Here is a 55732-nt window from a genome sequence, read left to right as displayed (position 1 = left end):
ACCGCCGGCGAGAGAGGTGACGCGGCGTGTCGCGGCGCGCTTTACCTGGGAGGCTAACAGCGCCGCGCTGTTCGCGCATCTGGCGGGGCTGGTCGGGGGCGGAGCCTAGCACGCCCGACCAAACGCCTGAAAAGCCTCAGCCTTCGAGAGGGTAGAGCGCGGCGGCGATCCAGCGGCCTTCGCCGCGAAGCACGGCCCAGGCGCGCGCGGCGGCGCGGCTGTCCATCGCCTCGATCCCGACGCCCTGCGCCTCGACCGCGCGGCGGAAGGCGGCGGCGGGCTGGCGCAGCTGCGATCCGGTGCCGAGCAGCAGGAATTCGGGCTTGGGCGACAGCGCGAGGACGCTGGCGACATCGTCCGCGCCCAGTGCCTCGAACGGCGGCGGCGTCCAGCCGTCGGCGCGCGACGGGGTGATCAGCAGCGCGGTATAATAGCCGTCGTCGACCCGGAACCCGCCATGACCGATCGCCGAGATCATCGGTCCGTCGGTCTTTTCCTTGTCCATTCTCACGCGCTTGTCCTCACGTGCCGGGCCCGCCGCGCATCAGCGGCCGGCCTTCGGGCCCACGCGCTCGGCGTCGTCGCGGTCGCCCTTGCGGCCCTCGGGCTCGGCGCGCAGGCCGAGCGTGATGAGCAGCGACGACGACACGTAGATCGACGAATAGGTGCCGACGACGATGCCGAGGATCATCGCCGCGGTGAAGCCGCGCAGCACGTGCCCGCCGAGCACCAGCATCGCGGTCAGCGCGAGCAGGATCGTGACCGAGGTCATGACGGTACGCGGCAGCGTCTCGTTCACCGACAGATCGATGATCTCGCGCATGTCCATCTTGCGATAGCGGCGCATATTCTCGCGGATACGGTCGTCGATGACGATCTTGTCGTTGATCGAATAGGACACGATCGTCAGCACCGCGGCGACGATGTTGAGGTCGAATTCGAACTGCGTCAGCGCGAAGAAACCGAGCGTCATCAACAGGTCGTGGACGATCGCGACGACGGTCGACACGCCGAACTGCCATTCGAAGCGGACCACCGCGAACAGGCCGATGCCGAGGATGGCCAGCCCGACCGCGAGCAGCCCCTTGCTGATCAGCTCGTCCGAAACCTTGCCCGAGATCGTGTCGTATTTCGAGAAGGTCGCGCCGGGGAACTTGACCGCCAGATCGTCGGCGACCTTCTTGACGAGTGCGTTGGTCGCACCCTCGTCGGTGCTTTCGGGGATCGGCAGACGGATCGACAGCACGGTCGGATCGGCGAAGGACTGGATCGAGGCTTCGCCGACGCCGAGACGATCGACCTCGGTACGGACCGCGTCGATCGACGGCGGAGTCGCGAACCGCTCCTCGATCAGGACGCCGCCGACAAAGTCGACGCCCATGTTCAGACCCTTGGCGAAGACCAGCCCGACGGCGGCGAGCGACAGGAGGATGGTCAGCCCGAACGCCCATTTGCGGAGCGAGACGAACTTCAGGTTGGTGTTGTCGGGTACGAGTTTCAGCAGGCGCATGATGATGTCTCCCGCCTCAAATATTGATCGTGGTGGGGCGGTTCTTGCGCAGCCAGAGCGCCACGAGCATCCGCGTGAAGGTCACCGCGGTGAACACGCTGGTGCAGATGCCGATCAGCAGCACGACCGCAAAGCCCTTAACCGGGCCGGAGCCCAGCAGGAGCATGATCACGCCGGTGATCGCGTGCGTGACGTTGGCCTCGAAGATCGTGCGTGACGCCTCCTTATAGCCGAGCTCGACCGCCTGGACGATGTTGCGCCCGCGGCGGCGTTCCTCGCGAATACGCTCGTTGATCAGCACGTTGGCGTCGACCGCAGTACCGATCGTCAGCACGAAGCCGGCGATGCCGGGCAGCGTCAGCGTCGCGTTGAGCATCGCCATGACGGCGACGATCACGAGGATGTTGATGACCACCGCGAGGTTCGCATAGAGGCCGAACCGGCCATAGGTCACGAACATGAACACGATCACCGCGAGCGCCGCGACGATGCTGGCCAGCACGCCGGCGCGGATCGAATCCTTGCCGAGATCGGGGCTGACGGTGCTCTCGGCGATGATCTTCAGATTGATCGGCAGCTTGCCCGATCGCAGCGAGATCGCGAGTGCGTTCGCCGATTCGGTGGTGAAATTGCCCGAGATCGAGGCGCGACCACCGAGGATCGGCTCGTTGATGTTGGGCGCGGAGATCACCGAATTGTCGAGGATGATCGCGAACGGCTTGTTCGTGTTTTCCTGCGTGACCTTGGCGAAACGTCGTCCACCGACCGCGTCGAAGGTGATCGCCACCTGCGGCGCGTTGGTCTGCGGCTCGAACTCCTGGCGGGCATCGGCGAGCTGATCGCCCGAGATGATCACCGATCGCTTGACCGCGATGAACGGAATGCCCTGCGGATTGCCGGGGTAAGGAATGACCTGGCTGCCGACGGGGGCGATGCCCTTGACGAGATCGGCGGGGTTCGCGGTCTCGTCGACCAGCTTGAATTCGAGCTTTGCGGTCTTGCCGAGCAGGTTCTTGAGCGCCTGCGGATTCTGCAGGCCCGGCACCTGGACGACGATACGCGTCGCGCCCTGGCGGACGATCGTCGGCTCCTTGGTGCCGAGTTCGTCGATGCGGCGGCGGACGACTTCGGTCGCGTCCTTCATCGCGGTGTCGATCGCCTGCTGGAGCCCGGCCTCGGTCGGCTTGAGCACGAACCGGCTGGTGTCGACGACGTTGATGTCCCATTCGCGCTGGCCGCTCATCCCGGCGCCGCCGCCGGTGATCGAGAGCAGCCGCTCGCGCGCGGCATCGACCTGGCTCGGATCGCGGAGCAGGAAGCTAAGCTGCCCGCCACGCACCGAAATATCGCCGATCGCGATGCGCGGCGTGCCGTTGCGCATCGTGCCCGCGATGCTGTCGCGCATCGCCTCGATCCGCGAATTGGCGAGATCGGCGGTGTCCGCCTCGAGCAGCAGATAGCTGCCGCCCGCCAGATCGAGACCCAGGTTGATCCGCTTATGCGGAATCGCCCCCCACTTGCTGGTCGTCGATTCGGAGAAGAAGCTCGGGATCGCAAGCGCGCAGAGCACGGCCAGCAGGCCGATGATCGACGCGACCTTCCAGCGGGGGAAATCCAACATCAGTCGTTCGCCGGCTTCGTGTTCGGGCTGGTGATGTCGGTGAGCGTCGCCTTGACGACGCGGACTCGCGTGTTGGGTGCGATCTCGACCTCGACGAACGCGTCCTCGACCTTGGTCACCTTGCCGATGATGCCGCCCGCGGTGACGACGCTGTCATTCTTCTTGACCGCCGCGACCGACGCCTGGAGCGCCTTCATCCGCTTTTGCTGCGGACGGATCATCAGGAAATAGAAGACGATGAAGACGAGGAAGAGCGGCGCGAGGCTCAGAAACGAGGCGATGCCGCCCGATGTCGCCGTCTCGCCGGCGGCCTGCGCATATGCTGGGGAAATGAACATGGAGTCCCGTTTTGGCTGGTGGGCAGGCGCCATACGCCCGCGCTCGCATGGGCGATGCCGCTATCACCGGTTGCCGCCCCGCGCAACCAATGTGCGCCGGTGAAGCGTGGCCGGGCCGCGATGAGACGGACGAATATGGGCTTTGCCGCAATCGCGTGCTTGCATCGCGCGCAACATCCGCATAATGCGCGCCCTTCGGTCGGGGCGTAGCGCAGCCTGGTAGCGCATCACACTGGGGGTGTGGGGGTCGCAGGTTCGAATCCTGTCGCCCCGACCAGAAACTTTCCGGAGCCGGCCGCCAGAGGCGATGCCGCTCGCGGGCACGAAATATCGTGCCATTCCAGATCCTGGCGTCAGCGTTTGCAGACAGGACCGGTGCGCGCCGCGACCTGATCCGCGACGATGCGCATCGCGCCCTTGTCGGTCTCGCCGGTCATCGTCATCCGCGCGGTGAAACCGGTCGCGCCATAGCTGCCCGCGCGGACGATCCGCATCGGCGGCCCCTTTTTCTGCGGACAGGTCATGACGTGATCGATCCGCCCGCCCGAGAACTGCGCGCGCTCGACGGTGCAGCGCGCCTCGGGCTTGGGGACGAACAGCGCGGCGACGCCCGACGAGGCCTGTTCGGGCGGCAGGCATTTGCGCTCGGTCTTCGATTTTCCGCGCATCATCCGCAGGATAAACCCCGGCGCACCCGGAATGACGAGCTCGACCGCGGTCGAGGTGATCGCCCAGGCGCCGGGCGGCAGTGCCTGCGCCGACGCGGCGGCGGGGAGCAGGAGAAGGGCGGACAGCAGGACGGGATGGCGCATAGGAGGGGCAGTCTGTAGCGCCGGCGGGATGCTGGCAAGCGGGGTGCGAGGGGATTCATGGGCGAGATCATCAATTTGCGGCGTGCGCGCAAAGCGCGGGCGCGGCGCGAGGCGGGGGTGGTGGCGGACGCGAACCGCGCGGCGTTCGGGCGGACCAAGGCGGAGCGTGCGCGGGATGCTGAGGAGCGGGCGCGGGGGGAGCGGGTGCTGGATCAAGCTCGGCTGGATGGGGAGGAAAGCTGAGGTTTGGGAGCGGGTTGCTGGTTGACCGATAGGGGTGGGTTTCCATTTTCGTCATCCCGGGCTTGACCCGGGACCCAGGGTTACGGGCGCTTGCGCTGCTTGGCTCTGGGTCCTGACTTTCGTCAGGATGACGGTGGACGGTGTTTGTCTTTTACCATTCTAGGCCCTGATCTTGCTTTTCGCTAACCTATATGGTTATATGGTTGCGGGCGAATCGGGGGAATCGGGGATGGAGATCGGTGGGCTGATCGAGGCGGTGATCGATCGTGAGGGCGGGTACGGCGATCATCCGGCGGATCGCGGGGGGGCGACGCGGTTCGGGATCACGCAGGCGGTGGCGCGGGCGCATGGGTTTGCGGGGGACATGCGGGTGTTTCCGCGGGCGGCGGCGGTCGCGATCTATCGGCAGGCTTACTGGATTGACCCCGGATATGAGGGGGTTGGCCGGATCGCGCCGGATATTGCGGGGGAATTGTTCGATACCGGGGTGAATATGGGGCCGGCGGTCGCGAGCGGGTTTCTGCAGCGGGCGCTCAACGCGCTCAATCGGGGGGCGAGCGATTATCCCGACCTCGTCGTCGATGGCCGGATCGGGGCGGGGACGCTGGCGGCGCTGGCGGGGTTCCTCAAGCGACGCGGGGCGGGGGGCGAGGCGGTGCTGCTGAAGGCGATCGAGGCACTGCAGGGCGAACGCTATGTCGCGCTGGCGGAGCGGCGGCCGGCGAACGAGGCGTTCCTTTATGGCTGGCTCGCGAACCGGGCGTGAGGCGGAAAGCGCCACTTTTCCAGGGGGGTGTCATGACGAGAGGCGTTGAGGAGGGGGCGGAGCTGCCCGCCGATCCGTGGGTGACGCGGGCGCGGCCGGGGTTCCTGTATGTGATGTACGCGTTGCTGCTCGGGGCGATCCCGGTGGGTCTGCTCGCGGCGGTGCGGCCGGCGGCGGCGCAGGCGATCGCGGCGGGCGTGGGGGCGTATCTGGGGGCGATCCCCGAGCCGCTCTACGCGCTCTTCGGGACGGGGTATCTGGGGTATACCGCGGCGCGTGAGTGGGGGAAGCGGCGGTGAGCGGGACTGGTATCGGAGCGGCGCGCGTGGCGTTCGGGGCTCTGGATCCTGACGTTCGTCAGGATGACGTAAAGGGGGAAGGTAACCGGGAAGCTGACAGGGAAGACGAGCGGGAGGGTGAGGGGGTGGTGCAGGGGGTCGGTGCAACGGACCGTTGCGTGGTCGAAAGCGCACCCTACATCGCGGTCATGAGTGCAAATGATCCCCACGCCATGCCGGTCTGGCACGGCACCACCATCCTTTCGGTCCGGCGCGGCGGCAAGGTCGTCGTGATCGGCGACGGCCAGGTCTCGATGGGCCAGACGGTCATGAAACCCAATGCGCGCAAGGTGCGGCGGCTCGGCGACGGGTCGGTGATCGGCGGGTTCGCCGGCGCGACCGCGGATGCCTTCACGCTGTTCGAACGGCTCGAACGCAAGCTGGAGCAGCATCAGGGGCAGTTGCTCCGGGCCGCGGTCGAGCTCGCCAAGGACTGGCGGACCGACAAGTTCCTGCGCAACCTCGAGGCGATGATGATCGTCGCGGACAAGGACGTGACGCTGATCCTGACGGGCAATGGCGACGTGCTCGAGCCCGAGAACGGCGTCGCGGCGATCGGATCGGGCGGCAACTATGCGCTCGCCGCGGCGCGCGCGCTGGTCGAATATGAGAGCGATGCCGAGGTGCTGTGCCGCAAGGCGATGGGAATCGCGAGCGAGCTCTGCGTGTACACCAATGACCGGCTGACCGTGGAGTCGATGGACTCGACCAGCTGAAGACCCGGAAGCCCCTCTCCTTCAGGGGAGGGGTTGGGGTGGGGGGCTTCATCAAGCGCTCCGCCCGCGGATAGTCCCCACCCCCAACCCCTCCCCTGAAGGGGAGGGGCGAAGAAGAGTGATCATGAACGACCAGCTTACCCCCAAGGCAATCGTCGCCGCGCTTGACGCGCATATCATCGGCCAGGCCGCGGCCAAGCGCGCGGTCGCGGTGGCGATGCGCAACCGGTGGCGGCGCCAGCAGCTCAGCGAGGATCTGCGCGACGAGGTGACGCCGAAGAACATCCTGATGATCGGGCCGACCGGCTGCGGCAAGACCGAGATCAGCCGGCGGCTGGCGAAGCTCGCCGATGCGCCGTTCGTCAAGGTCGAGGCGACCAAGTTCACCGAGGTCGGCTATGTCGGCCGCGACGTCGAGCAGATCGCGCGCGACCTGGTCGAGGAGGCGATCCGGCTGGAGAAGGAACGCCGGCGGATCGCGGTGAAGGACAAGGCGGAGGAGGCGGCGATGGGCCGGCTGCTCGACGCGCTGGTCGGCAAGGATTCGAGCACCGCGACGCGCGAGAGCTTCAAGCAGCGGTTCCTCGACGGGCATCTGAACGCCGCCGAGGTCGAGATCGAGGTCGAGCAGACGCCGACCACGCCGTTCGAGATCCCCGGCGGCGCGCCGCAGATGATCAACATCGGCGAGATGATGAAGTCGCTGGGCGGCGGGCAGCAATTGAAGCGCCGCAAGCTGACGGTGACCGCGGCGTGGGACAAGCTGGTCGAGGAAGAGGCGGACAAGCGGCTCGACCAGGACGAGGTGAGTCGCGTCGCGCTGGCGGATGCCGAGGCGAACGGGATCGTGTTCCTCGACGAGATCGACAAGATCGCGGTCAGCGACGGGCGCGGCGGATCGGTGAGCCGCGAGGGCGTTCAGCGCGACCTGTTGCCGCTGATCGAGGGGACGACGGTCGCGACCAAATACGGACCGATGAAGACGGACCATATCCTGTTCATCGCGAGCGGGGCGTTCCATGTCGCCAAGCCGAGCGATTTGCTGCCCGAGTTGCAGGGGCGTCTGCCGATCCGGGTCGAGCTGAAGGGCCTGACCGAGGGGGATTTCGTTGCGATCCTGTCGGATACCAAGGCGTCGCTGCCGCTGCAGTACAAGGCGCTGATCGCCACGGAAGGCGTCGAGATCCGCTTCACCGAGGACGGCATCGCCGCGGTCGCGCGGATCGCCGCGGAGGTGAATGCCGAGGTCGAGAATATCGGCGCGCGGCGGTTGCAGACGGTGATGGAGAAGCTGCTCGAGGACGTCAGCTACAATGCCGAGGATCGCGGCGGGTCCAGCGTGGTGATCGACGGGGCGTATGTCGACAGCCAGCTGAAGGAGATTGCGCGGAATACGGATCTTAGCCGGTTCGTGCTTTAGTCTGGGGGTTTTCGGGTGCGTACGGGGGCGGGGGTGCCATTGCGCTCTCACGCTCCGTTCGTGCTGAGCGAAGTCGAAGCACTTGGGGCCGGCCCTTCGACTTCGCTCAGGGCGAACGGATGGGGGGGCGGTTCCCGCCCTCTTCGTCATCCTGGGCTTGACCCAGGACCCAGAGTTACGGGCGGGGTCGCTTTTGGCTCTGGGTCCTGACTTTCGTCAGGATGACGAGGGGGAGTGAGGGGCGTCGGCTACAGCACCACCGTCTGCGGGCGGGCGGCCTTGAGCGCGGCGAGGACCATGGTTTCCCAGATGGCGGGGTCGCCGGCGGCGGCCATGGTCTGGTCGGGTTCGCGCAAGGTGCGCAGGACCGCGAGCGCGTCGGGGAGATAGTCGGTCCAGGCTTCGTCGATCAGGCGCGACGCGGAGGCGGTGTCGCCGCCGGCATTGGCGCTGATCCGCTGGCCCGCCAGGACGCGGGCGATGCGTTCGGCGATCGGGGTATTCGAGACGTCCATCAGTCTTCTCCTCGCAGGTCTGCCTATAGCAAACCCGCGAGGCAAAGACATGGGGCCTTAGCGTGCCGAGCTGGGGCCGGCGCCGCGGCCCTGGCCGCCGGGGCGACCGCCACCGGCGGGGCGACCACCGCCCTGGCCGCCGGGACGACCGCCGCCCTGGGGACGACCGCCGCCGCCACCCTGGCCGCCGCCACCCTGACCGCCACGGCTTGCGCCCGCATAGTTGCGGCCGGTGGTGCCGGTCGCGCGGGGCGCGTGGGTGGCGCGGGGACGCGCGGGATCGCGCGGACGGTCGATCCGGACTTCGGGATCGGCGCCCATCGTCTTGACGCGCGTCTGCTTGATCTGGTTCGACAGGTTGACGAAATCGTCGGGCAGCGGGCGGACCGTCACCTTCTGGCGGGTGATCCGCTCGATGTCGCGCAGATAGGCCTTCTCGTCATCCGCGCAGAACGCGACGGCGATGCCGCTGGCGCCCGCACGCGCGGTGCGGCCGATGCGGTGGACATACTGCTCGGCGACGTTGGGCAGCTCGAAGTTGATGACGTGGCTGACGCCCGAGACGTCGATGCCGCGCGCAGCGATGTCGGTCGCGATCAGGACCTTGACCTTGCCCTGCTTGAATTCGCCCAGCGCGCGCTCGCGCTGGCCCTGGCTCTTGTTGCCGTGGATCGCGTTCGAGGCGATGCCGTTGCCCGCGAGCAGCTTCACGACGCGGTCGGCGCCGTGCTTGGTGCGCGTGAAGACGAGCGCGCGGTCGATCGCGGGATCGCCCAGCGTGATCGTCAGCAGCGCCTGCTTTTCCGACTGGTTGCAGAAGGTGACATACTGGTCGACGCGCTCTGCGGTGGTCGCGGCGGGCTTGACCGAGACGGTCTTCGGATCGAGCAGGAACTGCGAGGCGAGATCGCGGATCGCGGTCGGCATCGTCGCCGAGAAGAACAAAGTCTGGCGCTTCTTCGGCAGCATGCGGACGATCTTCTTCAGCGCGTGGATGAAGCCGAGGTCCATCATCTGGTCGGCTTCGTCGAGCACGAGGATCTCGATCATCGACAGGTTGCAGAAGCCCTGCTCGATCAGGTCGATCAGGCGGCCCGGCGTGGCGACGAGGATGTCGACGCCGCGGCTGAGGTCCTGGCGGTTCTTGTTGATGCTGGTGCCGCCGAACACGGTGGTCACCGACATCTTGCTGAACTGGCCATAGGCGCGTGCGCTGTCGGCGATCTGGCTGGCGAGTTCGCGCGTCGGCGCGAGGACGAGCATGCGGCAATGCGTCGGCAGGACGCGCTTCTGCGTCTCGGTCAGGCGCTGGATCGAGGGGAGCACGAACGCGGCGGTCTTGCCGGTGCCGGTCTGCGCGATGCCGAGCAGGTCGCCGCCCTCGAGCAGGATCGGGATCGACTGGGCCTGGATCGGCGTCGGCTCGGTATAGCCCTTGGCTTCGAGCGCGCGGACGAGGGGCTCGGCGAGGCCGAGGTTGGAAAAGGACATGAATAGTCTCTCAAATGTGCCGGGCTCGCGAATCCACAGGAGGACGCGCGAGGGGCGTGGTGTTTTGACACCCCGCGTGAAAAGGGAAGCCCGTTAGAAACGACCGAGGCGGAGCCTGGACCTTGTTCAGGTCCGATCACGCTGCATGACACCTCGATGGCGGTCAGATGCGCGCGACCGGTCGAAAAGTCAAGAGTGGCCGGGTCGGGGCGGCTCTGGCCCCGTCCTCAGGCCCCGTCCTCAGCTGCGCGTCTGGGTCAGGTGGAGATAGCGTTCGTTGAATTCGGCGGCGTCGCGCAGCGCGCACCAGTCGACGACGCCGATCTGCCGCTTGCGACGCGTGATCAGGCCGTCGGTCTCGAGCGCGCGGAGCACGCGGTTGACATGGACCGGGGTCAGGCCGAGCGCATCGCCCATCTGTTCCTGCGTCATCGGCAGTTCGTAGCTGCCGTCCGCGTCGCTGAGCGAGGAGGCGCGCAGCCGGGCGGAGAATTCGCAGAGCAGGTGCGCAAGCCGCATCTTGGCGTTGCGGCGACCTACGTTGAGCAGCCATTCGCGGTGGATCGACGCCTCGACCAGCGCCTCGATCCACAAGGCGGTGGCGATCTTCGGCGAAACCGCGACGATCTCGCGCAGTGCGGGGATCGGGATCTCGGCGACGGTGATCCGGGTCAGCGCCTGGACGTCGTGATCCGATTCCTCGAGGAACAGGTTCTGCAGATCGATGAAGTCGCCCGGCATCAGGATCGAGACGATCTCGCGCTCGCCGTCGGGGGTGAGCTTCTGGCGATAGGCGAAGCCGTCGATCACGAACGCGCAGCGCAGCGGGCGTTGGCCCTCGCGCAGCATGTAGGTCGACTGATCGATCGTGCGCAGCTTGCACGGCAGCGCCGCGATCGCCACGCGATCCGCCGCACTCAGCTCGACCCGGGTCGCGAGCTTGGCAATCAGATGATCGGTGACGACGATGGGGTAATCCACATGCAGGCTCCGCTCGGGCGGGAGCATATCGAACTCTCAGTCGCCGGGTTAAGCATAGCTTGCCCAGAGGCGCCCTGCACTATCACAGGCGTTATAGTCTCGCTCAAACATAGGTTAGACGCGCATTTCGGAAATTGTCGGTTATTGTAAGAAAATGTCGGCTGCCGCGCGCTGTACGGGTGGCGCGGAACCGATCGTCGCGCAGGGGCGTAGACGCCTTGCGAGAAACAGGGGCGAACACTGGGCGCGGCAGCGCCGGTCGCCCCGGCCGTCGCGTCGAACGCACAGGATGTCGCTGATGCCGCGATACAGATTTCAGATCGCCCTGGGCGGCGAGGTGATCGAGGATCACGAGGGGATCGAGCTGGCGCACCGCGCGGCGGCGATCGAGCATGCGATCGTGGCGATGCGCGAGATGCTGGCGGAGGACATCCGCCAGGGCTGTGTCGACCTGACAATGCGGATCGAGATCATCGAGGGTTGCGGTGCGACGGTCCACGTCGCCGACTGTGCCGCGGCGATGGCGGCCGGGACGATGCCGGCCCGCCGCCGCGCGTGACGCGCGGCGGGCGGGCCGACGATCCTTACCAGTGGCCCTTACCAGTGGCCGGTGTTGGGCATCGACGCCCAGGGCTCGGCAGGGTCGAGCCGGCCGTCCTGCAGCAGCTCGATCGAGATGTTGTCGGGGGTGCGGACGAACGCCATGTGGCCGTCGCGCGGCGGCCGGTTGATCGTCACCCCGGCGTCCTGAAGCCGCTGGCAGGTCTCGTAGATATTGTCGACGCGGTAGGCGAGGTGTCCGAAATTGCGGCCTTCGCCATAGTCTTCCGGATCCCAGTTGTGCGTCAGCTCGACCTCGGCGCTCTCGTCACCGGGCGCGGAGAGGAAGATCAGCGTGAAGCGACCCTGCTCGTTTTCGAGGCGGCGGGCCTCCTTCAGCCCGAGCAGCTCGAAGAACGCGATCGTCTTGGCCGGATCGGTGACCCGGATCATCGTGTGCAGATATTTCATGGACGGCCTTTTCGGGTTGGATCGCCGGTAGATAGGCGGCGCCCCGGCGGGGTTCCAGAGGGGCGGGCGTGGCGGGTGGGGCATTCGCCATGGAGACTGTTGCCGCGCCCCTATCCTCCGTCCGTCATCCCCGCGGAGGCGGGGATCCAGAGGGGCGGGCGGTGGTGGCCGGGCCGTGACGGTTGCCCGTCTGGGTTCCCGCCTGCGCGGGAATGACGTTTGGGCGGGTGGCGTCGTGCTCGTCTCTCACGTCCGTCATCCCCGCGGAGGCGGGGATCCAGAGGGGCGGGCGGGGGTGGCCGGGCCGTGAGGGTTGCCGGTCTGGGTTCCCGCCTGCGCGGGAATGACGTTTGGGCGGGCGCGGTTCTCCCGGCGGATCAGGGTTTGGGCGGGTCGAACTGGCGGAGCGCGGCGATGGCGTTGCGGGCGGTGGGGGTGTCGGGGGCGAGCCGCGCGGCTTCGGCCCAGGCGGCGCGGGCGCGGGTCTCGTCGCCGTCGCGCGCGGCGATGTTGCCCGCCTCGAGCTGGACCGAAGCGTCGTCGGGGGAGCGCTTGAGCGCCTCGGCGATGTCGCCGCGTGCGCGGGGCAGATTGCCCATCCGCCGCGCGAGCGTTGCGGACAGCAGCCAGGCGAGCGGATCGTCGCCCGCGGTGGTCAGCGCGAGATCGATATCGGTGCGCGCGGAGGCGAGGTCGTCCGCGGCGACGAGCGCGCGCGCATGGTCGAGCCGTGCCTCGCCGAGCTGGAGCCCGGTCAGCGTCCCCGCGGTGAGTGCCGAATCGAGCGCGGTGCGCGCCTTGGTCGCGTCGCCCGCGGCGAGCCAGGCATTGCCACCCTGCGCCCAGTAGGTCGCGGCGCGATCGTCGTGCGCGAGCTGCGCGTCGCGCGCCGCGCTCTCGAATTCGGCGGCGGCGGCGGCCCAGTTCTTTTCCGCGGCAAAGGCGAGCCCGCCACAGTCGCGCGCCGCGGCGCCGCCGCCCGCCATCCGCCAGCGGCCCGCCTCGGCACGCGCGGCGACCGGATCGGTGGCGATCGTCGCGATGCAGCGCTGGAGCCGGGTGGCATCGTCGGCGGGGCCGGCGGCGGCGGGCCTGGCGGCCGGTGTCGCTGTCGGCCTGGCGGCAGGCTTTGTGGCGGGGCTGGCGGCCTGGGACAGGAGCAGCGCGGGGGCGAGCAGCATCAGGATCATAAGCGGGCGATCACATCCTCGACCGCGCGGATGATCAGCGCGATGTCGGAATCGCGTGACAGGCGGTGATCGCCGTCCTTGACGAGCAATGTCTGCACATCGGCTGAACGAAGCAGCTCGGCGAGCCGGGTGGTCCGCAGCCACGGCACCGCCTTGTCGCGCTGGCCCTGGATCAGGCGGACGGGGCAGCGGATCTCGATCCAGCCGAACATCAGCCGGTTCGCCTCGCCCGACGCCCAGAAGCCGCGGGTGTAGATGGTGGGTTCGGGGCCGTAATCGTTGGCGCGTTCGAGCCGGCCCGCGCTGAGCAGCGTCAGCTTTTCCTCAGGGGTGAAGCCCCAGTCGGTGAAGTCGGGCGCGGGGGCGATGCCGACGAGCGCCGCGACCAGATCGGGGCGGGCCTTCGCGACGAGCAGCATCAGCCAGCCGCCGAGCGACGAGCCGACGAGCACCGCGGGGCCGTCCGCCAGCGCCTCGAGCATCGCGATCACGTCGTCGCGCCAGTCGACGAGCGTCTGATCCTCGAACGCGCCCTCGCTGCGGCCGCAGCCGCCATAGTCGAAGCGGAGATAGGCGCGGCCCTGCGATTTCGCCCAGGCCTCGAGCGTAACCGCCTTGGTGCCCGTCATGTCCGAACCATAGCCCGACAGGAAGACGATCGTCGGGCCGGTGCCGGTCGTGTGGTGATAGGCGAGGCGGGGGCGGTCCGGCGCGGGGGTGGTGGTGTCGGTCATGCGCGGGGCTTTAGCCAAAGCGGGCGGGTCGGGATAGGTCAGGCTGGTGCGGAGGGGCTGGTGAAGATGTCCTCGATCGCGAGGCCGAACAGCTCGGCGATGCGGAAGGCGAGCGGAAGCGAGGGGTCGTAGCGGCCGGTTTCGATCGCGTTGACGCTCTGGCGCGAGACGTCGAGGCGGTCGGCGAGGTCGCCCTGGCTCCAGTCGCGTTCGGCGCGCAGGACTTTCAGGCGGTTCTTCATGCTGTCCCTGCGCGCACCGCGGCGATGTTGACGCACCCGCCGAGCATCAGGCCGGCAAACCAGAGCACACCCGCCGAATAGGCCGGGACGTGCGGGGCGAGGCCGAAGCTTTCGAGAAAGCCCCAGATCGTCGTCGCGCAGAGCATGAAGACGGTGGCGATCAGCGTCTGGCGGACGTTCATCGTGCGGATATATTCGTCGGGCTCGTCGCGCAGATAGCGCCCCCAGGCGAGGAAGACGCCGAGCAGCGGGAGCGCGGGCAGCACTGCGAGAAGATAGGCGAGCGGGCCGGTCGGCGGATGGCTGCGGAACAGCGCCACCACGCCGAACAGCGTGCCCATGTACGCAAGGCTGAGACCGAGAACGGTGGCGTTGTAGCGGCGCAGCGCGGGGCTCTTGTGCATGGTCAAGCGTCCTTTCAAATCAGTAAAGGAAACTTGTCATTTGGGTGTGTGGAAGTCAAGGGGGCTTTACAGTGGGGGGCGGGGTTGAGGGGATGCGATCGCGCCTGTTCGTTCTCCCATGTAGGCGGGAGTCCGGGGTGGCAGGGCTCGGTGCTGCTTGGCTCTGGATCCTGACTTTCGTCAGGATGACGGGGGGAGGGGGGCGGCGCTTCCCCGCCGTCCGGATGGCGAGTGGGGAGGGCGGCGCTTCCCCGCCGTCGGGAGGACGGGTGGGGAGGGCTGCACTTCACCGCCGTCATCCTGGGCTTGACCCAGGATCCAGGGTTATGGGGCGCAGCGCCGTTGGCTCTGGGTCCTGACTTTCGTCAGGATGACGGGTGGGGGGAGGGCGGCGCTTACCGCCTTCGTCCTGGGCCCCCGCTTTCGCGGGGGGACGAGCCAGCTTGGGCCGGGGGGTCAGATGATGAATTCTACCGTTTTCATCTGGGTCTGGTCGGCCGCCACCGCGCCGCGTTTGGCGACCATCTGGCGGTGGAGTTCGCGCACCGTGTCGCTGCCGCTGGTCTTGCACAAAGCGGGGATGACCGCGTGGACGAGGGCGCCGAGGCCGCCCGCGATCATCGTCACGCCGAACCGGCTGGCGACGCCGAAATGCTCGGCATAGCTTTCGCCGACGGTGGCGGGATGGTCGAGGAAGAGGCGGCGGAACATCGGCGGGTCTCCGGACGGGGGATCGGGCTTATCCTATCAGCCGGCGAGGGATTCGACCATGGTCGCCGCGAGCAGGCTGAGCGTGTCGTCGCGCGCGCCCATCACGACGATGCGGTCGCCGGGGCGCGCCTCGGCCACCAGCAGCGCGGCGGCGTCGGCGCGGTCGGCGATGTGGCGGGCGTCGCGGCCCTCCGCGGCGATCCGGGCGACGATGTCGGCGCTCGTGACCTCGCGGGTGACGGTGCCGCCATAATAGGCCGGGTCGGGGAGGACGAGCAGGTCTTCGGGCGCCATCCGTTCGACGAAGGTGGCGACGAGCTCGGTGCCCATGACCTTCAAGGGGCCATAGCCGTGCGGCTGGAACAGGATCAGCAGGCGGCCGGGAAAGGCGTGGAGCGTGTCGAGCGTCGCGGCGATCTTGTCGGGGTTGTGGCCGAAATCGTCGATCACCGCGACGCCGTTCGCTTCGCCGACGAGATCGAAGCGGCGGCGCAGGCCGGTGAAGCTCGCGAGTGCCCTGACCGCGTCGGGGAGCGACACGTCGGCGGCCATCGCCGCGCCGATCGCGGCTAGCGCGTTCGCGACATTGTGGCGGCCGGGGACGGCGAGCGTCACGCGCGTGCGAACGCCGCGCGAGACGAGGTCGAAGGCTATCGCGAAGGGTTCGGGGGCGAGGTTTTCGGCGCGGAGGTCGGCGGAGGCGTCGATCGCGAAGGTGGTGACCTGGCCGCGGGGGAGGCGCGCGGCGAGGGCTGCGGCGTCGGGGTCGTTGGCGTTGACGACCGCGGTCTCGGCCTTGGCTATGAAGGCGCCGAAGAGCGCGCGAAGTTCCTCGAGCGACTTGTGGTCGAGGCTGACATTGTTGAGCACGGCGATCCTGGGCGCGTAATGCGCGATCGAGCCGTCGCTTTCGTCGACCTCGCTGACGAAGGTGTCGCCGGCTCCGACCAGCGCGCTGGCGAAGGGGGCGTCGGGGCGCACGAAGTTCTTCATCACCGCGCCGTTCATCACGGTGGGGTCGCGGCCGGCGGTGTGGAGGATCCAGCCGATCATGCCGGTGACGGTCGACTTGCCGCTGGTGCCGGCCACGCCGATCGGCAGGCGGCTGTCGTTGAACAGCGAGGCGAGCAGCTCGGCGCGGGTGGCGCGCGGGCAGCCGAGCGCGGCGGCGGCGATCATGTCGGGGACGGTCGGCTCGATCGCGGCGGAGGCGACGACGTGCTGGTCCGCAGAGACGATGCCGCTGCCGTCCTGCGGGAAGAGCGCGACCCCCTTGGCGGCGAGATCGTCGAACTTGGCGGGGACGCGGCCCTGGTCGAGATTGCGGTCCGATCCCGCGACGGTCGCGCCGCGGCCCGCGAGGATCATCGCGAGCGGCATCATCCCCGACCCGCCGATGCCGATGAAGAAATAGGCGGGCTGGTCGGCGGCGGTCTGGTCGGAGGGGTTGGTGATATCCATGTGCTCGCGCTATCGGCGGTTGCGTAACGGGGCAAGACAGGACGAACCATGCGCATCGGTGTTCTCGCCGCGTCGAGCCGGACCAACCCTTCGGCGATCCCCGTGGTCACCGCCTATGCGGCGCGCGCGTTTCCCGAGGTCGAGCTGGTGTTCCATCCGCAGTGCACCGCGACCGACGGGCATTTCGCGGGGTCGGATTTCGCGCGGGCGGCGGCGTTTCTGGAATATGCGAACGATCCGGCGTTCGACGCGCTCTGGTTCCTGCGCGGGGGTTATGGCGCGAACCGGATCCTGCAGATGGTGATGCCCGAGCTGGGGCGCGCGGCGCGGCACAAGACGTATCTGGGCTATTCGGATGTCGGGTTCCTGCTGGGGGCGCTCTATGCGCGGCGGATCGGGCGGGTGGCGCACGGGCCGATGGTGAGCGACATCAACCGGCATGATGGCGAGGCGACGGTGGCGCGGTCGCTCGGGTGGATGGCGCGGGGGGATCGCAGCGGACTCGAGCCGGGGCTCGGGGGGCAGCCTTCGGCGGCGTTCAACCTGTCGATCCTGACGTCGCTGATCGGGACGCCGTGGCTGCCGGATCTGACCGATCATGTGCTGATCGTCGAGGAGGTGTCGGAGCCGATGTATGCGATCGACCGGATGCTGTTCAAAGTGGCGAACGCGACGCAGCTGAAGGGGATTGCCGGGCTCAGGCTGGGGGCGGTCACTGCGGTGCAGGCGAACGAGCCGGCCTGGGGGGAGACGCTGGATTACATGATGGTGCGCTGGGCGCGGGACATGGGGGTGCCGTATCTGGGGCGGGCCGAGGTGGGGCACACGCAGGGGAACCATGTGGTGCCGTTTGGGGTGGGGTGAGGGGGCAGATTGCTTCCACCCCGGCGGAGGCCGGGGTCCAGTTGGTGAGGTCGGCGTAACTGAGCGCGGTCTTTTGTCGGCGACGTTTCCCAACTGGGCCCCGGCCTTCGCCGGGGTAGAGTTTGGGGAGGGGCGCGGGGTATTGCGGTGTGCTGGGGTCGCGGCGCGCGCTGTTTGGCTCTGGATCGTGACTTTCGTCAGGATGACGGGGGTGGGTCCGCCCCGGCGGAGGCTGGGGTCCAGGTGGTGAGGTCGGCGTGACTGGGCGCGGTCCTTTGTTGGCGACGTTTCCCAACTGGGCCCCGGCCTTCGCCGGGGTGGAGTTTGGGGGTGGTCGCGGGGATATTGCGGTGTGCTGGGGTCGCGGCGCGCGCGGCGTGGCTCTGGGTCCTGACGTTCGTCAGGATGACGGGGGTGGTTCCCCGGCGGAGGCCGGGGTCCAGGTGGTGAGGTCGGCGTAACTGGGCGCGGTCCTTTGTCGGCGACGTTTCCCAACTGGGCCCCGGCCTTCGCCGGGGAACATGGGGGCGGTTCGTGGGGTGTCGGTGCGTGGCGGGTTGCCTATATCGGTTGGGCGACGGCATAAGCGCCGCTCTTCCATCACGAGAAAGTTCCTCATGTCTGCCATGTTCCGCATTACGCTTCCCGACGGTTCCGTCCGCGAGGTTGCGCCCGGGACTACGCCCGCGGATGTCGCTGCGGCGATCGGGCCGGGGCTTGCCAAGGCGGCGCTGGCGGCGCGGATCGATGGGCAGGTGCGGGATCTCAGCCGGCCATTCGAGGGGGATACGAACCTCGCGCTCGTCACCGCGCGCGACGAGGCGGATGCGCTCGAGCTGGTGCGGCATGACCTGGCGCATGTGATGGCCGAAGCGGTGCAGCATCTGTTTCCCGGCACGCAGATCACCTTCGGGCCGGCGACCGATGACGGCTTCTATTACGACTTTGCGCCGAAGGACCGGCCGTTCACCGACGAGGACCTGCCCGCGATCGAGGCGGAGATGCGCGCGATCATCGCGCGGAACGAGCCGTTCCTGCGCGAGGTCTGGTCGCGTCAGCAGCTGATCGACCGCTGGACCGAACAGGGCGAGACGTTCAAGGCCGAATGGGCCGCCGAGCTGCCCGAGGGCGAGGAGCTGACCATCTATCGCCAGGGCGAGTGGCTCGACATGTGCCGCGGGCCGCACATGGTCTCAACCGGCAAGCTCGATCCCGCCGCGTTCAAGCTGACGCGCGTGTCGGGCGCCTATTGGCGCGGCGACCAGAAGAACGCGATGCTGAGCCGCATCTACGGCACCGGCTGGCTCAACAAGAAGCAGCTCGACCAGCATCTTTTCCGGCTGGAGGAAGCCGCCAAGCGCGATCACCGCAAGATCGGGCAGGAGATGGACCTGTTCCACCTCCAGTCCGAGGCGCAGGGGTCGGTGTTCTGGCATCCCAACGGCTTCGTGCTGTGGCGGCAGCTGGAGGCGTATATGCGCCGGCGGCTCGATGCGGCGGACTATGCCGAGGTGAAGACGCCGCAGCTGATGGACGCCAAGCAGTGGGAGCAGTCGGGCCACTGGGGCAAGTATCGCGAGAACATGTTCGTGGTGCCCGACGAGATCCCCAATGTGGAAGACGAGGGCGCGGTGCTCTCGGGCGAAGGCGACCTGATGGCGCTGAAACCGATGAACTGTCCGGCGCACGTGCTGATCTTCAAGCAGGGGATCAAGTCGTACCGCGACCTGCCGATCCGGATGGCGGAGTTCGGCTGCTGCCACCGCAACGAGCCGCATGGCGCGCTGCACGGCATCATGCGCGTGCGCCAGTTCACGCAGGACGACGCGCATATCTTCGTCCGCGAGGACCAGCTGGTCGAGGAGGTACGCAAGTTCTGCGAGCTGCTCGACAGCGTGTACAAGCATCTGGGCTTCGAGGAGTATGCGGTGAAGCTCGCGCTGCGCCCCGAAAAGCGGTTCGGCGACGACGCAATGTGGGACAAGGCGGAGGCCGAGCTGCGCGAGGCGGTGATGCAGTCGACGCTGAGCGACACGATCAAGGCGAATTTCGAGGAGCTGCCGGGCGAGGGGGCGTTCTATGCGCCGAAGCTCGAATTCCACCTGACCGATGCGATCGGGCGGACGTGGCAGGTCGGCACGATCCAGTCGGACCGCGTGCTGCCCGAGCGACTCGACGCGTCGTATGTGGGCGCGGATGGCGAGCGGCACCGGCCGGTGATGCTCCACCGCGCGATCCTCGGCACGTTCGAGCGGTTCATCGGCATATTGATCGAGCATCATGCCGGGCGCTTCCCGCTGTGGCTGGCGCCGGTGCAGGTGGTGGTCGCGACGATCGTGTCGGATGCGGACGACTATGCGCACAGTGTGGTCGCGGCGCTGCGCAAGGCGGGGATCCGCGTCGAGACCGACCTGCGCAACGAGAAGATCAACTACAAGGTGCGCGAGCACAGCCTGGCCAAGGTGCCGGTGCTGTTCGTGGTCGGCAAGCGCGAGGCGGACGAGGCGACGGTCGCGATTCGCCGGCTGGGCAGCCAGGGGCAGGAGATGCTGTCGCTCGACGAGGCGGTGGCACGCCTTGCGATCGAGGCGCGCGCTCCCGATATGTGATGGACGAGGCCGGCTTTCCGCGCAGAGCTTTCTGCGCTATAAGCCGGCCCAAATACTTCGTCAGAAACAACAGGAGCAACCCCCATACGTCCTCCCACGATGCGCCGGCCCATGCAGACGCCCGCGATGAACGGCCCGCGATTCAACGAATTCATCCAGAGCCAGAAGGTCCGCGTGATCGATCACGAGGGCGAGAATCTGGGCGTGATGTACACGCGCGAAGCGATCGAGCAGGCGGCCGAGCATGGTCTGGACCTGGTTGAGGTCTCGCCCAACGCCGATCCGCCCGTCGCCAAGTTCCTCGATGTCGGCAAGTTCAAGTACGAGGCGCAGAAGAAGGCGAACCTCGCGCGCAAGTCGCAGAAGACGCAGGAGATCAAGGAGATCAAGATGCGTCCGAACATCGACGACCATGATTACGACACGAAGATGAAGAAGGTGAACGACTTCATCGGCGAGGGCGACAAGGTCAAGATCACGCTGCGCTTCCGTGGCCGCGAACTGAGCCATGGCCAGCTGGGCATGAACCTGTTGAAGCGCGTGCAGGACGACGTCGCGGAGATCGCCAAGATCGAGGCGTATCCGCGCATGGAAGGCCGTCAGATGCTGATGGTGCTCGCACCCAAGTAACGGCGTGACGACGCGGCCCGCGATGCGGGACGCTCTGCAACGATAGCGATCGGCCCATCGCCCCCTGTCCGGGGCGGTGGGCCGTTTGCGTTGGGGTCGGGTTGGGGGGGGGGCGCGCGATCGCAGGTTCCGTAGCGTCAATCGCGGGGAGCGAACCGCCCGTGCGCGATGCATCGATTTCGGGGCTATCACGCGGTGTTATTGCTCGGTGTTGCGGAAGTGCGACACAGCGACCGGAAAGTTACTTCCGCATACGGAAATCGGTGGACGCTGCATGAAAATTCCAATTACCTCCTGACCAAACCGGAAATTCGAAATAATTCGAAGCCGCCAGGAGAGATGCCCATGCGCATGACCGCATATCTGTTGTCTGCCGCCGCGACGATCGCGATCGCGGCGCCGGCCTTCGCACAGGATGTCCCGACGACGCAGCCCGAGGCGCAGACCGTACCCTCAAATACATCGGGTACCGCGGCCGCGTCGGTCGATGCGCAGCAGCAGCCGGTTGCCGAGAACGCCGATCCCCAGCCGATCAACGCAGGCGACATCGTCATCACCGCGACGCGCCGCTCCGAGCGGTTGTCGAACGTGCCGATCGCGGTGTCCGCGGTGGGCCAGGCCGCGCTGCAGAATTCGGGCGCGACCGACATCCGCCAGATGACGCAGCTTGCGCCGTCGCTGCTGATCTCGTCGACGGGCTCGGAGGCGAACGCCTCGGCGCGTATCCGCGGTATCGGCACGGTCGGCGACAATCCCGGCCTCGAAAGCTCGGTCGCGGTGTTCATCGACGGCGTCTATCGCAGCCGCACCGGCTCGGGCCTCAACGATCTGGGCGAGGTCGACCGGATCGAGGTGCTGCGCGGGCCGCAGGGGACGCTGGCCGGGCGCAACGCATCGGCGGGCACGATCAACATCCTGACCAAGCTGCCGTCCTACCAGTTCGGCGGCTATGGCGACGCGACCTATGGCAATTACAACAATATCCGCATCGCGGGCGGGCTGACCGGGCCGATCATCAAGGACAAGCTGGCGTTCCGGCTCGACGGCGTGTTCGGCAAGCGCGACGGCTATTATTACGACGTCATCAACCAGACCGATTACAACGACCGCAACCGCTATTTCGTGCGCGGGCAGCTGTTGTTCGAGCCGAGCGCCGACGTGTCGGTGCGGCTGATCGGCGATTACACGCGGCGCGACGAGAAATGCTGTGGTGCGGTCTATATCGACACGCGCGAGAAGATCGATCCGACGCCGGGCGTCGCGGGCGACTTCGCGATCAACCCCGCGGGCAACCGCATCCAGCAGGTCATGCAGAGCATGGGCGCGGTGTTCCCGAGCCAGGGCGACCCGTATAACCGCCGGATCGCCAACACGCTGGGCCGCGCCTATTCGAACATCACCAAGGATTATGGCGGTTCGGGCCAGATCGACGCGAACCTCGGCTTTGCGCAGCTGACCTCGATCACCGCGTACCGCGAGTACAAGTCGGGCGGCGCGGCCGACATCGATTACGGCAATCTCGACATCGGCTACCGCGCGGACGACGGCAACAGCTATCGCCAGTTCCACACCTTCAGTCAGGAAGTCCGGCTGAACGGGTCGCTGTTCGACGACAAGCTCGACTGGCTGGTCGGCGGCTATTATTCGAAGGAAGACCTGGTCGTCGCGGACAATCTGAAGTTCGGGACGCAGTATGGCGCATTCGCCGCGTGCCGGATCGTCGCGACGGTCAACCCGGCGGCGGCGCTGCGCAATCCGGCCAATCCGGGCTGCCTCAGCGCGACGGGACGTGCGGTCCTGTCGGGACAGGTTCCGGGCACGCAGCCCGCCTTCGGCGCGCTGACCGGTACCATCCTGAGCGGCATCGACCGGCTGAGCACGCTCAACAATCTGGGCGACCAGCGGTCGACCTATTATCAGGACAGCGAGAATTACGCGTTCTTCACGCACAACATCTTCAAGGTCACCGACAAGCTGTCGATCACCGGCGGGCTTCGCTATACGCATGAGGCCAAGGACTTCCACGCCGATTTCAACAACAACAACACCGTCTGCCCCGCGCAGCAGGCGGCGCTGAGCCCGCTGCTGGCGAGTGCGGCGGTGCCCGCCAGCCTGAAGACTCTGGTCGGCGGGATCGTCACGCTGACCTGCACAGGCAATTCGACCTCGGCGCTGAACGGGCTCGATCTGAACGACGGGTTCAAGGAAGGCGAGTTCAGCGGCACGGGGATCGTGTCGTACAAGCCGCGTACCGACACGCTGCTCTACGCGTCCTATTCGCGCGGCTACAAGGCGGGCGGCTATAATCTCGACCGGTCGGATTTGACCGCGAACGTCTTCTCGTCGCCGACCAATGCGAGCGCGAGCCGGCTGCGGTTCGATCCCGAGACGGTCAATTCCTACGAGCTGGGGCTGAAGTTCACCTCCGCGCAGTTCACCTTCAACGTCGCGGGCTTCCGCCAGGAGTTCAAGAACTTCCAGCTGAACACGTTCAACGGCACCAACTTCATCGTCCAGAACATCAGCTCGTGCGACACCAGCCTGAACGGCGCGGATCGCGATGCGAGCGCGGCGACGGGCGCGTGCACCGGCGACGTGAAATATGGCGTGCGGTCGCAGGGCGTCGAGCTCGAGGCGGGGCTGTTCCCGGTCCGCGACGTCGCGGTGAGCCTCGGCTACACCTATGTCGACACGACCTTCAAGAACAACCTGGTCGGGTCGGAGACGGGCGAGGCGCTCGACCCCGCGCTGTTCCTGCTGTCGGGCAACACGCTGTCGAACGCGCCCAAGCATACGGTCACCGCGTCGGGGACGTGGACGCCCGAGCTGGGGTCGTCGGGGATCACCGGGCTGTTCTATATCGATGGCCGTATGACCAGCGACTATAATACCGGGTCGGACCTGTTCACCGAGAAGGCGCAGGACGGCTTCTTCCTGATGAACGCGCGGATCGGCATCCGCGGGCCGGCGCAGAAATGGGCGGTCGAATTGTGGGCGCAGAACCTGCTCGACACCGATTACCAGCAGGTCGGGTTCAACGCGCCGTTCCAAGGCGCGGGCAATCTCGACCAGGTGAAGGCGTTTGGTGGTGTGGGGAACCAGATCTTCACGTCGTACCTCGCCGAGCCGCGGACCTATGGGCTGACGGTGCGCACGCGGTTCTGAGCGTTCAACGTCGCTAGGGAAGGCTGGTCCGCTCGGGAGAGCGGGCCGGCCTTTTTCGTTTGTGGCGGGGCTTCGTTCACGTCCGTCATCCTGACGAAAGTCAGGATCCAGGATAACTCAGCGAGACGTTCGTGGCTCTGGATCCTGACTTTCGTCAGGATGACGATTAGTCAGGCGGCGAGGTCTAGTTGCTTGCCGGCGGCCGCCGCGAGCAGGCGGCGTTCGAGGGTCTTCAGCCGGGCGGGGGCGGTGATGCGGTCGCCGGTGAGGTCGGTGATGTAGAAGGTGTCGACCGCGCGTTCGCCATAGGTGGCGACATGCGCGGAGTGGATCGTCACCTTCGACTGGAACAGCGCCTGGGCGAGCCGGTTGAGCAGGGCGGGGCCGTCGCGGGCGTTGACCTCGACCACGGTGAAGCGGTTCGAGGCGCGGTTGTCGATCATCGCATTGGGGACGATGTCGAACGCCTCGGCGCGCGCGCGCGGGAGCGGCTTTGCGACGAGGCGGTCGGCGAGCTTGCCGCGGTTGGCGAGCGCATCCTCGATCGCGGTCTTCAGCCGGGCGAGCTGTTCGCTGCCGTCGAACGGGCGACCGAAGGGGTCCTGGACGAGGAAATTGTCGACCGCCATGCCGTCGCGCGTGGTGTGGATCCGCGCGTCGATGATGTTGCCGCCCGCGACATGGATCGCGCCGGCGATGCGGTAGAAGAGCCCGGGATGATCCGCGGCGTAGATCGTCACGAGCGTCGCACCGCGGCCGGGATAGACATGTGCGTCGATCGCGAGCTGCGCGTCGCCCGTGCCGGCGAGGAAGCGCGCATTGTGGACGAGCACGTCCTCGGGCTCGGCGATCCAATAGGCCTCGGGCATGCGGCGGACGAACGCGGCGAACTCGGCGTCGCTCCAGCCGAGATCGGCGTGGAGCGTCTCATGCTTGGCGGCGATGCGTTCGGCGCGACCCTTCTGCTTGTGGCCGAGGCGGAGCACCTCCTCGGCGGATTCATAGAGGTCGCCGAGGAGCTGGCGCTTCCAGCCGTTCCAGACGCCCGGGCCGACCGCGCGGATATCGACGATGGTGAGGACGAGCAGGAGCCGCAGCCGCTCGGGGCTCTGCACCACGTCGCAGAAATCGAGGATCGTCTTGAAGTCCGACAGGTCGCGCTTGAACGCGGTCGCGGACATCAGCAGATGCCAGCGGACGAGCCAGGCGACGGTTTCGGTCTCGGCAGGGCTCAGGCCGAAGCGCGGGCAGAGACGCTGTGCGACCTCTGCGCCGAGGATCGAGTGATCGCCGCCGCGGCCCTTGGCGATGTCGTGGAGCAGCACCGCGACATAGAGGACGCGGCGCGAGACGATCTGGCGGAAGATCGCGCTGGCGAGCGGATGGTCGTCCTTCAAAGCGCCATTCTCGATCCGCGCGAGCAGGCCGAGTGCGCGGATCGTGTGTTCGTCGACGGTGTAGTGGTGGTACATGTCGAACTGCATCTGCGCGACGACGCGGCCGAAATCGGGCACGAAGCGGCCGAAGACGCCGGTCTCGTTCATCCAGCGCAGGACGAGTTCGGGATCGCGCGGCGAGCTGAGGACGTCGAGGAACAGCGCGTTGGCGGTCGGATCGTCGCGGATGTCGTCGACCAGCTTCACGTCGCGGGCGGCCGCGCGCATCGCGAGCGGGTGGATCTCGAGCGCGTTGCGGTCGGCGAGCTGGAAGATCTCGATCAGCCGGACCGGACTTGCGCGGAAGAAGTCGTCGTCGGGCAGGGCGAGCCGGCCGCGGTCGAGGACGAAGCCGTTCAGGCGGCGCGGGCTGCGGCGGATCGTCGGCAGCCCGAAGCGGCGGCCGCGCGCGGCGAACTTCTCGTCGAGATGCGCGAGGAAGACGCCGGTGAGGTCGCCGACGGTCTTCGCCTGGAGGAAGTAGAAATGCATGAAGCGCTCGACCTTCGGCTTGCCCGGGCGGTCGGAGAAGCGCATCCGGTCGGCGATCTCGCGCTGGACGTCGAAGGTCAGCCGGTCCTCGGCGCGACCGGTGATGCTGTGGAGGTGGCAGCGCACCGCCTGGAAGAAATTGTCGGCGCGGTGGAACAGCCGGTATTCGGCCTTGGTGAACAGCCCGACATCGACGAGCTGCGCCGCGCGCTGGACGTCGTAGATGTACTTGCCGATCCAGAAGAGCGCGTGGAGATCGCGCAGGCCGCCCTTGCCCTCCTTGACGTTGGGTTCGACGACATAGCGCGTGTCGCCCATCTTGCGGTGGCGCAGGTCGCGCTCGACCAGCTTGTCGGCGATGAACGCGCGCGCGGTATCCGCCTGGACCTCGACCTTGAAGCGGCGCGACGCCTCTTCGTAGAGATCCATGTCGCCGGTGACGTAGCGCGCCTCGAGCAGGGCGGTGCGGACGGTGATGTCGGCCTTCGCCTGGCGGATCATCTCGTCGAGCGAGCGGCTGGACTGGCCGAGTTTCAAGCCGAGATCCCAGAGCGTGTAGAGCATCGATTCGATGATGCGTTCGACCCGCGGGGTCTGCTTGCCCGGCGTGAGGAAGCCGATATCGACATCCGAATGCGGCGCCATCTCGCCGCGGCCATAGCCGCCGACCGCGATCAGGGTCAGCCGGTCGTCGGGGGTGGGGGCAGGCGCGGGGTGCAGCCGGGTGGTGGTGAAGTCGAACAGCAGGCGGAGCAGCTGGTCGATCAGATAGGCCTGCGCGCTCGACACCTCGAGCCCGCGGCTGGGATGTTCGGCGAGCCGCTTGGCGACCTCGACCCGGCCCGCGTCGAGCGCGGCCTTGAGCAGGATCGTCGCCTGGCGGCCGAGCGCGACCGGGTCGGTCTCGTCCAGCGCGGCGATGGTGTCGGCGACCGCGCGGCGATCGATGATCGCGCGGCGGTTGGGCAGGTGATCGAAGCGGCCGGTCATGCGGGACCAGATAGGGCGCGCGGCGCCATTCGTCATCTTGATTGCGGGAATCCTTCCCGAACCCTAGGTCTTCGCGCGGGTTTGGCGAAAGGAAGACGATGAGCGAAGCGTTGCGCGTGGGACTGGCGGGCCTGGGAACCGTGGGGGGCGGCGTCATCCGGCTGCTCGACGCGAACCGCGAGCTGATCGCCAGACGGGCCGGGCGCGCGATCGAGGTCGTCGCGGTGTCGGCACGCGACCGCTACAAGGATCGCGGCGTCGATCTGACGCGGTTCGCCTGGGTCGACGATACGACCGCGCTGGCGCAGCAGGCGGACGTCGATGTCGTCGTCGAGCTGATCGGCGGATCGGACGGCCCCGCGCTGACGCTCGCGCGCTCGACGCTGGGTGCGGGCAAGTCGTTCGTGACCGCGAACAAGGCGATGCTCGCGCATCACGGCTATGAGCTGGCGACCGCGGCGGAGGCGGCGCGCGTCGCGCTGAAGTTCGAGGCGGCGGTCGCGGGCGGGATCCCGGTCATCAAGGGGCTGCGCGAGGGCGCCGCCGCGAACGCGATCGGGCGGGTCTACGGCATCCTCAACGGGACGTGCAATTTCATCCTGAGCAAGATGGAGGCGGAGGGGCGTGATTTCGCCGAGATCCTCGCCGAGGCGCAGGCGCTGGGCTTTGCCGAGGCGGATCCGAGCTTCGACATCGACGGGGTGGATGCGGCGCACAAGCTGTCGATCCTTGCCTCGATCGCGTTCGGGACGCGGCCGGCGTTCGACACGGTGGCGGCGAGCGGCATCCGGCACCTGCTGGGCGCGGACATCGCCGAGGCGGCGGCTTTGGGCTACCGCGTGCGGCTGCTCGGGCTGGCGGAGGATGGGCCCGACGGGCTGTTCCAGCGCGTGCATGCGCATCTGGTGCCGGTCGACCATCCGCTCGCGCATGTGACGGGATCGTTCAATGCGGTGGTCGCGGAGGGCAATTTCGTCGGGCGGCTGCTGTTCCAGGGTGCGGGCGCGGGCGACGGGCCGACCGCGAGCGCGGTGGTCGCGGACCTGATCGACATTGCGCGCGGCGAATACGGGTCGCCCTATGCAATGCCGGCGGCGTCGCTGGTCGCGGCGGCGACCGCGGACAGCGGCGAGCGGCGCGGCCGCGCCTATCTGCGCTTCACGGTCGCGGACCGCGTCGGCGTGCTGGCCGAGATCGCCGCGGCGATGCGCGACGCGGGCGTCTCGATCGAGAGCCTGATCCAGCGCGGCGCGATGGCGGACGGCAGCGTGCTGGTCGCGATCGTGACTCATGAGGGGCCGGAACGCTCGGTCGCGCAGGCGCTGGAGAAATTGCGGGGGTCGCAGAGTCTGGTTGGGCAGCCGTTGTGGATGCATATTCTGGGGTGATTTTTGGGGTGTGCGTGCGGGGGCGCCACGCTCTGCCGTGATCCTGACGACGGTCAGGATCCAGGGTGGCGGAGGGCTGCACTGTGTGGCTCTGGATCCTGACTTTCGTCAGGATGACGGGGTTGTGGGCGGGTGGTGGCGGCCCCTCCCTTCCGTCATCCTTGGGCTTGACCTAGGATCCAGGGTTGCGGGGCGCTGTGGTGCTCGGCTCTGAGTTCTGACGTTCGCCAGGATGACGGCGGTGCGTTACGGCCGTGCGGGGGCCGGGGGTGCGGGGTCGGACAGGTCGATGGCGATGCGGCCGGTCTTGTCGGGTTTTCTGGCGAAGGCGCTTTTGGCGAGCGCGACGGCGCCGGCGATGAGGGGGGCGATCGGCGGGCCGAAGCCGGACTGGCAGCCGCTCTGGGTCGCGGCGCAGGGCGTGCCCTCGAGCGAGAGTGCGCGGATCGCGGTCATGTTCGGGTTGGCGGCGACGGGGCGGTCGGGCGGGCCCCAGTCGGGGAGCGGGAGGCGCGGCCCCGATTGGGTGCCGGGCGCGCAGACGGTGATCGTCTTGTCGCCCTCCTTCACCACCGGGCAGTCGGGGGGATTGAGGATCGACCAGCTCTTTTCGGTCGGAGCGGACGATACCTGTGTGGCGGCGGGCTTGGCCGCAGGTGTAGCACCGGCCTGTGCGAGCGCGAGCAGCGTGACGAGAATCATCGGCGGCACCTCAACGGTTTGCGGTGATCATGGGTATCGCCCGAGCATGGACCCGATTGGGGCGTCTTGCCACTCTGCTGATGGCGGGGGCGTGATGGCGCGGGGTCAGGGTGCGGGTTTGCGGAGGCCGCCGGCGGTGACGCCCGCCGCGCCGACGCCGACCGACACGCCGGCCATGCCGCCGCCAACCTGGAACGGGCCCATGTCCTGGACCGGGGTGCGCGCGTTGAGCAGCCGGACACGTTCCGCGGCGAGGCTTTCGTGGCGCGGATCGCCGGGGTCGTGCTCGACGAACGGCACGCGGAACCGATCCGCCTGGCGCAGGCCGCAGACGGTGATGTCGGTCGAAGCGGGATCGACGACGCAGCGGGGTTCGGCGGCGAGTCGCTCGCTGGCCTTGGCGAGCAGCGGATCCTGAGCGAGAACCAGAAGCAAGGCGAACATGACCTGTCCCCGATACGCGATGGGCCGATACGAAGCTCGTCGCGAGGGTGACGCACGCGCAGGCGAGCCGCAAGCGTCAGTCGGTCGGATCCCGATCTATTCTGGCGATGCCGAGCCGGGGGATCTCGATCGCCGGGCAGCGGTCCATGACGACCTGAAGCCCGGCGGCTTCGGCGCGGGCGGCGGCAGCCTCGTTGATCACGCCGAGCTGCATCCACACCGCTTTCGCACCGATCGCGATCGCCTGGTCGACGGCCTCGCCCGCGGCGGCGGAATTGCGGAAGATGTCGACGATGTCGATCGGGTCGCCGAGCTGGGCAAGTTCGCGGAAGACGAATTCGCCGTGAATGTGCTCGCCGGTGATCTGCGGATTGACCGGGATGACGCGGTAACCGTGCGCCTGCATCCGCGCCATCACGCCGTAGGAGGGGCGGTCGGGGCGGTCGGAGGCGCCGACCAGCGCGATCGTGCGCGCGTTTTCGAGCAGCGTCCTGATATCGGCGTCGGCGGTAAGAGGCATCGCGGCGTCCTCTTCGGGGAGCATCCGTCCAGATCTGTACATAGACCGGTCGGGTGGCTGGAATCCTGGTCCGCTCGTGCCGTGGCTCTACGCGCCAAGCACGACCGGTAACAGCACAACGGCGCGGGCCCCAAAACGTTTCACATTTTTCCAATCCATGCGACGACCTGAGCGGCGAGGGCGCCGAAGATCACGTCGTCGGGCTCGGCCGCGGGGGGCGTTCCCGCGTCGGAGGCGGTGCGGATCGACAGCGTCAGCGGCACGCGGCCGAGGAACGCGATGCCGAGCTCACGCGCGGCGGCTTCGGCGCCGCCGTTGCCGAACGGGTCCGAGCTTTCGCCGCAATGCGGGCAGACATAACCCGCCATATTCTCGACCAGCCCGATGATCGGGATCCCGGCTTTCTCGAACAGGTCGATCGCGCGGCGCGCGTCGATCAGCGCGAGATCCTGCGGGGTCGAGACGATGATCGCGCCCGCGGGACGGTATTTCTGGACCATCGTCAGCTGGACGTCGCCGGTGCCGGGGGGCAGGTCGAGCACGAGCGTGTCGGTCGCGCCCCAGTCCGCCTCGACCAGCTGGCCGAGCGCGCCCGCCGCCATCGGCCCGCGCCAGGCGAGCGCGCGGCCGGGATCGACGAGCTGGCCCATCGACAGGAGGGGGACGCCGTAGGGGGTGGGGACGGGGTCGAGCACCTTGTCCTTGGCGGTCGGGCGGGTGCCCTCGACCCCCATCAGCCGCGGCTGCGACGGGCCGTAGATGTCCGCGTCGACGAGGCCGACGCGGCGCCCGGCCCTGGACAGCGCGATGGCGAGGTTGGCGGACAGCGTCGACTTGCCGACCCCGCCCTTGCCGCTGGCGACCGCGATCAGCCGGCGGGTGGTGCGTTCGGCGGTCATGACCACGCGCACCTCGCCGACGCCCGGCGCGGTCGCGGCCATCTTCACCGTCGCCTCGAGCGCGTCGCGCGCCTTCGGGTCGAGCCCGGTCGCGTCGACGACCACGCCGAGCCGCGTTCCTTCGAGTCGCACCGTGGCGCGCGTGCCCGCCACTGCGGCAATCGCCGCCTTTACCGCTTCAATGTCGATCATCGCCGCCAGATAGGCCCGTGGCGGGCGCTTGGCACTGTTTTTCCGCGATGGCACACCTATAAAGGTTGGATGACGATCTTTACGCGCTGGCTCCGGCGTCCCCCCATTCTCGCCGTCGAAACGCCAAAGGGCCCCTGGGGCGGCTCGGGTGACGACAATGCCGGCGAGGGCGGCGGCCCCCGCAATCCCTGGGCGCTGCCCCCCGGCGGTCGCAAGCCGACCGGCAAGCCGAGCGCGCTCGACGAATTCCTGAAAAAGGCGCGGGTCTCGGGCGGCGGTGGCGGCGGCGGCAGCAGCGGCGGCGGCTTCGGCGGCCTGCCGACAGGCGCCAATGCGCGCGCGCTGTGGGCGATCGCGGTCGCGGTGATCGTCGTGCTGTGGCTGCTGTTCACCTCGTTCCACCAGATCGGGCCGCAGCAGCGCGGCGTGGTCACCTATTTCGGCAAATATGCCGGCACGCTCGACCCGGGCATCCGCCTGACCCCGCCCGCGCCGATCGCGCATGTCGAGGTGGTCGACGTGCAGAATATCCGCACCGACAATTTCCCCGTCGGCGACGGCGAGAACCTGACGCTGACCGGCGACCAGAACATCATCGATCTGGCCTATTCGGTGCGCTGGGACATCGCCGATCCGCGCGATTACGTGTTCCAGCTCGCCGAGCCGAACACCACGGTACGCGCCGCGGCCGAGAGCGCGATGCGCGCGGTGGTCGCGACGACGACGCTGGAGCAGGCGATCGGCACGGGCCGCACGGTGATCGAACAGCGCGTCGCCGAGCTGACCCAGCAGATCCTGAACGACTATAAGTCGGGCGTCCGCATCCAGGGCGTCGCGATCAAGCAGGCCGCCGCGCCCGCGCAGATCGTCGAGGACTTCAACGCGGTGACCGCGGCGCAGCAGGAAGCGATCGCCAACCTCAACCAGTCGCGCTCCTATGCGCAGCAGGTCGTGGCGCGCGCGCAGGGCGAGGCCGCATCGTTCGACAAGGTCTATGAGCAATATCGCCTCGCCCCCGAGGTGACGCGTCGACGGATGTATTACGAGACCATGGAAGCGGTATTGGCCAAGAGCGACAAGACGATCGTCGAGACCCCGGGCGGCGTCGTCCCCTATCTGCCGTTGCGCAATGGCAAGCGGCTCGCCGATCCGGAGGTCGCGCCGCGCGCCGCCCAGCCGGCGACGCCCGCGCCCGCTGCCGCCGCCGCCGCCGCCCAGCCGGGAGCCGCCCAGTGAACGGCCTGACCTGGCGTAACCCGCTGATCGCGGGCGCGATCGCGCTGGTGCTCGTGATCCTTGCCGCGGCGAGCTTTGCGATCGTGCCGGAAACGCAGCAGGCGGTGATCCTGCGGTTCGGCCAGCCGATCCGGACGGTCAACGCCTATGCGCCCGGCCAGCCCTTCGGCCAGACCGGCGCGGGGCTGATCGCGCGCGTGCCGTTCATCGACCGCATCGTGTGGATCGACAAGCGCGTGCAGGACATCGAGCTGGACAACACGCTGGTGCTGTCGACCGACCAGCTGCGGCTCGAGGTCGATGCCTATGCGCGTTACCGCGTCGTCGACCCGCGCAAGATGCGCAACGCGGTCGGCAGCGAGGAACGCATCCCCGACCAGCTGCGCCCGATCCTGGGCTCGGCGCTGCGCAACGAGCTGGGCAAGCGGCGCTTCGTCGAACTGCTCAGCCCCGAGCGGTCCGAGCTGATGGACAATATCCAGACCGGGTTGCAGCGCGTGGCGAGCCAGTATGGCGTCGAGATCGTCGACGTGCGGATCAAGCAGGCGAACCTGCCCGTCGGCCTGCCGCTCGAAAGCGCGCTCAAGCGCATGTCGAGCGCACGCCAGCAGGAGGCGATCACGATCCGGGCCGAGGGCCAGAAGCAGGCGCAGATCGTGCGTGCGCAGGCGGATGCCGATTCGGCGAAGATCTATGCCGAGAGCTTTGGCAAGGATGCCGACTTCTACGACTTCTACCGGGCCATGCAGTCCTACCGGCACACGTTCGGGGCAGATGGCGGTCCGGCACCCGAAGGATCGACGTCGATAATTCTTTCGCCGAACAACAGCTATCTGCGGGAATTCGAGGGCCGCGGGCGTTAAAGCCCGTGAGCTTGCTCTGAACACCCGTTCATATTCAAGCGTCGTTCAGCCGTAATCGGCGATGAAACCCCGGTTTCGGACGATGAAACGAGAGGACAATATCCAGTGCGTTACGCCTACGCCATTACCAGCGCTCTACTGCTCGGCGGCGCGACCGCGACGCTCGCGCTCCAGCCCGGCACCGCTTCGGGGACCGGCCAGGTCGCCCAGAACGAACCCGGCGCGATCCAGGCGGTCGTGCCCAAGCCCGGCGCGCCGATGAGCTTTGCCGACATGGTCGCGCGGCTCCAGCCCGCGGTCGTGAACATCTCGACCAAGCAGACGATCGTCCAGAAGCAGCAGGCCAATCCGTTCGCGGGTACGCCGTTCGGCGAGCTGTTCGGCGGCATGGGCGGCGGTCCGCAGGGTGGCCCCCCGGTCAAGCGCGAGGGCGCGTCGCTCGGCTCGGGCTTCCTGATCTCGGCGGACGGCTATGTCGTCACCAACAACCACGTGATCTCGCCGGGCGCGCAGGGCGCGACGGTCGATTCGATCACGGTGACGCTGAGCAACAAGAAGGAATATGTCGCCAAGGTCATCGGCAAGGACCAGGAATCGGACCTGGCGCTGCTGAAGATCGACGCGCCGAACCTGCCCTTCGTCAAGTTCGGCGATTCGAACGGCGCGCGCGTCGGCGACTGGGTCGTCGCGATCGGCGAGCCGTTCGGGCTGGGCGGCACGGTGACCGCGGGGATCATCTCGGCGATCAACCGCGTCACCGGACAGGGCGGCGCGTATGACCGCTTCATCCAGACCGACGCGTCGATCAACCAGGGCAATTCGGGTGGGCCGATGTTCGACCTGAACGGCAATGTGATCGGCGTGAATTCGCAGATCTTCAGCCAGTCGGGCGGCAATATCGGCATCGGCTTCGCGATCCCCGCGGCGACCGCCAAGCCGATCATCGCGACCTTCATGAAGGGCGGCACGATCGAGCGCGGCTATATCGGCGTGACGCTGGGCCGTGGCGGCACGATCGACGAGGATACCGCAGCGGCGCTCGGCATCGCCAAGAACCAGGGCGAGCTGATCAATGACGTCACCGCGGGCGGGCCCGCGGCGCGCGCCGGCGTGCGCGCGGGCGACGTGGTGACCAAGGTCAACGGCCAGGTCGTCACGGTCGACCAGTCGCTGTCCTATCTCGTGTCGAACGTGAAGCCCGGCCAGACCGCGCGGCTCGACATCCTGCGCAACGGCAAGCCGACGAGCGCGAACGTGGTCGTCGTGCCGCGGCCGAGCGCGGACAAGCTGGCGGCGACGCTTGGCGGCGATGCGCAGGGCTTCGGCACCGACGACGGCGACGACGATGACGCAGCGACCGGCGCGGCACCCACTGCGGGTGCGGCGCTCGGGATCGGCGTCCAGCCGCTGACCCCGGCGATCGCGCAGGCGGTCGGCGTCGAGGCGGGCACGCAGGGCGTGGTGATCGCCGCCGTCGCGCAGACGAGCGATGCGTTCGGCAAGCTCAAGCGCGGCGACGTGATCATCTCGGTCAACGGCACGCCGGTGCGCAGTGCAACCGAGCTGCAGGGTGCGGTTACGACGGCCAAGGCCGCCGGGCGCCCGCAGGTGCTGTTGCAGGTCAAGCGCGGGCGCGGGCCGGCGCAGTTCCTGCCGGTCAAGATCAAGTAATCCACCCGACACTCGCGTGTCCCGAAGGACCGTCGCTCACCCGAGCGGCGGTCCTTTTTCTTTGCGGGGCGCGGGGTTAGGATCGGGATCGACAGCGAGGACATAGCAGCATGGGCGACGGCATCTTCATCGGCGCGAGCGCGGACGGTACGCGGCAGACGCTCGAGCTCAGACGCGCGAACCGGCACGGGCTGATCGCGGGCGCGACGGGGACGGGCAAGACCGTGACCGTGCAGGGGATCATCGAGGGGTTTTCGGCAAACGGCGTGCCGTGCTTCGTCGCGGACGTGAAGGGCGACCTGTCGGGGCTCGCCATGGCGGGGTCGCCGACCGCGAAGACGCATGCGATCTTTGCCGAGCGCGCCAGGGCGATCGGCGATGACGGCTGGGCCTATGCGGACACGCCCGTGCAGTTCTGGGACCTGTTCGGCGAGCAGGGGCATCCGATCCGCACGACGATCAGCGAGATGGGGCCGGTGCTGCTCGCGCGGCTGCTCGACCTGAACGAGGTGCAGGAGGGGGTGCTGACGATCGCCTTCCATGTCGCGGACACCGAAGGGCTGCTGCTGATCGATCTCGACGATCTGCAGGCGATGCTGAGCGAATGCGCGGGGCGGGCGGACGAGCTGACGACGACGTACGGCAACGTGTCGAAACAGTCGATCGGTGCGATCCAGCGTGCGCTGCTCCAGTTGCGGTCGCAGGGCGCGGAGCATTTCTTCGGCGAGCCCGCGCTCGAATTGCGCGACTTTATCGGCGTCGACGACCGGGGGCGGGGGCTGGTCAACATCCTCGCTGCGGACAAGCTGATGGCGAGCCCGAAGCTCTATTCGACGTTCCTGCTGTGGCTGATGAGCGAGCTGTTCGAACAGCTTCCCGAGATCGGCGATCCCGACAAGCCGGTGCTGTGCTTCTTCTTCGACGAGGCGCATCTGCTGTTCGATGCCGCGCCCAAGGCGCTGCTCGACACGATCGCACAGGTCGTGCGGCTGATCCGGTCGAAGGGCGTGGGCGTGTATTTCATCACGCAGAACCCGATCGACATTCCCGAGACGATCGCGGGGCAGCTCGGCAACCGGGTGCAGCATGCGCTGCGCGCGTTCACGCCGCGCGACCAGGCCGCGGTGCGATCGGCGGCGGAGACGTTCCGGGCGAATCCGGGGGTCGATGTCGCGACCGCGATCACCGAGCTGAAGGTGGGCGAGGCCTTGGTGTCGCTGTTGCAGGCGGACGGGTCGCCGACGCCGGTCACGCGCACGCTGATCAAGCCGCCGGTGTCGCGGGTGGCGCCGATCACGCCCGCCGAGCGCGCGGTGATGATCGAGACGGATGCGATCGGGGCGAAATACGACACGCTGGTGGATCGCGAGTCGGCGGAGGAGCTGCTCGCGGCGAAGACCGAGGCGGCGAGCGCGGCGGCAGCGGAGGCGAAGGCGACGACCGCGGCGGAGAAGGCGGCGGTGGCGCAGGCGAAGCTCGACGCGAAGGCGGCGCGGGAGGCCCGGGCGGCGGAGCGCGAGGCGGAGCGGGTTGAGCGCGCGGCCGAGCGCGAGGCGGCGGATTCGCCCTGGGCGAAGATGGCGTCGTCCGCGACGCGGGCGGCGAGCTCGTCGATCGGGCGGCAGGTGGCGAACGAGATCGGGAAACAGGTGTTCGGGACGACCAGCCGGAGCCGGTCGCGGTCGCGCGGCGGGGCGTCGGGGGGCGGTCTGGTCGGGACTGTGCTGCGCGGGGTGCTGGGGGGGTTGTTTCGGGGGTGATGGGGTGGGGGGCGGACGGTCGTCGCACCCGAAGAGCCCCACCATGCGAAGCCGCCCAGCCTTCCAAGCTGCCCAGTTCCCGAAGCCGCCTCCCCGGCGGAGGCCGGGGTCCAGTTGGGGAGGTTGCGGTAACGGAGCGCCGTCCTGCATCACTGGCGTCCCCCAACTGGGCCCCGGCCTTCGCCGGGGTGGTGGGGTGTGGGGGGGTGGCGTGTCCTCCCTCATGGTCACCCGCGAAGGCGGGTGCCCAGACTGGGTCCCCGCCTTCGCGGGGACGCAAGGGGAGAGCGGGGGCGTGTGATCTCCCGCATACCACCCCGGCGGAGGCCGGGGTCCAGTTGGGGAGGTCGCGGTAACGGAGCGCCGTCCCGCATCACTGGCGTGCCCCAACTGGGCCCCGGCCTTCGCCGGGGTGGTGGGGGGTGTGGCGGCTGGCGGGTCCGATCTCACTTGCACCTCCCCCGGTCTTTGCCGGGGTGGTGGAGGGGGTGGGGTGCTGTGGTATAGGGCGGCATCGGCACGGGCCGGGCGTTGGCCGGGCCGGTGCACCACGTCTTGCAAAGGTACCCGATCATGTCGCTCGATTTCGAATCCACCACCGACTGGGCCGCGATCGGTGAGGAGAGCCTCGATGCGGCGATCGAGTTGCGGCGCGCGATCCATGCGGATCCCGAGGTCGGGCTGCACTGCCCGCGTACCTCGGACAAGGTGAAGGCGGCGCTGGCGGGGCTGCCGCTGGAGATCCGCGAGGGGACGTCCACCACGGGCTTCGTCGCGATCCTGCGTGGCGGGCGGGGTGGTGGCACCGCGGGGGGCAATGGGCGGACCGTGCTGCTGCGCGGCGACATGGATGCGCTGCCGATGCAGGAGGAGACCGGACTGCCGTTCGCGTCGAAGGTCGACGGGGCGATGCATGCGTGCGGGCATGATTCGCATACCGCGATGCTGGTCGGGGCGGCCAAGGCGCTGTGCGCGCGGCGGGACGATCTGCCGGGGACGGTCGTGTTCATGTTCCAGCCGGGTGAGGAAGGGCATCACGGCGCGCGGCACATGATCGCCGACGGGCTGCTCGACGCGCCGCTGCCCGAGGCGGGGTTCGCGCTGCACATCTCGCCCAACATGCCGATGGGGCATGTCGTCAGCCGGTCGGGGACGCTGATGGCGTCGACCGACACGCTGCGCGCGACGATCACCGGGCGCGGCGGGCATGCGGCGATGCCGCACGACTGCCTCGATCCGCTGCCGATCGCATGCGAGATCGTCACCGCGCTGCAGACCTATGTCGCGCGGCAGGTGGCGGTGACCGATCCGGCGGTGCTGTCGATCACCAAGCTGAATGCGGGGAGCGCGCACAACGTCATTCCGTCGAGCGTCGAGATGCTCGGCACGATGCGGACTTTGTCGGAGCGGACGCGCGAACAGCTGCGCGCGGCGTTCGTGCGGATGGTCGAGGGGATCGCCGCGGCGCATGGTGCGGTCGGGACGCCGACGATCGAGCAGGGTTATCCCGTCACCGTGAACGATCCGCGCGCGACCGATCTGATCAAGGCGGTGGCGACGACGATCGGCGGCGAGGGCGCGTATCAGGTGATGCCGCCGATGATGGGGGCGGAGGACTTTTCCTATGTGCTCCAGAAGCTGCCGGGGGCGATGGCGTTCATCGGCGCGGCGCCCGAGGGGAGCGACCCGCGGACCAATCCGCCGCTGCACAATACGAAGATGACGATCAACGAGCGGGTGATGGCACACGGGATCGCGGTGCATTGCGCGGTGGCGGAGCGGTTTCTGGCGAACGGGTTCGATTGAGGGGCTTTGCCCTCCGCAAGGGCGGAGGGCAGACTGGGTCCCCGCCTTCGCGGGGAAACAGGCTTTGGGGGACACTTGCTCTCCGTGTTCTCCCGCGAAGGCGGGAGCCCAGTCTGTCCCCGCCTTTGCGGGGACAGGAGCGCCGGTTACTTCTTGATCAGGCCGATCTCTACCAGGCGTTCGTAGAGATAGTCGTGCGCGGTGATCGGGGTGGGGTAGCGGTTGGGGTTTTCCGCGGTGATCGTCGCCGGCAGCGTCTGAATCAGGAAATCCGGCGCGGGATGCAGGAAGAACGGCATCGAATAGCGCGAATGGCCGCGGCGCTCAGGCGGCGGGTTGACGACGCGGTGCGTGGTCGAGGGCAGGACGTGGTTGGTCAGCCGCTGGAGCATGTCGCCGACATTGACGACCATCGCGCCCTCGGGCGGCTTGATCGACAGCCAGCGGCCGTTCGCGCGGTCGAGCAGTTCGAGGCCCGCCTCTTCCGCACCGAGCAGCAGGGTGATGAGGTTGATGTCCTCATGCGCGCCGGCGCGGACGCCCTCGGCATCGGCGGGGATCGGCGGGTAGTGGAGCAGGCGCAGGACGCTGTTGCCGTCCTTGACCGCGGGGTCGAACCAGTCGGGCGCGAGCTTCAGGTGACGCGCGATCGCGGAGAGCAATTTGTCGCCCGCGGTGTCGAACGCCTTGAACAGGTCGAGGAAGACCGGCTTGAAGCCCTCGGGCCGGGTCGGCCAGACGTTGGGCGACATCTGCGCCGCGTAGCGGTGGCCGGCGGGGAGCTCGCGGCCGACATGCCAGAATTCCTTGAGGTCGACGACTTTCGCGTCCTTGGCGATCTCGGTCTTGAACGGGGTGTAGCCGCGCGCGCCGCCGCCGCCGGGGGCGAAATAGCCGCGCTTCTCGTCCTCGGGCAGCTCGAACAGTGCCTTGGTCTCGGCCCAGGCCTGATCGATCAGGTCGGTCGGGATGCCGTGATCGGCGACGATCGCAAAACCGAAGCGTTCGAACGAGTTGCCGAGCGCGGCGGCAAAGCCATCGGGGTCGTGCGCCTGATCGTCGAGGCTGAGTGTGGGAACCTGGGCGGCGGGGCTGTCGAGCATGGAAGGATGTCCGGATAGGGGAGCGCCGATATAGCGACGCGGGCGCGCGGTGCCAATCGCCTGGCGGGATTTCGCCTGGTGGCTGTGGCGCGGTGGATAGCGGGTTTCGTAGGTAGCGATAACGCGGTAGGGCGCCGCATCATGACCGCAGAAACCCCAGTATCCGACGCGCCCGCGATGCGCGGCGCGCCGATCGGCTTTGTCGAGTTCGTGGCGCTGGTCGCAGCCCTCATGTCGCTGACCGCGCTGGGGATCGATTCGATGCTGCCCGCGCTGCCCGCGATCGGCGAGTCGCTGGGGATCGCGAGCGAGAACAGCCGGCAATATATCGTGACCGCGTTCGTCATCGGCTTCGGCGTCGCGCAGCTCGTCCACGGGCCGCTCGCCGACCGGTTCGGACGCCGCACCGTGCTGCTCTGGTCGCTGGGGCTGTACGCGCTCGCCAATGTCGCCTGCGCGCTGGCGGGAAGCTTCACATTGCTGCTGATCGCGCGGGTCGCAGGCGGGGCGGTGATCGCCGCGGCGCGGGTCGCGACGATCGCGCTGGTGCGCGACTGTTATCACGGGCGGGCGATGGCACGGGTGATGTCGATCGCGTTCATGGTGTTCATGATCGTGCCGATCCTGGCGCCGACCTTCGGCTGGAGCGTGCTGCAGTTCGGCGACTGGCGCGCGATCTTCTGGGTGATCGCAGGCCTGACGCTGGTCGTGCTCGCCTGGTTCTGGGTCCGGATGCCCGAGACGCTGGCGCCCGAGAACGTCCTGCCGATCACGCCGGCGCGGATCCTGTCGGACTGGCGGCAGACGCTCAGCGACCGGCTGTCGCTCGGCTATACGCTGGCGGCGACCGCGCTGATGGGGTCGCTGTACGGTTATCTCAACTCGATCCAGCAGATCATGGCGGACGTGTTCGCCAAGCCCGACCTGCTCGCGCTGATCTTCGCGGTCACCTCGGTGACGATGGCGGCGGCCAATCTGATGAATTCGCGGATCGTGATGAAGCTCGGCACGCGGCTGATCAGCCACTGCGCGCTGTCGGGGCTGATCCTGGTGTCGCTGGTGCATCTGGGCGCGATCGAGGCGAACTGGGAATCGCTCACCAGCTTTGCGGTGTTCCAGGCGCTGACGCTTGGCTGTTTCGGGCTGGCGACGTCGAATTTCTCGGCGATGGCGATGGAGAATATGGGGCGGATCGCTGGCACCGCGTCGAGCGTGCAGGGGTTCGTCAGCGTCACCGCGGGCGCGGTGATCGGCGCGGTGATCGGCCAGGCGTTCGACCGGACGACGGTGCCGCTGGTGCTCGGCTTCCTGCTCGCGGGGCTCGCGGCGCTGGCAGTCGTCGCGCTGACGGAACGGGGCCGCCTGTTCCGGCCTGCGATCGTCGTCAAACCGGCGGAGTGACGGAACCGGGCACGCGTGCCCGCCGTTCCTTGACGCGAGACCGCACGACGCGGCCTGAGCAGGAGCGATAGCATGGGCGGACATCAGGTTCCCGGCATGGGCACGGGCGACGACGGGTATGACGAGGACGGCTATGACGAGAGCCAGCGCGCCGAGATCCTCGAGGCGACGCGCAGCGGCCCGGTCGACGGCGCGATCGTCACCGATCTGAGCCCCGATCTGGGCACGGACGACGACGAGGACGAGCCGATCGACGACATCGACATGGATTCGGAAGCGGTCGGCCAGACCGATTCGACCGTGACGATGGACGAGGACGATATGGACGAGGACGATGTCCAGGACGAGCTCGACGATGGCAGCATCGACGATGACGAGCTGGACGATGCCGACGACGTCGCGCTGAAGCCCTGATCCCTGCGATCCCCCGACGCGCGTGCGGCAGCGATTCCCACACGCGCGTCTCCGCTTCGATGTAGGAGGCGCGCGTGCGTATCGTGATCGCAACCGGCGGCGTGATGCCGATCCTTCTGGGATGCGGCCTGGGCGGCTGCTCGGACCCAAAGCAGCAGCAGCTCGACGTGACCGCGGCGGCGGCGCGCGCGCAACAGAACATCGCGCGCTATGCGGCGGACAGCCGCCCCGGCCGGCATCCCGTCGGCACCACCAAGATCGCGGCGGCGGCGCCCGAGACCCTGCCCGAGGCGGCGGCGGCGGTGGTCCGGCGCTATTACCAGCGGATCGCGGCGCATGACTTTGTCGGGGCGCGCGCGCTCTGGTGTCGCGATGGCGAATCCTCGACGCTCGACCGGGCGGGGTTTGCGAACCGCTTCGCGCGCTATGCCCGTTATGACGCGAGCATCGCCGCGCCGGGCAGCGTCGATGCCGGGGCGGGCCAGTTGCACATCTCGGTTCCCGTGCGGGTGTCGGGGACGCTCCGCGACGGTACGCGCTTTGCCGATGACGGGATGGTTCTGCTGCACCGCGTCAATGACGGGATCGAGACCGCGAGCGCCGAGGCGCATCTCTGGCGGATCGAATCCACGTCGGTCGACCCGGTGATCCCGCCGCCGCGCGCGCCCGTCACCAGCGCGCCCAGACGCCATTAAGCCGCTGAAACCCGGGTATCCGTAGCGTCTTGCCGACGCCCGGGAAAAGCCACGAAGCCGCCATGATGGCCGCGGTTTCGCCCCTGTTCGTTCATCGGACCGTCAGAAACCGTTGCCATCTTGCCACAGCCGGCGATTGTTCCCGAAATCGACGAACGGCGGTGCAACATTTTCGTCATCGACCTGTTTGGAGGGCCTGAGTGTCACGCGCCACGGGTTGTCCGGGGCGGCGGGACCCAGAACGAAACAAGAAGGTCATTCGAATATGCGTAAGCTTTCCATCGCAGTCGCCATCGCAGCAGCCGCCCTCGCCGCTCCGGCGTTCGCGCAGGACATGTCGGCTCCTGCCCCCACCGACAACAGCGCAGCGCCCGGCGAAGCCGCTGCACCGGACGGCTCGAAGGCCTTCGGGATCGAGCCGTATTTCGGCGTCATGGGCGGTTGGGAGCAGTTCGACAACGAAGCCGGCCACGGCATCCCGCAGGCGCTGAACGCCAACGGCACGCTGCGTCGCGGCTACAAGCCCTCGGGTTCGCTCGTTCAGGGCGTCCTGGGCGTCAACGTTCCGCTGGGCCCGGTCTTCGTCGGCGCAGAAGGTAACGTGATCAAGGGCATCGATGGCAACATCGACTGGCAGTATGGCGCAGCAGGCCGTTTCGGTTTCCGCGCTGGCGACAGCGGCCTGATCTACGGCAAGGTCGGCTACCAGTGGGTCAACTTCGACCATTTCTCGGGCCTGTCGAACACGGTTCCCAACACGAACCGCGACTATAGCGCGATCACCTACGGCATCGGCGCCGAAGTCGGTCCGCAGAGCATCGGCCTGAAGGGCATCACCGGCAACGCGGGCTTCCGCATCCGCGCCGAGGTCAACACCTTCGGCGACGCGCAGAGCTTCCGCCCGATGCTGGGTATCGTCACGCACTTCTGAGCCTTGGCTTAGGTACGTGAAATCGGGCGGGGTGCGAGCGATCGCACCCCGCCCTTTTTTGTGTCCGGCGCGGATCGGCCGGGCCGCGTGGAGAGGCGTCGGGCGGTGCCATGACGTCCTCCTGATGTTCCCGATGCGTTCTGGCGCATTTCCGACTCGCTTCGCCGCATGTGAGTCGACGGGCGAGTGACATCGACTCGTGGCCGCGTAGGCGCGAAAGGCGATGGAGTATGTGTTTGATTTTATGCGGTTGCTGAGCGGCAATCGCGGGACGGGTGGCGCTCGTCGTCGGAGCGGTCCGGGTCTCGCGCTACAGCTCCGCCTGGTGTTCTACGGTGTGCTGATCGGGCTGATGGTGCCGACTTTGCGCAAGATCGACTGGTCGCCGCTCGTCCCGCCGGGTCTGAAGGTCGAATGGCCGACCGGGTTCGGCGTGACCTGGCCCGCGGGGCAGCTCCACGTGCCGGGCGGCTGGGGGCGGCTGCGCGACACCGCCACCGACGTCGCGCCGTCCGCTACGGGCCTCGGCAGCGCGGCCGCGACCGCGGCGGCTGCGGCGGCGGGCGCGGCGGGCGGGCTGATCGTCGGGGCCGGCTCTGCGGGGTCTGGGGCTGGCGCGGTGGGGGCGGGGAAGGCGGTGTCGGCGCGCTTCACGATCTGTGGCCGGGCCAAGCGGGTCAACTGCATGGTCGATGGCGACACCTTCTGGATGAACCGCACCAAGATCCGCATCGCCGATATCGACACCCCCGAAACGCACCCGCCGCGCTGCAAGGCCGAGGCACGCGCGGGCCAGCGCGCTACGCTGCGGATGCAGGCGCTGCTCAATGCCGGGCCGTTCACGCTGACGCGGATCAAGCGCGACGTCGACAAATATGGGCGCAAGCTGCGGCTGGTGCAGCGCGACGGCCGGTCGCTGGGCGACACGCTGGTCCGCGAGGGTCTCGCGCGGCGTTATGGCGGGGGGAAGCGGTCGCCTTGGTGCTGAGCGGGGCTATGGCCGTCGTAACGTGACGGCACTGGGTCCACGGCGGCGATCACGAAGTCGGGTCAGCCCGTTTGGGTTCCCGCCCTCGCGGAAATGACGACCCTTTCGGGATCAGTCGAGGCGTGCCCCACTGGCCGCCCGTCAGGCAGCGTTGCGGATCAGCAGGTCCTTGGCCGCCAGACGCTGGTGGAGTGCGTCCGCGGACAGTTCGAAGCCGTTCGGCCAGGCGAGCGCGCCGCCTTCGATGAAGGCGCGGGCGAAATAGGCGGGGTCGGCGAGCGGGCGCGTCATGACCGTGACGCGGGCGATAAGGTCGGCCGCGGACCAATGCGCCGCGCTGCCGTCCGAAAAGACGAGATCCAGCGTATCGTCGCCGGCAATTGCGAGGCGCACGAGGTTAATCATCGAGGTCGGCACCGACATTGCCGCGGACATGGGCCACGTCGGCAAGTGCGGCAGCGATCGAGCCGGGTCGCCGTCTTCGAAGACCGCTTCGAGATAGGCGAGCACTGCTGCATCGCTGTCGAGATGCACGGTAGGGCTCCAGCGGGTCGTTTCGATGTCCATCAACGGGTCCTTTCGGATCAGTTGCGCTAAATCACCATACGCTGCTTAAAGTGCATCACTGAGTAAAATCAGGATGCGGTATCAGTGTGACTAGATGTTCTCGCAACTGCTTTGCCAATTCCCACGGTATAGCAATTGTACTTGTGACAGCCCCACTCGGATTGCCATTAATGGTCGACTCCGACCCAAACGCGAGCAGTAAAATGTCGGGATGCGGACTGTAGGCAAAATTTCGACAGTATGTCGCAGTGAGGAACGAATTGTCAGCGAGGCTCTGGAAGCTGCCAGCGGGTGTGCCGCCGGCCTCACCGCCCTTTCCACCCTTAGCTTGAAGGCCAAGCGCATCGATTCGTGTATCTCCCCCATCTTGGCCGCTCGAGCCATGCTGGCCGCCAATTCCGCCCTGCCCGACATTGACCTCCAGAGTGTCTGGTAAATCTTTGGTCTGAAATGTTCCGCTTACGATATCGCCGCCGGATCCTCCGGCGCCGGCGTAATGTCCGTCACCACCTCGGCCGCCAAAACCAAATGATCCGCGGAGATCGTCCCCGCGGACATTCGTGATACGCGATATGGCCTCTTTGTTTTTGCGTCCCTGCCAAATTGCCCACAGGCTAATCGGAATAGCTATCAGCGCTCCGATCCCCTGAAACCAATCGGGCAGGGACGGTGGCGTCACTCCGCAGCAACACCCGCCAGCGAGAACATGTCGCCGCCGTCGGCGAGGTCCTCGTTCGCGGCGGGGCCCTTCTTGGCGGTCTGGCGCTTGTCGAAGCTGTCCCAGACGTCGTTCCACTGGCCCTTGGTCGCGGCCTTCGAATATTCGGTGGCGCGCTGTTCGAAGAAGTTGGCGTGCTCGACGCCGTTGAGCATCGGGGCGAGCCAGGGGAGCGGGTGCTCGTCGATCATGTAGATCGGCTTCAGGCCGAGCTGAGTCATGCGCCAGTCGGCGATGAAGCGGATATACTTCTTGATCTCCTTGGGGGTCATGCCGTTGACCGGACCCATTTCGAAGGCGAGATCGATGAAATTGTCCTCGAGGCGGATCGTCGTCTGGCAGACGTCGGCGATGTCGTCCTTGACCGCCTTGGTCAGGCACTGACGCTCGGCGCAGAAGGTGTGGAACATCTTGATGATGCCCTCGCAGTGCAAGGACTCGTCGCGGATCGACCAGGTGACGATCTGGCCCATGCCCTTCATCTTGTTGAAGCGCGGGAAGTTCATCAGCATCGCGAACGAGGCGAACAGCTGGACGCCCTCGGTGAAGCCGCCGAACATCGCGAGCGTGCGCGCGATATCCTCGTCATTGTCGACGCCGAAGCTCTGCATATAGTCATGCTTGTCCTTCAGCTCAGCATATTCGAGGAAGGCGCCATATTCGCTCTCGGGCATGCCGATCGTGTCGAGCAGATGGCTGTAGGCGGCGATGTGCACCGTCTCCATGTTGCTGAACGCGGCCAGCATCATCTTGATCTCGGTCGGCTTGAACACGCGGCCGTACTTCTCGTGGTAGCAATCCTGCACCTCGACGTCGGCCTGGGTGAAAAAGCGGAAGATCTGCGTCAGCAGGTTGCGCTCGTGATCGCTGAGCTTCTGCGCCCAGTCGCGGCAATCCTCGCCCAGGGGCACTTCCTCGGGAAGCCAGTGGAGCTGCTGCTGGCGCTTCCAGAATTCGAACGCCCAGGGGTATTCGAACGGCTTGTACTGCTTGCGGGCTTCGAGGAGGGACATAGGATACTCCGGGACAAATTTGGGAAATTGAGGAAACTAGAAACGGCTTGAACTGGTGATGACGACGACGAGGAACAGCAGCGACGCGATCGGTGCGGCGATCATCAGCACGCGGCCGCGCTGGCGGATCTTGCCGATGTCGAGCGCGCCGGGGTTCCAGCCGGGCGTCGGACCCCAGAAGGTCTCGCCGCGAAAGTCGCCCGACCAGGGATTATGGTCGAGCCGGCTCCAGTGACGGCCGAGGATCATGTTCGCCGCGCAGATGCCGACGACCGCGAGGATCAGGACGAGCGTGTTCACGATTCGAGCGTCCATTGCCACATCGCGCCCGCCGACAGCGCGAGCACGATCGCGCCCGAGGTGAGCATGATGCCGATCATCCGGAAGGCATAGACCTGCTTGTCGCTGACATCGGGGCTGCGCAGCCGCAACAGCATCGCGACGCCGATGATCCCGAGCAGGGCCGCGACGACAAACATGATGGCGCTGCCATAGGTCATGCGACCAATGCCCGAGACGCGCGTTCTGCACCCGGACCCACCACAGGAGACGCAAAATGGTCGACGCAACCCAGATCAAGGAACACGCTGAAGTCATCGGCGCGGACGGCGTTCATGTCGGTACCGTCGATCATGTCGACGGCGACCGCATCAAGCTGACCAAGAATGATTCGCCGCAGTCGCAGGACGGGCAGGGCGCCAAGCATCACTATATCTCGCTCGGCCTCGTCGCCGAGATCGAGGGTGACAAGGTCCGCCTGAGCGCGACCGGCGCGAACGCGCTGACGTTCGAAGAGAGCGAGTAACCGCGCGGCGCCCTCGCCCGAGCGGAGGGGGCGCGCCGAGTGCACGACAGGGGCGTTCCGGAGCGATCCGGGGCGCCCTTTTCGCGTCGGACGTACGCGGTCTCGCGCTGCTGCACCGGCCACCCGAATCGGGGTGGCGTCGGCCGGTGTCCGCCCGGCGGCAGAGTGCGATTTGCTGCGCATGTCGTCTCCGTCCTAGCTGGGCCCGGCGTCGCCGATGGGCGGCGCTGCGTGACGCCATTTATCTACATGATCGGGCCGGATACCGCTATGCACTTATTTCGATAAGAGCCGCGAATTATCCGACTTGCACCTAGGGATGGTGTGGTCGGGGCCGTTTCGACACCAGATACGGGATCGGGCGTCGGGAGGCGGTCGGGTGGTCGAGACCCCCGTCGGGCCGCGGAATTCCGCGGGTTTCGGGGCCGGACAGGCGCTGTCCGGGCCCCGAAACGACGCGATCAGGCGGCTTCGGGGTCGTCGTCGACCGGGGCCGCGCGACCGGCGGTCGGGAGCAGTGCGGCAAGCGCTGCAATCGCGTCGCCGGTGAAGTGCCGGACCGCGCCCTCGGGGCCGATCTGGAGCGCGTGCTCGGGCGTCAGCGTCGCGGCGCGCTGATGCTCGGGATCGAGCGTGGTCCAGGTGCGGACCGCGGTCTCCAGGCTGGTCACCTCGGCGACGTCGGTGTCGCCGCGGGGCACGTTTTCGAGCGCGGCGCTCATCCGCCAGTCGATGTCGGGCGGCGTCGTGTCGCCCCAATAGGCTTCGGTCATCGTCATACCTCCATCATGCGGGATCCAGATGGAAGCGCCCGGTGGGCGGCGGAGGTTCCGTGGTCAGCCGGCCTCGGTCCGCGCCGCGGCGGTGCGCAACAGGACATAGCCGAGCGCACCCGAGGCGAGCGACGCGGCAAGCACCGCGAGCGACGCCATCTCGGTCCGCTGCGCATCGGGAAAGGCGAGATTGGCGATGAACAGCGAGATGGTGAAGCCGATCCCCGACAGCGCGCCGATCGCGAGCACCATCCGCCAGGTGACCGCGTCGGGCAGTTCGGCAGCGCCCGCCTTGACCGCGAGCCAGGTCGCGGTGACGAAGCCGAGCGGCTTGCCGAACGCGAGGCCTGCGAACACGCCGATCCCGAGCAGCGATCCCGCGGCGTCGGCGAGCAGGTCCGACGAGAAGTGGATCCGCACGGCCGACAGCGCGAACAGCGGCAGGACGACATAGGACACCCAGGGGTTGAGCATCTGGACGAGGCGTTCGGCGGGTTCGTCGGTCGCCTCGGTCATTTCCTGGATATAGCCGAGCTGTTGCTGCGCCTTGCGCTGGATTTCCTCATTGTCCTCGGGGTCGCCCGACTCCGCCTCGTCGACCGCCTGCTTGAAGCGGTCGATCGGGGCCTGGACGCGCTCGGCGAAGCGGCGCTCGGACAGCCGTGACTGGGTTGGCGACAACAGCCCGAGCATCACCCCGGCGATCGTCGCATGGATGCCCGAGGCATAGACGCCCGCCCAGACGATCAGCCCGAGCAGCACATAGGGGATGGGCGAGACGAGCTTCAGCCGCAGCAGCACGAAGATCGCGACATAGGCGACCGCCGCGACGACGAGCATCGGCAGGACCAGGGTGCCGGTATAGGCGACGGCGATGACGAGCAGCCCGCCGACATCGTCGATCGCCGCGAACGCCAGCAGCACCGCGCGGATCGACACGGGCAGCCGGGTCGCGAACATGCCGATGATCGCGAGCGCGAACGCGGTGTCGGAGGTGATGACGGTGCCCCAGCCGCTCGCTGCCTCGGTCCCGTAGTTGAACGCGAGATAGACCGCGACGGGGACGAGGATCCCGCCGATCGCACCGGCAAGCGGGAACATCGCGGTGCGCACGGTCGACAGCGCGCCCTTGGTGAATTCGCGCTTCACCTCCGCGCCGATGATCAGGAAGAACAGCGGCAACAGCGCCTCGTTCACCCAGTCGGCAAGCGGGTGCGCGGCGCGGAAGCTGCCGAGCCGGATTTCGAGCGTGCTGTCCCACATCGTCTGGTAATCATGCGCGATCGGCAGGTTGGTGCAGACCAAAGCGACGATCGTGGCGATGAGCAGCGGCCCGCCGACGACCTGATCGGCGGCGAAGAACGGTGCGAGGCGGTGGAGGAAACCGGCGGCGGCGGGCGAATGATGCGCGCGCGCCGCCAGCTTGCCGGAGAGACGGGGGGTGAGGGCCATGATGTTCCAGGATCGCGTCGGCAGGACGCGCGTGCGGGTATAACGGTGCAGACCGCCTGTCGTATCCCTTGCCGTATCCCTTGGGCCCGTGGGACACTTCTGGCGGCGGACCGACGCCGCCGGGGGTTGCGTCGCGCGTCACCTGCGGTATCGCCGCTGGCAGGAGGCCGCGCGCCATGACGACCATCGGAACCAAGATCGACGAGACGGGGACGCTGATCCGTGACGGTGGTGCGTTTTATCTCCGCCGCGACATGGGCGGGCGCTATGAGCTCGAGCTCCACCGCACGCCGGTCGACCTGGTCGAGAAGCGCGTCCGGCTGGTCGGCACGCTGGTCGGTGACGATCTGGTCAATGCGGACGGCGTCTCGCCCGTCTGAGCGCGTAAGTCCCAGATAGCATGGGGCCCGGGGTGGATCGAGACCGCCCGGATGCTACACCCTCCCCGAATCAGGGGAGTAGTCCATGCATCGTCGTCGGTTTCTAACGAGTGCCGCTGCCGCGTCCGTCATCGGCGCGGTCCCGCTGAAGGGGGCCGCCGCGGCGGGATCGCGCGACGCGGCGCTGCGCACGATGCTCGACCGGTTCTTCTATGCGCGGCTCGACGACTCGCCCGAACAGGCGACGCGGCTGGGGCTCGACACGGGGACGCGCAGCGGCCTGAAGGCGCGGCTCGACGACCAGTCGGCGGCGGGACGTGCGCGCGAACTGGCGCAGGCGACGAAGGAACTCGCCGAGCTGCGCGCGTTCGGGACGAGCGGGCTGTCGAGCGACGCCGCGCTCGATCACGAGATCGTGACCTATCAGCTGACGCGCGCGGTCGCGGGCGCGAAGCGGTTCACCTATGGCAGCAGCCTCGGGCGGTTCGCGCCCTATGTGCTGAGCCAGCTGACCGGGCCGTATCGCGACGTGCCCGATTTCCTCGAATCGCAGACGCGGGTGCGCGATGCGGGCGAGGCGGATGCGTATCTGCAGCGGCTGTCCGCGCTGCCCAAGGCGATCGACGACAGCAGCGAGCAGCAGCGCAGCGACGCGGCGCGCGGCGTGTTCGCGCCCGATTATATCCTCGACACGACGCTGAAGCAGCTGGGCAGCGCGATGGAGGGCGCGGCGGCGCAGAGCGTGATGGTGACGAGTTTCGCCACCAAGCTGAAGGCCGCGGGGCTGCCCGACGACCGCGTCGCGCGCGCGACCGCGATCGTCGAGCGCGACGTCCGCCCCGCGCTCGAGCGACAGCGTGCGCTGGTCGCCGAGCTGCGCGCCAAGGCGGTGCACGATGCGGGGTGCTGGCGGCTGCCCGATGGCGACGCCTATTATGCCGCGGCGGCGGAGGCCGCGACGACGGTGGCGATGAGCGGGGACGAGATCCACCGGCTGGGCCTCGCGCAGGTCGCCGAGATCGGCGCGCGGATCGACGGCATCCTGAAGACGCAGGGGATGACGCAAGGGACCGTCGGCGAGCGGCTGGTGGCGCTCAACAAGCGGCCCGACCAGCTTTATCCCAACACCGATGCGGGCCGTGACGCGCTGCTCGCGCATCTCAACCGGCAGATCGTCGCGATGCAGGCAAGGCTGCCCGAGGCGTTCGCGAGCCTGCCCAAGGCGCCGGTCGAGGTGCGCCGCGTGCCGCCGACGATTCAGGCGGGCGCACCGGGCGGCTATTACCAGAACGCCTCGCTCGACGGGTCGCGACCGGCGATCTACTATATCAACCTGCGCGACACGTTCGACCGGCCCAAATTCGGGCTCGCCACGCTGACGCATCACGAGGCGGTGCCGGGGCATCATCTCCAAGTCAGCCTCGCGCTCGAGAGCGAGCAGATTCCGCTGATCCGCCGGCGCGGCTTCTTCAGCGGCTATTCGGAGGGCTGGGCGCTCTATGCCGAACAGCTCGCCGACGAGATGGGAATGTACGAGGGCGATCCGCTGGGGCAGGTCGGCTATCTCCAGTCGCTGCTGTTCCGCGCGACGCGGCTGGTGGTCGACAGCGGGATGCACGCGAAACGCTGGAGCCGCGAAAAGGCGACCGATTACCTGATCGCGACGACGGGGATCGCGCGCGGCCGCAGCCAGGGCGAGATCGACCGCTACACGGTGTGGCCCGGCCAGGCGTGCAGCTACAAAATCGGCCACACCGTCTGGACCCGCCTGCGCGACGAGGCGAAGACGCGGCCGGGGTACACGCCGAAGGGCTTCCATTCGGTGCTGCTGAAGGGGGCGATGCCGCTCGCGATCCTCGAACGCGTGGTGCGGCGGACGGGGGCGGGGGCTTAGGCCCCCCAGTCCTCCAGCCCGCCGCCCCCCCGCCGACGCGGCCGGACCGCGGTGACTTTTGCAAAAATTCCGCAGCGGAAACTTGTGCGTTGCCGGGGGGTTGTTGGGCCGGGGCTCTCGAACCGGACATGGTCCGGCGCGGCGCCCGGACTGGCCTGGAGAAATGTCGCGTGCGCCAAGAACCGTCATCACCCTCCGACGGGAGCGTCGTATCGACCGGCCTCGACCCGCTGAACTATATCCTCGACGGCGGCTATGCGTATAACCGCGTCCACCTGATCGAGGGCGAGCCGGGGTCGGGCAAGACGACGCTCGGGCTGCAGTTCCTGCTCGCCGGGCGCGATGCGGGCGAGCGGTGCCTGTACATCACGCTGTCGGAAAGCCGCGACGAGCTGCTCCATGTCGCCAGGACGCATGGCTGGGACATGACCGGGGTCGACATCTTCGAACTGGTGCCGCCCGAACTCAGCCTCGATGTCGATCGCGAACAGTCGATCGTCTATTCGTCCGATCTCGAACTCGGCGAGACAGTCAACATGGTGATGGAGGCGGTCAGCAAGGTCGAGCCGACGCGGATCGTGTTCGACAGCCTGTCCGAGATCCGCCTGCTCGCGCAGGGGCCGCTGCGGTTCCGCCGGCAGCTGCTCGCGCTCAAGCATTATTTCGCGCAGCGCGGCTGCACCGCGCTGTTCCTCGACGATCTGACACAGACCGAGGACGATCTCAGCCTGCACAGCCTGGCGCACGGCGTCGTCCGGCTCGAACAGATCGCGCTGCCCTATGGATCCGAGCGGCGGCGGCTGCGCGTCTACAAGATGCGCGCGCGCGCGTTTCGCGGCGGCTTCCACGACTTCGTGATCCGGCGCGGCGGGCTGCAGATCTTTCCGCGGCTGACCGCGGTCGCGCATCCCGATACGGGTTTCGTCGACCGGCTGGCGTCGAGCGGGATCGACGAGCTCGACACGCTGTCGGGCGGCGGGCTGGATTACGGGACGACGACGCTGATCATCGGGCCGTCGGGATCGGGCAAGACGACGCTGTCGCTGCAATATGTCTTCGCCGCACTCGAACGCGGGGAAAAGGCGCTGTTCGTCAGCTTCGACGAGACCGAGCGCGTGTTCATGCGCCGCGCGGCGGGGATGGACCTCGACCTCAGCGACCATGTCGCGGCGGGGCGGCTGTGTTTCCGCCAGGTCGATCCGGGCGAATTGTCGCCGGGCGAGCTGACCGGGATCATCCGCGACCAGGTCGAGCGGGTCGGCGCGACGGTGGTCGTGCTCGATTCGCTGTCGGGTTATCAACTCGCCATGCCCGAGGAGCAGCACATGCTGCTGCAGATGCACGAGGTCGTGACCTATCTGAACCAGCAGGGCGTGCTGGGGCTGCTGGTGCTGACGCAGACCGGGATGATCGGGACGATGCAGTCGCCGGTCGACCTGACCTATCTTGCGGATTCGGTGATGCTGCTCAGGTTCTTCGAGGCGGATGGCGCGATCCGGCGGGTGATGTCGTTCCTGAAACGCCGCATGGGTCCGCATGAGGGGACCTTGCGCGAGTTCCGGATCGACAGCGGCGGGATCCGCGTCGGGCCGCAGCTCACAGGGTTTCGCGGTGTCCTGACCGGGACACCCGAATATGGGGGCAGCGCCGCCCTGCTGACGAACCGTGACGAATCCTGACCGACCGGCGATGATGACCGACGATTTCCTGGTGGTCGCGCCGACCGGCCGCGACGCCGACGTGACCGCGCAGGTGCTGCGCTCCGCCGATATCGCCGCAGTGGCGGATGCCGACGGGACCGCGCTGTTCGCGGCGATCGCGGGGGGCACGCATGCCGGCGCGATCCTGACCGACGACGCGCTGTCGCGGCTCGACCAGGAGCGGCTGCTCGCAGCGATCGCGGCGCAGGCGCCGTGGTCCGACTTTCCGTTCATCCTGCTGAGCAAGCGCGGCGAGCCGCGACGCGGTGCGCGCGAAGTCGAGGCGGTCGCCAACGTCACGCTGCTCGAACGCCCGCTGCATCCTGCGTCGCTGGTCAGCGCAGCGCGCGCGGCGCTGCGCGCGCGGCAACGCCAGCGGCTGGCGGCGCGGCATTTCGAGGACCGCGAAAAGGCGCGTGCCGAACTGCGCGATCTGGCCGACACGCTGGAGGCGAAGGTCGAGGCGCGGACGCGCGAGCTGGCGGCGGCGAACGACCGGCTGACCGCGGAGATCGCCGAGCGCGAGCGGGCCGAGGCGCGGCTGGTCCAGGCGCAGAAGATGGAGGCGATCGGCCAGCTGACCGGGGGCATCGCGCATGATTTCAACAATCTGCTGACCGCAGTGATCGGCTCGCTCGACCTGTTGCTGCGGCGGACCGACGACGAGAAGATCCAGCGGCTGGCGAGCATGGCGTTGCAGGCGGGCGAGCGCGGCGCGACGCTGACCGCGCAGCTCCTGTCCTTTTCGCGGCGCCAGCACCTGTCGCCGGTGCCGGTCGAGCCCAACCAGGTCGTCGCGTCGATGGCGGACCTGCTCGCGCGGTCGATCGGGGCGGCGGTGACGGTCGAGCTCGATCTGGCGGACGATGTCTGGCGGGCGATGGTCGATCCGACGCAGCTCGAGGTCGTGCTGCTCAACCTGGCGATCAACGCGCGCGACGCGATGCCGTCGGGCGGGGTGGTGCGGATCGCGACGCGCAACCTGGCCGCGGTGCCCGACGCGCTGACCGCCGAGCTGAACCCGGGCGCTTATGTTTCGATCGAGGTCGCCGATACCGGTGCGGGGATGACGCCCGCCGTGCTCGCGCGCGCGTTCGAGCCGTTCTTCACCACCAAGGGGCAGGGCAAGGGCACGGGCCTGGGGCTCGCGCAGGTCTACGGCTTTGCCCGCCAGTCGGGCGGCACGGTCCGGATCGTCAGCGCGGAGAACGAGGGGACGGTGATCACCTTGTACCTGCCGCGGACGACCGAGGTCGCCGATCCGGTCGCGATCGAGCGGCTGGCCCAGGCGACCGGGTCGCGGCAGCGGATCCTGGTGGTCGACGACGACAATGACGTCCGCGGGGTCGCGGCGCAGATGATCGAGGAGATCGGCTATCAGGTGGTCGCGGCGGCGAGCGGATCCGAGGCGCTGACCGAATTCGGCCGCGCGTCGTTCGACCTCGTGCTGACCGACGTGGTGATGCCGGGCATGTCGGGCGTCGACCTGGCACGGCGGATCCGCGCAGTAGCCCCCGCCATGCCGTTGCTGTTCGCGAGCGGCTATGCCGATGTCGCGACGTTCGGCGACGAGCTGGCGGCGGAGACGGTGCTGAAGAAGCCCTATCGCATCGGCGAGGTCGCGGCGCGGATCGGCGACGCACTGTCGGCGCAGTAGCGCAGGTGACGGACATTGCAGCGTTTCGCGGTGGCGGTGCGGTGTATAGGATGGGGTTAAGGCCCGTGCGTGTACGGTGATCAGCGACGCAGGATTTCGGACCCGGGGTGGGGGCAAGGTGGGGCAGCGTGACTGAGCGGCATGGATTCCTGGGCGACGGACCGCTCGCGGCGCTGATCGCTGCGTTCGACTGGTCGGCGACCCCGCTCGGCCCGATCGAGGGCTGGCCACCGCATCTGCGGACCGTGGTGTCGATCCTGTTGCGCGCGCCGGTGCCGATGGCGCTGCTGTGGGGCGAGGAGGGAATCCTCATCTACAATGCGCGCTATGCGACGATCGCGCAGGACAAGCATCCCGCGATTCTCGGCATGCCGGTGCGCGAAGCCTGGATGGAGGCGGCGGCTTTCAACGACGGCGTGGTGCGCGCCGGGATGGCCGGCAAGACGCGGAGTTATGCGCGGCAGGAGCTGACGCTGTACCGCCATGGCGAGCCCGAGACGGTGTTCCTCGACCTCAATTATTCGCCCGTGCTCGATGCGGACGGGGTGCCCGCGGGCGTGCTGGCGGTGGTGATCGAGACGACCGACGCGGTGCTCGCCGAGCGCAGCCTGCGCTGGGAGACGCACAGCCTGGAAACGCTGAACGTCACCGGTGCGGCGCTGGTCGCCGAGCTCGAGCTCGAGCCGCTGATCCAGATGGTCACCGATGCGGGGGTCAAGCTGACCGGGGCGGAGTTCGGGGCGTATTTCCACAATCTGATGGACGAGACCGGCGAGCGGCTGCACCTGTTCACGCTGGCCGGGGCGGAGCGCGCGGCGTTCGAGAAGCTCGGGCGGCCGCGCGCGACCGCGGTGTTCGGACCGACCTTCCGCAACGAGGGCGTGATCCGCTCGGACGACATCCGCACCGACCCGCGCTACGGGAAGAGCGCGCCGCATTACGGGATGCCGCGCGGGCATCTGCCGGTGCGCAGCTATCTGTCGGTGCCGGTCACGTCGCGCACCGGGGTGGTGCTGGGCGGGCTGTTGTTCGGCCATTCCGAGCCCGGGCGTTTCGGCGAGCGGCACGAG

At 68.0% G+C, this 55732-nt stretch carries 54 protein-coding genes, 1 tRNA gene and 1 pseudogene (2 of these 56 cut by a window edge); 29 read left to right on the top strand and 27 right to left on the bottom strand.

Translation table 11 applies throughout. The annotated features are described in order from the left end of the window. On the top strand, positions 1-109 hold the 3' end of the coding sequence (locus tag SOM18_RS15880; RefSeq protein ID WP_320481962.1) for a glycosyltransferase. Its footprint begins 1073 nt before the window's first position; 109 of the gene's 1182 nt are visible here — the last part of the coding sequence; its start codon lies beyond the left edge, outside the window; its stop codon occupies positions 107-109. Positions 110-136: 27 nt separating this feature from the next. On the opposite strand, the gene SOM18_RS15875 is transcribed toward SOM18_RS15880, so the two are convergent. Genes SOM18_RS15875 through yajC form a run of 4 tightly spaced genes read right to left on the bottom strand, consistent with a single transcriptional unit; the run spans position 137 to position 3469 of the window. Further along, positions 137-505, bottom strand: coding sequence for an Mth938-like domain-containing protein (locus tag SOM18_RS15875; RefSeq protein WP_107931815.1), 369 nt, complete (start codon positions 503-505; stop codon positions 137-139). A gap of 39 nt (positions 506-544) precedes the next feature. Further along, on the bottom strand, positions 545-1510 hold the full coding sequence (gene secF, locus SOM18_RS15870; protein ID WP_031441217.1) for a protein translocase subunit SecF: 966 nt from the start codon (positions 1508-1510) through the stop codon (positions 545-547). A gap of 16 nt (positions 1511-1526) precedes the next feature. Beyond that, positions 1527-3131, bottom strand: a complete 1605-nt coding sequence (secD, locus tag SOM18_RS15865) for a protein translocase subunit SecD (protein ID WP_031441218.1) — start codon at positions 3129-3131, stop codon at positions 1527-1529. Next, positions 3131-3469, bottom strand: coding sequence for a preprotein translocase subunit YajC (gene yajC / locus SOM18_RS15860; RefSeq protein ID WP_031441219.1), 339 nt, complete (start codon positions 3467-3469; stop codon positions 3131-3133). Before yajC ends, secD begins: the two co-directional genes overlap by 1 nt. A 200-nt stretch (positions 3470-3669) precedes the next feature. On the opposite strand from yajC, the gene SOM18_RS15855 reads away from it, so the two are divergent. Then, positions 3670-3746: transfer RNA gene (locus SOM18_RS15855), tRNA-Pro, on the top strand. Positions 3747-3822: 76 nt separating this feature from the next. Here the strand turns inward: SOM18_RS15855 and SOM18_RS15850 are convergent. Continuing rightward, positions 3823-4281, bottom strand: coding sequence for a DUF3617 domain-containing protein (locus tag SOM18_RS15850; protein WP_081874343.1), 459 nt, complete (start codon positions 4279-4281; stop codon positions 3823-3825). A gap of 57 nt (positions 4282-4338) precedes the next feature. Between SOM18_RS15850 and SOM18_RS15845 the strand changes: the two genes are divergently transcribed. From SOM18_RS15845 to hslU, 5 genes and pseudogenes are all read left to right on the top strand, one after another. Then, complete coding sequence (locus SOM18_RS15845; RefSeq protein ID WP_320481961.1) at positions 4339-4524, top strand: DUF4169 family protein; 186 nt, start codon at positions 4339-4341, stop codon at positions 4522-4524. A 229-nt stretch (positions 4525-4753) separates the two neighbouring features. Then, complete coding sequence (locus SOM18_RS15840) at positions 4754-5290, top strand: glycoside hydrolase family 108 protein (RefSeq protein ID WP_320482067.1); 537 nt, start codon at positions 4754-4756, stop codon at positions 5288-5290. Between the two features lie 71 nt (positions 5291-5361). Continuing rightward, a pseudogene (locus SOM18_RS15835) lies at positions 5362-5589 on the top strand (3TM-type holin); the annotation flags it as partial. Positions 5590-5801: 212 nt separating this feature from the next. Continuing rightward, entirely contained in the window at positions 5802-6344 is a 543-nt protein-coding gene (hslV, locus tag SOM18_RS15830; protein WP_081874259.1) for an ATP-dependent protease subunit HslV, read from the top strand. A gap of 124 nt (positions 6345-6468) precedes the next feature. Next, positions 6469-7764 carry an ATP-dependent protease ATPase subunit HslU gene (hslU, locus tag SOM18_RS15825; protein WP_031393589.1) on the top strand — a complete coding sequence of 432 codons (1296 nt, stop codon included), beginning with the start codon at positions 6469-6471 and terminating at the stop codon, positions 7762-7764. Between the two features lie 248 nt (positions 7765-8012). Here the strand turns inward: hslU and SOM18_RS15820 are convergent, their stop codons facing one another. The 3 genes from SOM18_RS15820 to SOM18_RS15810 all read right to left on the bottom strand — a co-directional run bounded on the left by SOM18_RS15820 (position 8013) and on the right by SOM18_RS15810 (position 10751). Next, positions 8013-8279 (bottom strand): hypothetical protein, encoded by a 267-nt coding sequence (locus SOM18_RS15820; RefSeq protein WP_031440492.1) that lies wholly within the window; start codon positions 8277-8279, stop codon positions 8013-8015. Between the two features lie 57 nt (positions 8280-8336). Further along, entirely contained in the window at positions 8337-9770 is a 1434-nt protein-coding gene (locus SOM18_RS15815; protein WP_056679374.1) for a DEAD/DEAH box helicase, read from the bottom strand. A 240-nt stretch (positions 9771-10010) separates the two neighbouring features. Then, on the bottom strand, positions 10011-10751 hold the full coding sequence (locus SOM18_RS15810) for a Crp/Fnr family transcriptional regulator (RefSeq protein WP_235188324.1): 741 nt from the start codon (positions 10749-10751) through the stop codon (positions 10011-10013). A gap of 298 nt (positions 10752-11049) precedes the next feature. Between SOM18_RS15810 and SOM18_RS15805 the strand changes: the two genes are divergently transcribed. Next, entirely contained in the window at positions 11050-11310 is a 261-nt protein-coding gene (locus tag SOM18_RS15805; protein WP_031440141.1) for a DUF6894 family protein, read from the top strand. 38 nt (positions 11311-11348) lie between these two features. On the opposite strand, the gene SOM18_RS15800 is transcribed toward SOM18_RS15805, so the two are convergent. The 7 genes from SOM18_RS15800 to SOM18_RS15770 form a co-directional block, all read right to left on the bottom strand. Then, positions 11349-11762, bottom strand: coding sequence for a VOC family protein (locus SOM18_RS15800; protein ID WP_031440142.1), 414 nt, complete (start codon positions 11760-11762; stop codon positions 11349-11351). 377 nt (positions 11763-12139) lie between these two features. After that, a complete protein-coding gene (locus tag SOM18_RS15795) occupies positions 12140-12952 on the bottom strand; it encodes a hypothetical protein (protein WP_320481960.1) in 813 nt (270 codons plus the stop codon). Next, entirely contained in the window at positions 12949-13686 is a 738-nt protein-coding gene (locus SOM18_RS15790) for an alpha/beta fold hydrolase (protein ID WP_031441083.1), read from the bottom strand. Before SOM18_RS15790 ends, SOM18_RS15795 begins: the two co-directional genes overlap by 4 nt. A 38-nt stretch (positions 13687-13724) precedes the next feature. Then, on the bottom strand, positions 13725-13928 hold the full coding sequence (locus tag SOM18_RS15785; RefSeq protein WP_031394295.1) for a helix-turn-helix transcriptional regulator: 204 nt from the start codon (positions 13926-13928) through the stop codon (positions 13725-13727). Then, positions 13925-14332: a hypothetical protein gene (locus tag SOM18_RS15780; RefSeq protein WP_031441082.1), complete on the bottom strand. Its 408-nt coding sequence runs from the start codon at positions 14330-14332 to the stop codon at positions 13925-13927. The genes SOM18_RS15785 and SOM18_RS15780 overlap by 4 nt, the downstream gene beginning before the upstream one ends. 456 nt (positions 14333-14788) lie before the next feature. Beyond that, complete coding sequence (locus SOM18_RS15775) at positions 14789-15043, bottom strand: DUF6356 family protein (protein WP_031441081.1); 255 nt, start codon at positions 15041-15043, stop codon at positions 14789-14791. Between the two features lie 36 nt (positions 15044-15079). Then, positions 15080-16504 (bottom strand): glutamate ligase domain-containing protein, encoded by a 1425-nt coding sequence (locus tag SOM18_RS15770; protein ID WP_320481959.1) that lies wholly within the window; start codon positions 16502-16504, stop codon positions 15080-15082. Between the two features lie 48 nt (positions 16505-16552). Here SOM18_RS15770 and SOM18_RS15765 point away from each other — a divergent pair, with 48 nt between their 5' ends. From SOM18_RS15765 to SOM18_RS15750, 4 genes are all read left to right on the top strand, one after another. Beyond that, entirely contained in the window at positions 16553-17368 is an 816-nt protein-coding gene (locus SOM18_RS15765) for an LD-carboxypeptidase (RefSeq protein ID WP_031440283.1), read from the top strand. Between the two features lie 617 nt (positions 17369-17985). Continuing rightward, positions 17986-19977: a threonine--tRNA ligase gene (thrS, locus tag SOM18_RS15760; RefSeq protein WP_031440282.1), complete on the top strand. Its 1992-nt coding sequence runs from the start codon at positions 17986-17988 to the stop codon at positions 19975-19977. A 99-nt stretch (positions 19978-20076) separates the two neighbouring features. Continuing rightward, positions 20077-20607: a translation initiation factor IF-3 gene (gene infC, locus SOM18_RS15755; RefSeq protein ID WP_031396176.1), complete on the top strand. Its 531-nt coding sequence runs from the start codon at positions 20077-20079 to the stop codon at positions 20605-20607. A 345-nt stretch (positions 20608-20952) separates the two neighbouring features. Then, a complete protein-coding gene (locus SOM18_RS15750; protein ID WP_031440281.1) occupies positions 20953-23772 on the top strand; it encodes a TonB-dependent receptor in 2820 nt (939 codons plus the stop codon). A gap of 170 nt (positions 23773-23942) precedes the next feature. Here the strand turns inward: SOM18_RS15750 and SOM18_RS15745 are convergent, their stop codons facing one another. Next, entirely contained in the window at positions 23943-26690 is a 2748-nt protein-coding gene (locus SOM18_RS15745) for a [protein-PII] uridylyltransferase (protein WP_031440280.1), read from the bottom strand. Positions 26691-26788: 98 nt separating this feature from the next. Between SOM18_RS15745 and SOM18_RS15740 the strand changes: the two genes are divergently transcribed. Beyond that, positions 26789-28078, top strand: a complete 1290-nt coding sequence (locus SOM18_RS15740; protein WP_320481958.1) for a homoserine dehydrogenase — start codon at positions 26789-26791, stop codon at positions 28076-28078. Between the two features lie 246 nt (positions 28079-28324). Here the strand turns inward: SOM18_RS15740 and SOM18_RS15735 are convergent, their stop codons facing one another. The 4 genes from SOM18_RS15735 to SOM18_RS15720 all read right to left on the bottom strand — a co-directional run bounded on the left by SOM18_RS15735 (position 28325) and on the right by SOM18_RS15720 (position 30835). Continuing rightward, complete coding sequence (locus SOM18_RS15735; protein ID WP_052380890.1) at positions 28325-28780, bottom strand: hypothetical protein; 456 nt, start codon at positions 28778-28780, stop codon at positions 28325-28327. Between the two features lie 105 nt (positions 28781-28885). Beyond that, positions 28886-29224 carry a hypothetical protein gene (locus tag SOM18_RS15730; protein WP_042467494.1) on the bottom strand — a complete coding sequence of 113 codons (339 nt, stop codon included), beginning with the start codon at positions 29222-29224 and terminating at the stop codon, positions 28886-28888. A 76-nt stretch (positions 29225-29300) separates the two neighbouring features. Then, positions 29301-29744 carry a CoA-binding protein gene (locus tag SOM18_RS15725; RefSeq protein ID WP_320481957.1) on the bottom strand — a complete coding sequence of 148 codons (444 nt, stop codon included), beginning with the start codon at positions 29742-29744 and terminating at the stop codon, positions 29301-29303. A 140-nt stretch (positions 29745-29884) separates the two neighbouring features. After that, positions 29885-30835, bottom strand: a complete 951-nt coding sequence (locus SOM18_RS15720) for an Mrp/NBP35 family ATP-binding protein (protein WP_320481956.1) — start codon at positions 30833-30835, stop codon at positions 29885-29887. Between the two features lie 69 nt (positions 30836-30904). Here SOM18_RS15720 and SOM18_RS15715 point away from each other — a divergent pair, with 69 nt between their 5' ends. The 5 genes from SOM18_RS15715 (at position 30905) to SOM18_RS15695 (ending at position 38171) form a co-directional block, all read left to right on the top strand. Further along, positions 30905-32071 carry a protease modulator HflK gene (locus SOM18_RS15715; protein ID WP_320481955.1) on the top strand — a complete coding sequence of 389 codons (1167 nt, stop codon included), beginning with the start codon at positions 30905-30907 and terminating at the stop codon, positions 32069-32071. Further along, positions 32068-32934: a protease modulator HflC gene (gene hflC, locus SOM18_RS15710; protein ID WP_031395778.1), complete on the top strand. Its 867-nt coding sequence runs from the start codon at positions 32068-32070 to the stop codon at positions 32932-32934. Before SOM18_RS15715 ends, hflC begins: the two co-directional genes overlap by 4 nt. Before the next feature lie 105 nt (positions 32935-33039). Next, a complete protein-coding gene (locus SOM18_RS15705; RefSeq protein WP_031439387.1) occupies positions 33040-34605 on the top strand; it encodes a Do family serine endopeptidase in 1566 nt (521 codons plus the stop codon). A gap of 110 nt (positions 34606-34715) precedes the next feature. Further along, the gene (locus SOM18_RS15700) at positions 34716-36365 is read left to right on the top strand and encodes a helicase HerA-like domain-containing protein (RefSeq protein ID WP_320481954.1); all 1650 of its coding nucleotides are present in this window, start codon (positions 34716-34718) and stop codon (positions 36363-36365) included. Positions 36366-36938: 573 nt separating this feature from the next. Then, positions 36939-38171, top strand: coding sequence for a M20 metallopeptidase family protein (locus SOM18_RS15695; RefSeq protein ID WP_031439849.1), 1233 nt, complete (start codon positions 36939-36941; stop codon positions 38169-38171). 146 nt (positions 38172-38317) lie between these two features. On the opposite strand, the gene SOM18_RS15690 is transcribed toward SOM18_RS15695, so the two are convergent. After that, positions 38318-39274: an isopenicillin N synthase family dioxygenase gene (locus SOM18_RS15690; protein WP_031439850.1), complete on the bottom strand. Its 957-nt coding sequence runs from the start codon at positions 39272-39274 to the stop codon at positions 38318-38320. A gap of 141 nt (positions 39275-39415) precedes the next feature. On the opposite strand from SOM18_RS15690, the gene SOM18_RS15685 reads away from it, so the two are divergent. From SOM18_RS15685 to SOM18_RS15665, 5 genes are all read left to right on the top strand, one after another. Continuing rightward, positions 39416-40675 (top strand): multidrug effflux MFS transporter, encoded by a 1260-nt coding sequence (locus SOM18_RS15685; RefSeq protein WP_031439851.1) that lies wholly within the window; start codon positions 39416-39418, stop codon positions 40673-40675. Positions 40676-40747: 72 nt separating this feature from the next. Continuing rightward, positions 40748-41089 (top strand): hypothetical protein, encoded by a 342-nt coding sequence (locus tag SOM18_RS15680; RefSeq protein ID WP_031439852.1) that lies wholly within the window; start codon positions 40748-40750, stop codon positions 41087-41089. Positions 41090-41163: 74 nt separating this feature from the next. Next, positions 41164-41784 (top strand): hypothetical protein, encoded by a 621-nt coding sequence (locus SOM18_RS15675; protein WP_320481953.1) that lies wholly within the window; start codon positions 41164-41166, stop codon positions 41782-41784. A 265-nt stretch (positions 41785-42049) separates the two neighbouring features. Further along, on the top strand, positions 42050-42715 hold the full coding sequence (locus SOM18_RS15670; RefSeq protein WP_031394478.1) for an outer membrane protein: 666 nt from the start codon (positions 42050-42052) through the stop codon (positions 42713-42715). A gap of 232 nt (positions 42716-42947) precedes the next feature. Beyond that, a complete protein-coding gene (locus SOM18_RS15665) occupies positions 42948-43703 on the top strand; it encodes a thermonuclease family protein (protein ID WP_320481952.1) in 756 nt (251 codons plus the stop codon). Between the two features lie 141 nt (positions 43704-43844). On the opposite strand, the gene SOM18_RS15660 is transcribed toward SOM18_RS15665, so the two are convergent. The 4 genes from SOM18_RS15660 to SOM18_RS15645 form a co-directional block, all read right to left on the bottom strand. Next, on the bottom strand, positions 43845-44270 hold the full coding sequence (locus SOM18_RS15660; RefSeq protein WP_052380913.1) for a DUF2442 domain-containing protein: 426 nt from the start codon (positions 44268-44270) through the stop codon (positions 43845-43847). 675 nt (positions 44271-44945) lie between these two features. Then, positions 44946-46001 (bottom strand): ribonucleotide-diphosphate reductase subunit beta, encoded by a 1056-nt coding sequence (locus SOM18_RS15655; RefSeq protein ID WP_056409090.1) that lies wholly within the window; start codon positions 45999-46001, stop codon positions 44946-44948. A 36-nt stretch (positions 46002-46037) separates the two neighbouring features. Continuing rightward, a complete protein-coding gene (locus SOM18_RS15650; protein WP_031396613.1) occupies positions 46038-46301 on the bottom strand; it encodes a hypothetical protein in 264 nt (87 codons plus the stop codon). Continuing rightward, a complete protein-coding gene (locus SOM18_RS15645) occupies positions 46298-46501 on the bottom strand; it encodes a hypothetical protein (protein WP_031396614.1) in 204 nt (67 codons plus the stop codon). The genes SOM18_RS15650 and SOM18_RS15645 overlap by 4 nt, the downstream gene beginning before the upstream one ends. Positions 46502-46557: 56 nt before the next feature. Between SOM18_RS15645 and SOM18_RS15640 the strand changes: the two genes are divergently transcribed. Then, positions 46558-46806: a DUF2171 domain-containing protein gene (locus SOM18_RS15640; protein WP_031396615.1), complete on the top strand. Its 249-nt coding sequence runs from the start codon at positions 46558-46560 to the stop codon at positions 46804-46806. A 461-nt stretch (positions 46807-47267) separates the two neighbouring features. Here the strand turns inward: SOM18_RS15640 and SOM18_RS15635 are convergent, their stop codons facing one another. Together SOM18_RS15635 and nhaA are read right to left on the bottom strand one after the other, a co-directional pair. Continuing rightward, on the bottom strand, positions 47268-47585 hold the full coding sequence (locus SOM18_RS15635) for a hypothetical protein (protein WP_236559246.1): 318 nt from the start codon (positions 47583-47585) through the stop codon (positions 47268-47270). Between the two features lie 57 nt (positions 47586-47642). Continuing rightward, entirely contained in the window at positions 47643-49031 is a 1389-nt protein-coding gene (nhaA, locus tag SOM18_RS15630; protein WP_031440578.1) for a Na+/H+ antiporter NhaA, read from the bottom strand. Positions 49032-49207: 176 nt separating this feature from the next. Between nhaA and SOM18_RS15625 the strand changes: the two genes are divergently transcribed. The 5 genes from SOM18_RS15625 to SOM18_RS15605 form a co-directional block, all read left to right on the top strand. Beyond that, complete coding sequence (locus SOM18_RS15625; RefSeq protein ID WP_031440577.1) at positions 49208-49411, top strand: DUF5818 domain-containing protein; 204 nt, start codon at positions 49208-49210, stop codon at positions 49409-49411. A gap of 85 nt (positions 49412-49496) precedes the next feature. Beyond that, positions 49497-51305 (top strand): DUF885 domain-containing protein, encoded by a 1809-nt coding sequence (locus SOM18_RS15620; protein ID WP_320481951.1) that lies wholly within the window; start codon positions 49497-49499, stop codon positions 51303-51305. A gap of 170 nt (positions 51306-51475) precedes the next feature. Continuing rightward, positions 51476-52984: an ATPase domain-containing protein gene (locus SOM18_RS15615; RefSeq protein ID WP_320481950.1), complete on the top strand. Its 1509-nt coding sequence runs from the start codon at positions 51476-51478 to the stop codon at positions 52982-52984. 13 nt (positions 52985-52997) lie between these two features. Beyond that, positions 52998-54662, top strand: coding sequence for a response regulator (locus SOM18_RS15610; protein WP_320481949.1), 1665 nt, complete (start codon positions 52998-53000; stop codon positions 54660-54662). A 128-nt stretch (positions 54663-54790) separates the two neighbouring features. Next, positions 54791-55732, top strand: the 5' end (the start) of a protein-coding gene (locus SOM18_RS15605) for an ATP-binding protein (RefSeq protein ID WP_320481948.1). Its footprint extends 1290 nt past the window's final position; only the first 942 of its 2232 coding nucleotides appear in the window; it begins with the start codon at positions 54791-54793; its stop codon lies beyond the right edge, outside the window.

This window comes from Sphingomonas sp. CFBP9019, from assembly GCF_034045155.1.
Taxonomy (GTDB): domain Bacteria; phylum Pseudomonadota; class Alphaproteobacteria; order Sphingomonadales; family Sphingomonadaceae; genus Sphingomonas; species Sphingomonas aerolata.
Note: the sequence above shows the minus strand (reverse complement) of the source record. Positions and strands in the feature narration are given on the sequence as shown.

Excerpts from the sequence above, each read along its gene's own strand:
- SOM18_RS15685 (WP_031439851.1), top strand. The coding sequence starts at position 39,416 with ATGACCGCAGAAACCCCAGTATCCGACGCGCCCGCGATGCGCGGCGCG.
- infC (WP_031396176.1), top strand. The coding sequence starts at position 20,077 with ATGCGCCGGCCCATGCAGACGCCCGCGATGAACGGCCCGCGATTCAAC.
- SOM18_RS15875 (WP_107931815.1), bottom strand. The coding sequence starts at position 505 with ATGGACAAGGAAAAGACCGACGGACCGATGATCTCGGCGATCGGTCAT.
- SOM18_RS15815 (WP_056679374.1), bottom strand. The coding sequence starts at position 9,770 with ATGTCCTTTTCCAACCTCGGCCTCGCCGAGCCCCTCGTCCGCGCGCTC.
- secD (WP_031441218.1), bottom strand. The coding sequence starts at position 3,131 with ATGTTGGATTTCCCCCGCTGGAAGGTCGCGTCGATCATCGGCCTGCTG.
- SOM18_RS15725 (WP_320481957.1), bottom strand. The coding sequence starts at position 29,744 with ATGCCTCTTACCGCCGACGCCGATATCAGGACGCTGCTCGAAAACGCG.
- SOM18_RS15680 (WP_031439852.1), top strand. The coding sequence starts at position 40,748 with ATGGGCGGACATCAGGTTCCCGGCATGGGCACGGGCGACGACGGGTAT.
- SOM18_RS15745 (WP_031440280.1), bottom strand. The coding sequence starts at position 26,690 with ATGACCGGCCGCTTCGATCACCTGCCCAACCGCCGCGCGATCATCGAT.
- SOM18_RS15790 (WP_031441083.1), bottom strand. The coding sequence starts at position 13,686 with ATGACCGACACCACCACCCCCGCGCCGGACCGCCCCCGCCTCGCCTAT.
- SOM18_RS15750 (WP_031440281.1), top strand. The coding sequence starts at position 20,953 with ATGCGCATGACCGCATATCTGTTGTCTGCCGCCGCGACGATCGCGATC.
- SOM18_RS15670 (WP_031394478.1), top strand. The coding sequence starts at position 42,050 with ATGCGTAAGCTTTCCATCGCAGTCGCCATCGCAGCAGCCGCCCTCGCC.
- SOM18_RS15635 (WP_236559246.1), bottom strand. The coding sequence starts at position 47,585 with ATGACGATGACCGAAGCCTATTGGGGCGACACGACGCCGCCCGACATC.
- yajC (WP_031441219.1), bottom strand. The coding sequence starts at position 3,469 with ATGTTCATTTCCCCAGCATATGCGCAGGCCGCCGGCGAGACGGCGACA.
- SOM18_RS15690 (WP_031439850.1), bottom strand. The coding sequence starts at position 39,274 with ATGCTCGACAGCCCCGCCGCCCAGGTTCCCACACTCAGCCTCGACGAT.
- SOM18_RS15610 (WP_320481949.1), top strand. The coding sequence starts at position 52,998 with ATGACCGACGATTTCCTGGTGGTCGCGCCGACCGGCCGCGACGCCGAC.
- SOM18_RS15785 (WP_031394295.1), bottom strand. The coding sequence starts at position 13,928 with ATGAAGAACCGCCTGAAAGTCCTGCGCGCCGAACGCGACTGGAGCCAG.
- SOM18_RS15765 (WP_031440283.1), top strand. The coding sequence starts at position 16,553 with ATGCGCATCGGTGTTCTCGCCGCGTCGAGCCGGACCAACCCTTCGGCG.
- SOM18_RS15780 (WP_031441082.1), bottom strand. The coding sequence starts at position 14,332 with ATGCACAAGAGCCCCGCGCTGCGCCGCTACAACGCCACCGTTCTCGGT.
- SOM18_RS15655 (WP_056409090.1), bottom strand. The coding sequence starts at position 46,001 with ATGTCCCTCCTCGAAGCCCGCAAGCAGTACAAGCCGTTCGAATACCCC.
- SOM18_RS15740 (WP_320481958.1), top strand. The coding sequence starts at position 26,789 with ATGAGCGAAGCGTTGCGCGTGGGACTGGCGGGCCTGGGAACCGTGGGG.
- SOM18_RS15645 (WP_031396614.1), bottom strand. The coding sequence starts at position 46,501 with ATGACCTATGGCAGCGCCATCATGTTTGTCGTCGCGGCCCTGCTCGGG.
- SOM18_RS15850 (WP_081874343.1), bottom strand. The coding sequence starts at position 4,281 with ATGCGCCATCCCGTCCTGCTGTCCGCCCTTCTCCTGCTCCCCGCCGCC.
- SOM18_RS15640 (WP_031396615.1), top strand. The coding sequence starts at position 46,558 with ATGGTCGACGCAACCCAGATCAAGGAACACGCTGAAGTCATCGGCGCG.
- hslU (WP_031393589.1), top strand. The coding sequence starts at position 6,469 with ATGAACGACCAGCTTACCCCCAAGGCAATCGTCGCCGCGCTTGACGCG.
- SOM18_RS15715 (WP_320481955.1), top strand. The coding sequence starts at position 30,905 with ATGACGATCTTTACGCGCTGGCTCCGGCGTCCCCCCATTCTCGCCGTC.
- SOM18_RS15795 (WP_320481960.1), bottom strand. The coding sequence starts at position 12,952 with ATGATCCTGATGCTGCTCGCCCCCGCGCTGCTCCTGTCCCAGGCCGCC.
- SOM18_RS15700 (WP_320481954.1), top strand. The coding sequence starts at position 34,716 with ATGGGCGACGGCATCTTCATCGGCGCGAGCGCGGACGGTACGCGGCAG.
- nhaA (WP_031440578.1), bottom strand. The coding sequence starts at position 49,031 with ATGGCCCTCACCCCCCGTCTCTCCGGCAAGCTGGCGGCGCGCGCGCAT.
- SOM18_RS15735 (WP_052380890.1), bottom strand. The coding sequence starts at position 28,780 with ATGATTCTCGTCACGCTGCTCGCGCTCGCACAGGCCGGTGCTACACCT.
- SOM18_RS15720 (WP_320481956.1), bottom strand. The coding sequence starts at position 30,835 with ATGATCGACATTGAAGCGGTAAAGGCGGCGATTGCCGCAGTGGCGGGC.
- SOM18_RS15695 (WP_031439849.1), top strand. The coding sequence starts at position 36,939 with ATGTCGCTCGATTTCGAATCCACCACCGACTGGGCCGCGATCGGTGAG.
- SOM18_RS15625 (WP_031440577.1), top strand. The coding sequence starts at position 49,208 with ATGACGACCATCGGAACCAAGATCGACGAGACGGGGACGCTGATCCGT.
- SOM18_RS15730 (WP_042467494.1), bottom strand. The coding sequence starts at position 29,224 with ATGTTCGCCTTGCTTCTGGTTCTCGCTCAGGATCCGCTGCTCGCCAAG.
- thrS (WP_031440282.1), top strand. The coding sequence starts at position 17,986 with ATGTCTGCCATGTTCCGCATTACGCTTCCCGACGGTTCCGTCCGCGAG.
- SOM18_RS15620 (WP_320481951.1), top strand. The coding sequence starts at position 49,497 with ATGCATCGTCGTCGGTTTCTAACGAGTGCCGCTGCCGCGTCCGTCATC.
- SOM18_RS15660 (WP_052380913.1), bottom strand. The coding sequence starts at position 44,270 with ATGGACATCGAAACGACCCGCTGGAGCCCTACCGTGCATCTCGACAGC.
- SOM18_RS15800 (WP_031440142.1), bottom strand. The coding sequence starts at position 11,762 with ATGAAATATCTGCACACGATGATCCGGGTCACCGATCCGGCCAAGACG.
- secF (WP_031441217.1), bottom strand. The coding sequence starts at position 1,510 with ATGCGCCTGCTGAAACTCGTACCCGACAACACCAACCTGAAGTTCGTC.
- SOM18_RS15775 (WP_031441081.1), bottom strand. The coding sequence starts at position 15,043 with ATGTTCCGCCGCCTCTTCCTCGACCATCCCGCCACCGTCGGCGAAAGC.
- SOM18_RS15840 (WP_320482067.1), top strand. The coding sequence starts at position 4,754 with ATGGAGATCGGTGGGCTGATCGAGGCGGTGATCGATCGTGAGGGCGGG.
- SOM18_RS15820 (WP_031440492.1), bottom strand. The coding sequence starts at position 8,279 with ATGGACGTCTCGAATACCCCGATCGCCGAACGCATCGCCCGCGTCCTG.
- SOM18_RS15845 (WP_320481961.1), top strand. The coding sequence starts at position 4,339 with ATGGGCGAGATCATCAATTTGCGGCGTGCGCGCAAAGCGCGGGCGCGG.
- hslV (WP_081874259.1), top strand. The coding sequence starts at position 5,802 with ATGCCGGTCTGGCACGGCACCACCATCCTTTCGGTCCGGCGCGGCGGC.
- SOM18_RS15770 (WP_320481959.1), bottom strand. The coding sequence starts at position 16,504 with ATGGATATCACCAACCCCTCCGACCAGACCGCCGCCGACCAGCCCGCC.
- SOM18_RS15805 (WP_031440141.1), top strand. The coding sequence starts at position 11,050 with ATGCCGCGATACAGATTTCAGATCGCCCTGGGCGGCGAGGTGATCGAG.